46 protein-coding genes and 2 pseudogenes (1 of these 48 only partly in view) are annotated in these 57671 nt (G+C 59.9%); 20 read left to right on the forward strand and 28 right to left on the reverse strand.

Going from position 1 to position 57671, the window contains the following annotated elements; all coding sequences use genetic code 11:
* The 6 genes from AC1RQB_RS11045 to AC1RQB_RS11070 form a co-directional block, all read right to left on the reverse strand.
* A protein-coding gene (locus AC1RQB_RS11045; RefSeq protein ID WP_063340132.1) for an electron transfer flavoprotein subunit alpha/FixB family protein crosses the window boundary here: on the reverse strand, positions 1–123 show its start. 834 nt of this gene lie to the left of the window's left edge; 123 of the gene's 957 nt are visible here — the first part of the coding sequence; the start codon lies at positions 121–123; its stop codon lies beyond the left edge, outside the window.
* Positions 124–873 (reverse strand): electron transfer flavoprotein subunit beta/FixA family protein, encoded by a 750-nt coding sequence (locus AC1RQB_RS11050; protein WP_063340131.1) that lies wholly within the window; start codon positions 871–873, stop codon positions 124–126. It abuts the gene before it with no gap.
* A gap of 37 nt (positions 874–910) precedes the next feature.
* A complete protein-coding gene (locus tag AC1RQB_RS11055; RefSeq protein WP_063340130.1) occupies positions 911–2113 on the reverse strand; it encodes a CaiB/BaiF CoA transferase family protein in 1203 nt (400 codons plus the stop codon).
* 19 nt (positions 2114–2132) lie between these two features.
* Complete coding sequence (locus AC1RQB_RS11060; protein WP_063340129.1) at positions 2133–3296, reverse strand: acyl-CoA dehydrogenase family protein; 1164 nt, start codon at positions 3294–3296, stop codon at positions 2133–2135.
* Between the two features lie 65 nt (positions 3297–3361).
* Complete coding sequence (locus AC1RQB_RS11065) at positions 3362–3958, reverse strand: thiamine pyrophosphate-dependent enzyme (RefSeq protein ID WP_063340128.1); 597 nt, start codon at positions 3956–3958, stop codon at positions 3362–3364.
* Positions 3946–4485, reverse strand: a complete 540-nt coding sequence (locus tag AC1RQB_RS11070; RefSeq protein ID WP_007896342.1) for a thiamine pyrophosphate-binding protein — start codon at positions 4483–4485, stop codon at positions 3946–3948. The genes AC1RQB_RS11065 and AC1RQB_RS11070 overlap by 13 nt, the downstream gene beginning before the upstream one ends.
* Positions 4486–5050: 565 nt before the next feature.
* On the opposite strand from AC1RQB_RS11070, the gene AC1RQB_RS11075 reads away from it, so the two are divergent.
* Positions 5051–6355 carry a dicarboxylate/amino acid:cation symporter gene (locus AC1RQB_RS11075; protein WP_008073707.1) on the forward strand — a complete coding sequence of 435 codons (1305 nt, stop codon included), beginning with the start codon at positions 5051–5053 and terminating at the stop codon, positions 6353–6355.
* Between the two features lie 557 nt (positions 6356–6912).
* Here the strand turns inward: AC1RQB_RS11075 and AC1RQB_RS11080 are convergent.
* Complete coding sequence (locus AC1RQB_RS11080; RefSeq protein ID WP_063340436.1) at positions 6913–8289, reverse strand: MFS family transporter; 1377 nt, start codon at positions 8287–8289, stop codon at positions 6913–6915.
* A gap of 498 nt (positions 8290–8787) precedes the next feature.
* On the opposite strand from AC1RQB_RS11080, the gene AC1RQB_RS11085 reads away from it, so the two are divergent.
* Both AC1RQB_RS11085 and AC1RQB_RS11090 read left to right on the forward strand, forming a co-directional pair.
* Positions 8788–9729 (forward strand): LysR family transcriptional regulator, encoded by a 942-nt coding sequence (locus tag AC1RQB_RS11085; RefSeq protein ID WP_008073710.1) that lies wholly within the window; start codon positions 8788–8790, stop codon positions 9727–9729.
* Between the two features lie 135 nt (positions 9730–9864).
* Entirely contained in the window at positions 9865–10974 is a 1110-nt protein-coding gene (locus AC1RQB_RS11090; protein ID WP_008073711.1) for an MFS transporter, read from the forward strand.
* A gap of 260 nt (positions 10975–11234) precedes the next feature.
* Here the strand turns inward: AC1RQB_RS11090 and fdhA are convergent, their stop codons facing one another.
* Entirely contained in the window at positions 11235–12434 is a 1200-nt protein-coding gene (gene fdhA / locus AC1RQB_RS11095; RefSeq protein ID WP_063340127.1) for a formaldehyde dehydrogenase, glutathione-independent, read from the reverse strand.
* A 385-nt stretch (positions 12435–12819) separates the two neighbouring features.
* On the opposite strand from fdhA, the gene AC1RQB_RS11100 reads away from it, so the two are divergent.
* From AC1RQB_RS11100 to AC1RQB_RS11110, 3 genes are all read left to right on the forward strand, one after another.
* Complete coding sequence (locus tag AC1RQB_RS11100; RefSeq protein ID WP_063340126.1) at positions 12820–14082, forward strand: serine hydrolase domain-containing protein; 1263 nt, start codon at positions 12820–12822, stop codon at positions 14080–14082.
* 117 nt (positions 14083–14199) lie between these two features.
* Positions 14200–15537, forward strand: coding sequence for an alginate export family protein (locus tag AC1RQB_RS11105; RefSeq protein ID WP_063340125.1), 1338 nt, complete (start codon positions 14200–14202; stop codon positions 15535–15537).
* Between the two features lie 39 nt (positions 15538–15576).
* Entirely contained in the window at positions 15577–16680 is a 1104-nt protein-coding gene (locus AC1RQB_RS11110; RefSeq protein ID WP_063340124.1) for a polyamine ABC transporter substrate-binding protein, read from the forward strand.
* Between the two features lie 91 nt (positions 16681–16771).
* Here the strand turns inward: AC1RQB_RS11110 and AC1RQB_RS11115 are convergent, their stop codons facing one another.
* Both AC1RQB_RS11115 and AC1RQB_RS11120 read right to left on the reverse strand, forming a co-directional pair.
* Complete coding sequence (locus AC1RQB_RS11115) at positions 16772–17383, reverse strand: TetR/AcrR family transcriptional regulator (protein ID WP_063340123.1); 612 nt, start codon at positions 17381–17383, stop codon at positions 16772–16774.
* Positions 17384–17600: 217 nt separating this feature from the next.
* Positions 17601–17657 (reverse strand): hypothetical protein, encoded by a 57-nt coding sequence (locus AC1RQB_RS11120; protein WP_492571972.1) that lies wholly within the window; start codon positions 17655–17657, stop codon positions 17601–17603.
* Positions 17658–17666: 9 nt separating this feature from the next.
* Here AC1RQB_RS11120 and AC1RQB_RS11125 point away from each other — a divergent pair.
* Positions 17667–17888: pseudogene (locus AC1RQB_RS11125) on the forward strand (DUF1329 domain-containing protein); the annotation flags it as partial.
* 152 nt (positions 17889–18040) lie between these two features.
* Positions 18041–19198: an MMPL family transporter gene (locus tag AC1RQB_RS11130; protein WP_109790621.1), complete on the forward strand. Its 1158-nt coding sequence runs from the start codon at positions 18041–18043 to the stop codon at positions 19196–19198.
* 130 nt (positions 19199–19328) lie between these two features.
* Here the strand turns inward: AC1RQB_RS11130 and mhpT are convergent, their stop codons facing one another.
* Positions 19329–20546 carry a 3-(3-hydroxy-phenyl)propionate transporter MhpT gene (gene mhpT / locus AC1RQB_RS11135; RefSeq protein WP_493094567.1) on the reverse strand — a complete coding sequence of 406 codons (1218 nt, stop codon included), beginning with the start codon at positions 20544–20546 and terminating at the stop codon, positions 19329–19331.
* A 334-nt stretch (positions 20547–20880) separates the two neighbouring features.
* Here mhpT and AC1RQB_RS11140 point away from each other — a divergent pair, with 334 nt between their 5' ends.
* A complete protein-coding gene (locus AC1RQB_RS11140; protein WP_063340121.1) occupies positions 20881–22191 on the forward strand; it encodes an OprD family porin in 1311 nt (436 codons plus the stop codon).
* A gap of 57 nt (positions 22192–22248) precedes the next feature.
* Here AC1RQB_RS11140 and AC1RQB_RS11145 read toward each other — a convergent pair whose 3' ends face one another.
* Positions 22249–22737: a MarR family winged helix-turn-helix transcriptional regulator gene (locus AC1RQB_RS11145; protein WP_063340120.1), complete on the reverse strand. Its 489-nt coding sequence runs from the start codon at positions 22735–22737 to the stop codon at positions 22249–22251.
* Between the two features lie 212 nt (positions 22738–22949).
* On the opposite strand from AC1RQB_RS11145, the gene AC1RQB_RS11150 reads away from it, so the two are divergent.
* The 5 genes from AC1RQB_RS11150 to AC1RQB_RS11170 all read left to right on the forward strand — a co-directional run bounded on the left by AC1RQB_RS11150 (position 22950) and on the right by AC1RQB_RS11170 (position 29418).
* Positions 22950–23780 carry a p-hydroxycinnamoyl CoA hydratase/lyase gene (locus tag AC1RQB_RS11150; RefSeq protein ID WP_007895816.1) on the forward strand — a complete coding sequence of 277 codons (831 nt, stop codon included), beginning with the start codon at positions 22950–22952 and terminating at the stop codon, positions 23778–23780.
* Between the two features lie 127 nt (positions 23781–23907).
* Positions 23908–25356, forward strand: a complete 1449-nt coding sequence (locus tag AC1RQB_RS11155; RefSeq protein WP_063340119.1) for an aldehyde dehydrogenase — start codon at positions 23908–23910, stop codon at positions 25354–25356.
* A 143-nt stretch (positions 25357–25499) separates the two neighbouring features.
* Positions 25500–27383 carry a feruloyl-CoA synthase gene (locus tag AC1RQB_RS11160; RefSeq protein WP_063340435.1) on the forward strand — a complete coding sequence of 628 codons (1884 nt, stop codon included), beginning with the start codon at positions 25500–25502 and terminating at the stop codon, positions 27381–27383.
* On the forward strand, positions 27380–28621 hold the full coding sequence (locus AC1RQB_RS11165) for a thiolase family protein (RefSeq protein ID WP_063340118.1): 1242 nt from the start codon (positions 27380–27382) through the stop codon (positions 28619–28621). Before AC1RQB_RS11160 ends, AC1RQB_RS11165 begins: the two co-directional genes overlap by 4 nt.
* 83 nt (positions 28622–28704) lie before the next feature.
* The gene (locus tag AC1RQB_RS11170) at positions 28705–29418 is read left to right on the forward strand and encodes a GntR family transcriptional regulator (RefSeq protein ID WP_008073742.1); all 714 of its coding nucleotides are present in this window, start codon (positions 28705–28707) and stop codon (positions 29416–29418) included.
* 10 nt (positions 29419–29428) lie between these two features.
* On the opposite strand, the gene AC1RQB_RS11175 is transcribed toward AC1RQB_RS11170, so the two are convergent.
* Positions 29429–30379, reverse strand: a complete 951-nt coding sequence (locus AC1RQB_RS11175) for a PDR/VanB family oxidoreductase (RefSeq protein WP_063340117.1) — start codon at positions 30377–30379, stop codon at positions 29429–29431.
* Positions 30376–31422 carry a Rieske 2Fe-2S domain-containing protein gene (locus AC1RQB_RS11180; protein WP_063340116.1) on the reverse strand — a complete coding sequence of 349 codons (1047 nt, stop codon included), beginning with the start codon at positions 31420–31422 and terminating at the stop codon, positions 30376–30378. The genes AC1RQB_RS11175 and AC1RQB_RS11180 overlap by 4 nt, the downstream gene beginning before the upstream one ends.
* Positions 31423–31669: 247 nt before the next feature.
* Between AC1RQB_RS11180 and pcaQ the strand changes: the two genes are divergently transcribed.
* The 3 genes from pcaQ to pcaG all read left to right on the forward strand — a co-directional run bounded on the left by pcaQ (position 31670) and on the right by pcaG (position 34039).
* A complete protein-coding gene (pcaQ, locus tag AC1RQB_RS11185) occupies positions 31670–32599 on the forward strand; it encodes a pca operon transcription factor PcaQ (RefSeq protein WP_063340115.1) in 930 nt (309 codons plus the stop codon).
* A 103-nt stretch (positions 32600–32702) separates the two neighbouring features.
* Positions 32703–33422, forward strand: coding sequence for a protocatechuate 3,4-dioxygenase subunit beta (gene pcaH / locus AC1RQB_RS11190; protein ID WP_063340114.1), 720 nt, complete (start codon positions 32703–32705; stop codon positions 33420–33422).
* 11 nt (positions 33423–33433) lie between these two features.
* The gene (gene pcaG / locus AC1RQB_RS11195) at positions 33434–34039 is read left to right on the forward strand and encodes a protocatechuate 3,4-dioxygenase subunit alpha (protein WP_063340113.1); all 606 of its coding nucleotides are present in this window, start codon (positions 33434–33436) and stop codon (positions 34037–34039) included.
* Between the two features lie 104 nt (positions 34040–34143).
* On the opposite strand, the gene AC1RQB_RS11200 is transcribed toward pcaG, so the two are convergent.
* The 12 genes from AC1RQB_RS11200 to AC1RQB_RS11255 all read right to left on the reverse strand — a co-directional run bounded on the left by AC1RQB_RS11200 (position 34144) and on the right by AC1RQB_RS11255 (position 53999).
* Positions 34144–36567 (reverse strand): glucose/quinate/shikimate family membrane-bound PQQ-dependent dehydrogenase, encoded by a 2424-nt coding sequence (locus AC1RQB_RS11200; protein ID WP_063340112.1) that lies wholly within the window; start codon positions 36565–36567, stop codon positions 34144–34146.
* A gap of 245 nt (positions 36568–36812) precedes the next feature.
* Positions 36813–37964 (reverse strand): alginate O-acetyltransferase AlgX-related protein, encoded by a 1152-nt coding sequence (locus AC1RQB_RS11205; protein WP_063340111.1) that lies wholly within the window; start codon positions 37962–37964, stop codon positions 36813–36815.
* Complete coding sequence (locus tag AC1RQB_RS11210) at positions 37964–39373, reverse strand: MBOAT family O-acyltransferase (protein ID WP_207267301.1); 1410 nt, start codon at positions 39371–39373, stop codon at positions 37964–37966. Before AC1RQB_RS11210 ends, AC1RQB_RS11205 begins: the two co-directional genes overlap by 1 nt.
* A gap of 18 nt (positions 39374–39391) precedes the next feature.
* Positions 39392–40066, reverse strand: a complete 675-nt coding sequence (locus AC1RQB_RS11215; protein WP_207267302.1) for an alginate O-acetyltransferase AlgF — start codon at positions 40064–40066, stop codon at positions 39392–39394.
* A complete protein-coding gene (locus AC1RQB_RS11220; protein WP_095631972.1) occupies positions 40063–40731 on the reverse strand; it encodes an SGNH/GDSL hydrolase family protein in 669 nt (222 codons plus the stop codon). Before AC1RQB_RS11220 ends, AC1RQB_RS11215 begins: the two co-directional genes overlap by 4 nt.
* 17 nt (positions 40732–40748) lie before the next feature.
* Complete coding sequence (locus tag AC1RQB_RS11225; RefSeq protein WP_063343861.1) at positions 40749–44609, reverse strand: cellulose biosynthesis protein BcsC; 3861 nt, start codon at positions 44607–44609, stop codon at positions 40749–40751.
* A complete protein-coding gene (gene bcsZ, locus AC1RQB_RS11230; protein WP_081235348.1) occupies positions 44585–45826 on the reverse strand; it encodes a cellulose synthase complex periplasmic endoglucanase BcsZ in 1242 nt (413 codons plus the stop codon). The genes AC1RQB_RS11225 and bcsZ overlap by 25 nt, the downstream gene beginning before the upstream one ends.
* 7 nt (positions 45827–45833) lie before the next feature.
* A complete protein-coding gene (bcsB, locus tag AC1RQB_RS11235; protein ID WP_081235347.1) occupies positions 45834–48137 on the reverse strand; it encodes a cellulose biosynthesis cyclic di-GMP-binding regulatory protein BcsB in 2304 nt (767 codons plus the stop codon).
* Positions 48134–50365: a UDP-forming cellulose synthase catalytic subunit gene (gene bcsA / locus AC1RQB_RS11240; protein ID WP_063343860.1), complete on the reverse strand. Its 2232-nt coding sequence runs from the start codon at positions 50363–50365 to the stop codon at positions 48134–48136. The genes bcsB and bcsA overlap by 4 nt, the downstream gene beginning before the upstream one ends.
* A complete protein-coding gene (bcsQ, locus tag AC1RQB_RS11245) occupies positions 50362–51486 on the reverse strand; it encodes a cellulose biosynthesis protein BcsQ (protein WP_063343859.1) in 1125 nt (374 codons plus the stop codon). The genes bcsA and bcsQ overlap by 4 nt, the downstream gene beginning before the upstream one ends.
* A 585-nt stretch (positions 51487–52071) precedes the next feature.
* Entirely contained in the window at positions 52072–52290 is a 219-nt protein-coding gene (locus AC1RQB_RS11250; RefSeq protein WP_063343858.1) for a hypothetical protein, read from the reverse strand.
* A 332-nt stretch (positions 52291–52622) separates the two neighbouring features.
* On the reverse strand, positions 52623–53999 hold the full coding sequence (locus AC1RQB_RS11255; protein WP_063343857.1) for an NfeD family protein: 1377 nt from the start codon (positions 53997–53999) through the stop codon (positions 52623–52625).
* A 335-nt stretch (positions 54000–54334) separates the two neighbouring features.
* Between AC1RQB_RS11255 and AC1RQB_RS11260 the strand changes: the two are divergent.
* A pseudogene (locus AC1RQB_RS11260) lies at positions 54335–54406 on the forward strand (serine dehydratase beta chain); the annotation flags it as partial.
* Between the two features lie 118 nt (positions 54407–54524).
* Here AC1RQB_RS11260 and AC1RQB_RS11265 read toward each other — a convergent pair.
* Together AC1RQB_RS11265 and AC1RQB_RS11270 are read right to left on the reverse strand one after the other, a co-directional pair.
* Complete coding sequence (locus AC1RQB_RS11265) at positions 54525–55529, reverse strand: MBL fold metallo-hydrolase (protein ID WP_081235346.1); 1005 nt, start codon at positions 55527–55529, stop codon at positions 54525–54527.
* A 71-nt stretch (positions 55530–55600) separates the two neighbouring features.
* On the reverse strand, positions 55601–56254 hold the full coding sequence (locus AC1RQB_RS11270; RefSeq protein ID WP_008075462.1) for a hydrolase: 654 nt from the start codon (positions 56252–56254) through the stop codon (positions 55601–55603).
* 308 nt (positions 56255–56562) lie between these two features.
* Here AC1RQB_RS11270 and AC1RQB_RS11275 point away from each other — a divergent pair, with 308 nt between their 5' ends.
* Positions 56563–56931 carry a hypothetical protein gene (locus tag AC1RQB_RS11275; RefSeq protein WP_063343856.1) on the forward strand — a complete coding sequence of 123 codons (369 nt, stop codon included), beginning with the start codon at positions 56563–56565 and terminating at the stop codon, positions 56929–56931.
* Between the two features lie 232 nt (positions 56932–57163).
* Positions 57164–57649, forward strand: a complete 486-nt coding sequence (locus tag AC1RQB_RS11280; RefSeq protein WP_063343855.1) for a hypothetical protein — start codon at positions 57164–57166, stop codon at positions 57647–57649.
* Positions 57650–57671 lie beyond the last annotated feature (22 nt).

A 57671-nucleotide genomic window follows, 5' to 3' on the forward strand; every position in this document is an offset into this window, starting at 1 on the left:
CACCAGCACATGGATATCACCACCGATCTTGGCGGCAGCCGCCACAGTGTTCAGCGTGGCCGGGGCCAGCACTTTGTTGTCCTGCGCGTCTTTGGAATAGTCAGCAATCACCAGGATCGTCATTCAGATCACCTTCGCTTCGTTCTTCAGTTTCTCGACCAGTTCAGCCACCGACTTGACCTTGATACCCGCGCTGCGTGCAGCCGGCGCTTCGACTTTCACGGTCGAATGGGTGGAGGCGGTGGAAACGCCCAAAGCGTGCGCAGGCACTACTTCGAGAGGCTTCTTCTTGGCTTTCATGATGTTTGGCAGAGACGCGTAGCGCGGCTCGTTCAAACGCAGGTCGGTGGTGACGATGGCCGGCAGTTTCAGGGAAACCGTCTGCGCGCCGCCGTCGATTTCGCGGGTCACGGCAACGCTGTCGCCGGACACTTCGACTTTCGAAGCGAAGGTGCCCTGACCGTAGCCGCTTAGTGCAGCGAGCATCTGGCCAGTCTGGTTGTTGTCGCTATCGATGGCTTGTTTGCCGAGGATCACCAGATGCGGCTGTTCCTTGTCGACAACAGCTTTCAACAACTTGGCGACCGCCAGGGACGTCAGATCTTCAGCGGATTCGATGAGGATGGCGCGATCGGCACCCAGAGCCAGCGCGGTGCGCAGTTGCTCTTGAGCGGTGGATGGGCCGATGGAGACGACGACGATTTCAGTCGCAATACCGTTCTCTTTCAGACGTACAGCTTCTTCCACGGCGATTTCGCAGAACGGGTTCATCGACATCTTGACGTTGGCGAGGTCGACGCCGGAATTGTCCGCCTTGACGCGAACTTTCACGTTGTAATCGACCACGCGTTTCACAGCTACCAGGATCTTCATTGGGCAGTGTTCACTCGAAAATAGTTGATCGTTGCTGTCAGATAGCCCCGGCTGCGCGCATTTGTTCGATGCGGTCCGTTCCCAGCCCCAGTTCCCTGAGCACCTGTTCGGTGTGTTGGCCAAGGGCGGGCACAGCATCCATGCGCGGTTCAAAAGCGCTGTTGCTGCCGGGCGGTAGCAGACTCGGGACGCTGCCGGCAGAGGTCTCGACTTCCCGCCAGCGATCACGTGCCTGGAGTTGTGGATGGTCCCAAACCCCCTGCATGTCATTGACCCGGGCATTGGCGATCTGCGCATGCTCCAGCCGATCGAACACGGCATCGAAATTGAGCGTGGAGAACGCTTCAACGATGAGTTGCCGTAGCGCGTGACGGTTTTCGACCCGCTTGAAGTTGGCCGAGAAACGCTCGTCTTTGGCCAGTTCGGGCGCAAGGAGCACCTTTTCGCAAAACAGCTGCCATTCACGCTCGTTCTGCAACCCCAGCATCACGGTGGTGCCGTCGCCGATGGGGAAGGGACCGTAGGGGTAAATAGTGGCGTGCGCGGCGCCGGCGCGAGGTGGCGGAGGGGCGCCGTCGTAGGCGTAGTACATCGGGTAGTTCATCCACTCGACCAGGCTTTCCAGCATCGACACATCCAGGTGGCTGCCTTCGCCGGTACGTTCACGCAACAACAGCGCCGACAGAATTGCGGTGTAGGCGTACATGCCGGCCGCGATGTCGGCGATCGAGCAACCGGCCTTGGCCATTTCTTCCTCGCCCGGGCCGCCGGTCACCGACAGAAAACCACCTTCGCTCTGAATCAACAGGTCGTAGGCTTTCTTCTTTTCATAGGGACCACCGACGCCATAGCCGGAAATGTCGCAGACAATCAGCCGCGGAAAGCGCTGATGCAAAGCCTCGAATGACAGCCCCATTCGCGCGGCCGCACCGGGTGCCAGGTTCTGCACGAGCACATCGGCGGTGGCCAGCAAACTGTCCAGTACCTCGGTGGCCGAGTCTTGCTTCAAGTCCAGGGTCACACTTTCCTTCGAACGATTGGTCCAGACGAAGTGCGAGGCCAGGCCGTTGACGCGTTGGTCGTAACCCCGGGCGAAATCGCCTGTGCCCGGACGTTCGACCTTGATCACACGGGCGCCAAGGTCGGCCAGTTGTCGGGTGCAGAAGGGCGCGGCAATGGCATGCTCAAGACTGATGACGGTGATGCCATCGAGCGGGCGGAGGCCTTTGGGCTGGCTCATGGTGTTATCTCTCTTGTTATTAGAACGAGCGCGGCAGCTCGAGCAGGTGTTCGGCCACGTACGACAGGATCAGGTTGGTGGAGATGGGCGCGACCTGGTACAGCCGGGTTTCACGGAATTTGCGCTCGACGTCGTACTCGCAGGCGAAGCCAAAACCGCCGTGGGTCTGCAAGCAGGCGTTGGCGGCTTCCCAGGAGGCCTTGGCCGCCAGGTACTTGGCCATGTTGGCACTGGCCCCGGCGTTGATGCCGCTGTCGTATTCCTCGCAGGCACGCCAGCGCATCAGGTCGGCCGCTTCGATTTCGATGTGCGCTTCGGCAATCGGAAACTGCACACCCTGGTTCTGCCCGATCGGCCGCCCAAACACCACACGGTCGCGGGCATAAGCGCTGGCCTTTTCGATGAACCAGCGACCGTCACCGATGCATTCGGCAGCGATCAGGGTGCGTTCGGCATTCAGGCCGTCGAGGATGTACCTGAAGCCTTTGCCTTCCTCGCCGATCAGGCTGTCGGCGGGGATTTCCAGGTTGTCGAAGAACAACTCGTTGGTCTCATGATTGACCATGTTGGCGATCGGCTGCACGGTCATGCCATTGCCGATGGCCTCGCGCAGGTCGACGAGGAAGATCGACATGCCTTCGGATTTTTTCTGTACGTTGGCCAACGGTGTGGTGCGCGCCAGCAGGATCATCAGGTCGGAATGCTGGATGCGCGAGATCCATACTTTCTGCCCGTTGATTACGTACTTGTCGCCTTTGCGTACGGCGGTGGTCTTGATTTTGGTGGTGTCGGTTCCGGTGGTGGGCTCGGTCACGCCCATCGATTGCAGGCGCAATTCACCGCTGGCGAGTTTCGGCAGGTAGTAGCTTTTCTGCGCTTCGCTGCCGTGTCGCAGCAGGGTGAACATGTTGTACATCTGCCCGTGCACGGTGCCGGAGTTACCGCCACAGCGGTTCACTTCTTCAAGGATCACCGAAGCTTCGGCCAACCCCAGGCCGGAGCCGCCATATTCGACAGGGATCATCGCAGCCAGCCAACCGGCGTCGGTCAGGGCCTTGACGAATGCTTCCGGAAAGCCTTTTTCTTCGTCGACTTTGCGCCAGTAGGCGGCATCGAATTCAGCGCAAAGAGCGCGTACGCCTTCGCGGATGGCATTGAGTTCTTCAGCGTTGCGGTCGGTCATTATTATTCTCCTTAGTGCGTCACGCACGGCATTTGCCCTGCGTGACCGGGTCCGGCATAGAGCAATCAGATCGGGTTGAAACCCAAGGCAGCACGAAAGCGATTCTTGATGTAGTGACCATCGCGCGGAGGCAGCACCCGCGGCGGGTTTTCCGCTTTGATCTTGATCGTTGCGAGCTTGACGCCATCGCGGGTTGCAAAGCGCTCGCGCAAGTTGTGTACGCCTTCCATGTCGCGGATTTCATCGGTCCAGCTGAAGCCGCAAGTCTTCGCCACCTGGTCCAGGGAGATGCCAAATCCGGCGTGGCTGACCTGCATGCCGGTTTCGCCAAAGTGACCGTTGTCCAACACAGCAATGGTCAAGTTGGCGGGCTTTTGCAGCGCGACGGTCGCCAGTGCGCCGAAGCCCATGAGCAACTCACCGTCACCCGTGACGACCACCACCGATTTGTCCGGCTGGGCATTGGCCAGGCCCAGGCCGACTGTGATTGCGCTGCCCATGGCGGCCCAGAGGTAGTAATTCAGATCATTGTCACCGGCCGCCATGACGTCATAGGACGCCGATCCCAGGCCGGTCACGACCAGCACGTCGTTGCGATCGGCCAACAAGGCTTTGACCACTTCGCGGCGGCACAGGGTGTGGTTTGCGCTTACTTGACCCATTTCTTTTCTCCAATCAGGCGCTGGCCGAGCAGCAGGGCAGTGGCGGAATCACCGTTGAAGGCCATGGTCGCGGCACCGTGCAGCAACGGGGCGACGTCTTCGGGAACGTCGGCACGCCAGGTCATGACTTTCATCAGGTTCAGGGAGGCTTCGGTGGCCTGACCCATGGGGTTCTGCCACGCATTGAATTCGGCCCAGTCACCGCGCATGGTGACCACCATCAACAGCGGAAAACCGGCACAGACTTGAAGTGCCAGAGTGTTGATGCAGTTACCGACACCGCTCGATTGCATCAGCAGGGCGCCACGTTCACCACCCAACCAGGCGCCGGCGAGGTAGCCGATGCCTTCTTCTTCAGTGGTGAGGACAACGGCCTTGATGTCCGGGTCTGCGTACGACATGCGGATCGCCGCCGAATGGCCTGCATCCGGTACGAAGACCACGTGTTTGACGTCGTGGGCCTTGAGCACGCGGAACACGTCCTCCTGCCAATCCTGCCCCACGGTTTGTTCAGCTTCTGTTGACATGCCTATCTCCCAAGCAGTGCTGCTTTTGTGTTTTCACTCATTCTGGGAGCGCTGGAGGAGAACGACGACTACCGTTTTTGTCTTTGAGATATGCCCGTTTTGTATAGCTGGACGGCGGATGCGTGCGCAGCAGTGAGCGGCGATAACCACGAATTATGGGAAGAGGAAAACTGAGTGTTTGCCATTCACGAAAACGCTGAGCTTGAGCACGGCGCCATAGCTTTTGGGCATATCTGGTAGAGCGCGATCGGCTCTTATTGGGGGAGCGGGACTAGCGTAGTTTTCCGGCTACGTCGGTACAGCGCGTAACCGACGCAACCACAACTATAAGATCCGAGGATTGCACCTATGTATGACAGCTTCCTGCAGTTGGCTTGCCCCGTCCTGTCCTCTGTCCATGACCTGTTCCACCCGCATCCATCCTCGACCTGCCGTTACAGGCACTTTGCACTTGCCTTTTTCATTCCGTAGCACGGCGGCTGACCTTGCGTTTTGCAGCGCCATCGCGTGATCACGCGGGCGCTTGTCCAGGCTACTTTCCAGAAAATACGACAACAGGTGCGTTATGAAAAACAGGCTACCGGCTGCGGCAGGCATCTTGATCGCCATGCTGCTGGGGATCGTTATCGGCTACATGATTTTCCTCAACTTCCCGGACAAAGCGGCGGCGACCCGAGTCGCCGGTTACATCTCGATCATCTCCGATATTTTTCTACGTCTGATCAAAATGCTCATCGGCCCCTTGGTGTTTTCGACGCTGGTGGTGGGCATCGCTCACATGGGCGACGCAAGCGCTGTGGGCCGGGTCTTTTGCAAGGCGCTGGGCTGGTTCGTCACCGCGTCGTTGATTTCGCTGTCGGTGGGGTTGGTCATGGCCAACCTGCTGCAACCCGGGCACAACCTGGGCTTGCCATTACCAGAGGTGACGAGTGCGACCAACCTGCAAACGTCAGTGTTCACCCTGAAGGATTTCGCGACGCATTTGGTGCCCAGGTCTTTCGCGGAGGCCATGGCCACTAATGAAATTCTGCAGATCGTGGTGTTCTCGCTGTTTTTTGGCGTGGCGTTGGCCTCTCTAGGCAAGAAGGCCCAAGGACTGATCAATGTCATAGAGGATTTGTCTCACGCGATGTTGAAAGTCACCGGTTACGTGATGAAACTCGCGCCGCTGGCGGTGATGGCGGCCATGGCCGCGACCGTGGCGGTCAACGGACTCTACATTCTGGTGAAGTTCGCGGTCTTCATGCGTGACTTCTATTTCGGGCTGATCGTGCTCTGGGCAATGCTGATGTTTGCCGGTTGGATGTTCCTGGGGCGGCGCGTGTTCAAACTGGTGGTGCTGATCAGGGAAGCTTTCCTGCTGTCTTTCGCCACGGCCAGTTCCGAGTCGGCTTACCCGAAGATTCTTCATGCGCTGGATCGTTTCGGGGTCAAGCGCAGGATCTCGAGTTTCGTCATGCCCATGGGTTACTCCTTCAACCTCGACGGCTCGATGATGTACTGCACGTTTGCTGTGCTGTTCATCGCTCAGGCCTATGGCATCGAGATGTCCATCGGTACGCAGATCACCATGTTGTTGACGTTGATGCTGACCTCCAAAGGCATGGCCGGCGTGCCGCGCGCTTCGCTGGTAGTGATTGCCGCGACCCTGACCCAGTTCGATATTCCCGAAGCCGGTTTGCTGCTGATTCTGGGAATCGACACCTTCCTCGACATGGGCCGCTCGGCCACCAACGCGGTGGGCAACTCCATCGCCACGGCGGTGGTGGCCAAATGGGAGGGCGAGTTGGTGAGTGAGGACGAGGCTGAGCGTCATGCCGCTGCGCTGGATGTTCAGGGTGACACAGGAGAAAAACCGCTGACGGTCTGACCTGTTATCGGTGCGTCTTCAAGATCAAAGGGTGAGCATTCACACACGTGGCTGCTCACCCTTTGTCGTTTATTCGAACGTAAGGGGCGGCCACTTGTTTCGCAAAGGCGCTGGATGCAACAGCACATAAAAAACCGGGCTGGGTACCAATGCCGGTAAGTTAAGACGCAGAACCTGTGGGAGCGTGGCTTGCCCGCGAAGAACGATGACGCGCAGTACCTGAAAGACCGCGGTGCATTCTTCGCGGGCAAGCCACGCTCCCACAGGATTTCGTCGCCTCTTAACTTACCGGCATTAGGCTGGGGGTCCGGTTGGATGGCGCTGTGGAGTCTGTGCGGAAAGTGATTTGCGAAGGTGTCAGTTCGCCAGGCTGGCCTTTTCCAGCACCTTGTCCAGCCATGACTGGTCGATGGCGCCAGCGATCATCACTCGGGCTCAGTTGAGAAAAAGTGCTCCATTAATGACTAAGAGCATCGAGTTAGCGCGACTGACAAACAGCAAAACCCGGCCATGGCCGGGTACCCAATGGGCGCTTTTCAATCGTGCCGTTGTAATGCTCAGACCCTGGCAGCACTCGGTTTTGAACAACCCTTGAGTCCTGTGCGCTCTTCGATCTCACCGCTACCGCTGATGTACCCGTAGCGCGAAAGATTCGGCATCAACATCGCAGCGATGAAGGTGATGGTCACTACCGCCGCGACATAGAAGAAAAAATACGCCTCGACACCCTGTGATCGGAGCGACAGGGCCACGTACTCGGCAGTGCCACCGAATGCCGCGTTGCCGACGGCATACGGAAAGCCTACGCCCAGCGCACGCACCGCAGGCGGGAACAGTTCAGCTTTGACGATCCCGGCAATCGGGGTGTAGAGCGACGCAATGGCCAGGCCGCCAAACACCAGCAGGAACGCCGTAAACGGGCTGCTGACTGACTGCAGCGAATAGAGCAGGGGGATCACCAGCAGCATGGCCAATCCGGAAAACATCAGCATGTGCGCTTTGATCCCGATACGGTCAGCGAGCAAGCCAAACAGTGGCTGGCAGAACATGAAACCGACCAGGGCTGCCGTCATGATGAAGCTGACCGTTTCAGGGCTGAAACCAGCGGAGATCACCAGGAACTTCTGCATGTAGGTGGTGAAGGTGTAGAAATATAGCGAACCGCCGATGGTGAACGCCACGACCAGGGCGACCGCCCGTTTGTGTTTGAACATGCCGCGCAGAGACCCGGCATCTTTGCGGTTCATGTCTTTTTTGGTCGCGGTTTCATGCATGGCGCGCCGCAGATACACCACCACGATCGAGCTCAGGGCGCCGATGAAGAACGGAATCCTCCAGCCCCATTCGCGCAACTCTTCGCCGGTCAGGGTTTGCTGGAGAATGACCACGGTCATCAAGGCCAGCAGCTGCCCGGCAATGATGGTGAAGTATTGAAACGATCCATAGAAACAGCGGCGGCCCGGTGTCGCGATTTCGCTGATGTAGGTGGCGCCGGTGCCGTACTCCGCACCGACGGACAGGCCCTGGATCAGCCTGGCCACCACGAGCAGAATCGGTGCCGCGACCCCTATAGTCGCGTAGGTCGGCATGACGGCGATCAGCAGCGAGCCTGCACACATCATGAACACCGAGATGATCATGGAAACCTTGCGGCCGCGAGTGTCAGCGATCCAGCCGAAAATCCAGCCACCGAGCGGGCGCATGAAAAAGCCGACGGCGAAAACCCCGGCGGTTGCCAGTAGTTGGCTGGTGGTGTCCCCCTTGGGGAAAAACGAAGCGGCAAAGTAAATGGCGGTGTAGGCGTAAATGAAAAAATCGTACCACTCCACCAGATTGCCCGAGCAGGCACCCATGATGGCTTTTACGCGGTTTGGCGCTTTCATCGGAGCGGTTTCGGCGGCGTGGTCTTTGGCGTCTGTGATTGATGCGGACATGTTGTTCACCCTTTCTTCAAGGCGAGGCGATACGAGGAGCACGCTGATGCGTGTCCGAACGTGACTGGCTCGATGGGTTGTTGGGCTTAACGAAGAGGCGCGAACCCGCCCACGGCCGGATTTTCTGAAGAGAAGGAGGAGGGAGGATGCACGAGCGTGGTGAGCTGTACGTGGCCCGGGGAAATCGGACAAGTCAGGTAAGACGAAGTGTTGAACATCATGGCGCGAGCCCTCGAATCTTATTCTTGTAGTGAGCCGAGCGCTCTTTGGCGCCGACGTTGATTGCACGCTACCGCAGAGTGAGGAGGGTAATAAGCCGTCAGGCGGGCCTAACTGATATACCTAAATTCTATAGCTTGGCGTACAGCCCCGGCGGGCCGGGGCATACAGGCGGCTCGAAAGCCTTGAGGCCTCACGACACGCGGTTCGCGGGGCATTCCAAGGTGCGCAAATGCGATTACACTCACAGCACTTTCGACGCATATCGCGCCGAGCCCGATGCTGACTGGCCTGGTAATGGATGTCGTTCAACTCAAAACCCTGATTCATGTGGCCGAGCTGGGCAGTCTCAGCAAGGCTTCCGACCGGCTTCACATCGCGCAACCGGCCCTTAGCCGACAAATCAGAATGTTGGAGAAAGAGCTCGGCGCCTACCTGTTCGAACGGCACGGGCGCGGGATGGAAATTACCGACGTCGGTCGGGAAGTGCTGGCCCATGCCACCCGAATCATGGAAGAAATGGAATCGATCAGAAGCTCGGTTGTCGGTGGCCGATCGTCTTTTCGTGGAACGGTGGTCATCGGTACGACGCCGACGGTTGCCGAGATTGTCACCGTACCGTTGGTGCGCAAGATCCGCGAGGCGCATCCCAATCTGGCCGTCCGATTTTCCTCGGCCTACAGCGGCTATCTGCTGGATTGGGTGCAGCGCGGCGAATTGGAACTGGCCATTTCCTACGATCCGCAACCCCTGCATACGCTCAGGATTGTGCCGGTGATGATGGAAAACCTGATGCTGGTCGGCCCCGCCAGTGCCAACCTGCGCATCGACACGCCGGTAACCTTTGCCTCCCTGGCCGAGCAGCAACTGGTATTGCCAAGCGCCCGACATGGCCTTCGGGTCATTCTGGATAACTGTGCCAGAGAAGTCGGGATCAAGCTCAAGACCAGTGTTGAGGCCGACTCGTTCGGCGCGATGATCGATCTGGTCCGCAATGGCTTCGGTATGACGGCGTTACCACTGGCGTCGATTTACGCCCAAGTCGAAGCCGGCGTGCTGTGTGCGGCGCCGCTGATCGATCCGGTGCCCATGCGCAAACTGGTTCAGGTTTTTCCGGCGGACAGGCGCGTCAGCCCGGCTGCCAAATTCGTCGGAGACGCCTTCATCGAAATTGCTGCCGACCTGGTCAATCGCAAGATCTGGGCTGGACACCTGCTTTGAACCATTGGCCAATCGGTTAACCCCTACCCGTAGTTGCGCAACTGCTCACGACTTCTGCTTTTTCTCACCACTGATGACACTGTCTTGAACCATCAAACGCGACTGCCAAGCGTATTCGGCATTTTTGTATTGGGGATGCTGCAAGTGCTGGTCTGGGGAGGTTCGTTCTTCCTGATGGCCGTCATGGCCGATCCGATCATGAGAGAGACCGGTTGGGCCAGCCAATGGGTGTATGGCGCGCTGTCGCTGAGCATTCTGGTGTCCGCAATGCTGGCGCCATTGACCAGCCGGCTTATTGCTCGCTATGGCGGCCGCCCCATCCTGGCCAGTAGCGGCCTGGGCGTCGCCATCGGGCTGTTTCTGATGGCCAGCTCGACCTCGTTGCCGATGTTTCTTTTGTCTTGGGCAGTGATTGGCGTCGGTATGGCGCTGGGGCTGTATGAAGCGCTATTCGCCGCTTTAGGTTCTTTATACGGGGAGCGGGCGGGCAGTGCGATTACCGGGATCACGCTTATTTCAGGGTTTGCGACAACGCTGTCATGGCCTGCGGTCGCGCTGGTCATCGAGCACATTGGCTGGCGCGCGACGTGCGTGGCTTATGGGGGGCTATTGGTCATTGCTGTGGCACCGCTTTATCTCTGGGTGCTGGCGCCTGGCGCGGGGCAACTCGCAAAAAGCCATGCCATGAGTGATGAAAACCTCTCTGTCGACCGGCGGATCTACCTGTTGCTCACGCTGATTTTTGCGTTGGGTGCAGTGATCATGACGGCGATATCTGTCCAGCTGATTTCATTGTTGCAGGGGCAGGGTTACTCGCTTGCAGCCGCCATCGGACTGAGCGCCTTGCTGGGGCCGAGCCAGGTCGGCTCACGCGTTCTACAAGTGTTTTCGCGAAAGCGACACCCTATCTGGACGACATTGATCAGCGTGGTATTCGTGGCAATCGGTCTGTTGCTGGTGACCATCGCGCCGGCAATGACCGCTCTGGGGCTGGTGATCTACGGCGCGGGTAATGGTTTGCGGGCGATCGTGCGAGGCCTGCTGCCACTGGCCCTGATGTCGTCCACCCATTATGTTTTGCTGATGGGACGCATGGCTCGGCCTTCGCTCATTGGACAAGCCTTGACTCCCCTCGCGGGCGGTTATCTGTTGCAGACCTGGGGCGCTAGCGGTGTGCTAGCGGGCCTGAGTTCGCTGGCCGTATTGAATGTGCTTTTGGTGTTTTTGCTCATTCGGCTGGTGTGAAAAGAACAGCGCTGCCCCTGCGACAGTATCAGCCATGCACGCTGCTCAGATACTCAAACAGCTTGGCCGCTTCCGGCGCCAGTTGCGCCTGACTTGCGACCCCCACGAACAAGGTGCGATGAGCCCAGTCATCGCTCAAGTCGACAGCGTGATCCCATTGGGGTGCATGACATAGGTCTCCCGTCCTGAAACAGGTTCAGGACGGGACACTCGGCCATAAACAAGGGCAGCTCAAGGCTGCCCTTTTCCCAACCTGTTCCCTAGGCCGCGGTAAACAGCTTGTGCGGATCCATGACGAATTTCTTCGGCGCCCCGGCATCGAACTCGTGGTAACCACGTGGCGCGTCGTCCAGGCTGATCACCTGCACGCCGACGACCTCGGCAATCTTGATCCGGTCCCACATGATCGCCTGCATCAGCTGACGGTTGTACTTCATCGTCGGGGTCTGGCCGGTGTGGAAGCTGTGGGATTTGGCCCAGCCGAGGCCGAAACGGATGTTCAGGCTGCCATGCTTGGCGGCTTTGTTGACCGCACCCGGGTCTTCGGTGACATACAGACCGGGGATACCGATATTGCCGGCGACCCGCACCACGCCCATCAGCGCGTTGAGCACATCGGCCGGGGCCTCGTGCTGCGCGCCGTCATGGCCGTGGCCGCGGGCTTCGAAGCCGACCGCATCGACCGCACAATCGACTTCCGGCTCACCGAGCATGTTGGCGATTTGCTCGTGCAGCGGAGTGTCCAGGGTCAGGTCGGCGATCTCGAAGCCTTGGGCCTTGGCATGCGCCAGACGCAGCGGATTGACGTCGCCGACTATCACCACCGCCGCACCCAGCAGACGGGCGGAGGCGGCAGCAGCCAGTCCGACCGGGCCGGCACCGGCGATATACACCGTGCTGCCAGGGCCGACGCCGGCGGTCACCGCGCCATGGTAGCCGGTCGGCAGGATATCGGAGAGGCAGGTCAGGTCGCGGATTTTCTCCATTGCCTTGTCGCGGTCGGGCAGCTTCAGCAGGTTGAAGTCGGCATACGGCACCAGTACGTATTCGGCCTGGCCGCCAACCCAGTCACCCATGTCCACATAGCCATAGGCCCCGCCGGGGCGCGCCGGATTGACCGTCAGGCAGACGCCGGTGTGCTGTTCCTTGCAACTGCGACAACGGCCGCAGGCGACGTTGAACGGCACCGATACCAGGTCACCGATCTGCACGTTTTCCACGTCACGGCCCTTCTCTATGACCTCGCCGGTGATCTCATGGCCAAGCACCAGCCCGACCTGGGCCGTGGTCCGGCCACGTACCATATGCTGGTCGGAGCCGCAGATATTGGTCGAAACCACGCGCAGGATCACGCCATGGTCAATGCGCTTGCCGCGCGGGTCTTCCATTTTTGGATAGGGGATGGTCTGCACCTCGACCTTGCCTGCGCCGAGATACACGACACCACGATTACCAGACATGATTTCACCTCGCTTTTGTTGTTGTGAGAACACGGCCCTTGTACTGCGAAGGGTCGCGCGGCCTTACAGTGCGGCGGTAAATGTCTTGCGTTTGCGCGTGAATGCAGATTGGTTGGAAGTCACCTTCCAACGACGCGTGATTAGCAGTCATCGTATCGATCCTACGCCTGGTATCAGTACTCCGCGAGGGCATCTAGCGCCCAATCACCATCCCGGTTGGCAGGGCTGGCGCAGGAGCAACGGGCGCTGAGTGCCGTGTTTGCCCCATCAAAACACAGCGGTAATAATTTTAATCTGCAAAAAGTTTTATTGACTAAAAAATAATACCGGGTAATTATTTCCCTGCATCTGCTTTCACGCAGAGTCATTTTGCAGGGGAAACCCGATGAGTCAGAACACCGTGCCGTTGCTGGCCAGTCTTTATATCGAGACGAATGAATCGTCACTCGACAGGCGCTTGGCGCCTTTGTTTATGCAGGGCTTTCCGGCCGAGCCAAAACGCCGCGTCACCTGGAACAACTGGATGCGTCCACCGTTCAATCAGTGGGGGTTCCGTAATCTGGCGCGCCTGCGTCCCTCCATTGATGTGGAGGCGGGTAGCGGACCCGTCAGTGTCCTGAAGGAAGCTCCGCAAGCGCTGGATGAACTGCACTTCGACAGTGAATGTGGTCTGAGCGTCAGTGTCATCGATCACCTTGTGGCCAGTCAGACCGACGCCTTCTTGGTGATGCAGGGCGACACGGTGCTGTTCGAGCGTTACTTCAACGGCCAGCGTCCCCGCGACCGGCATATCATGTTTTCGGTGACCAAGTCGCTGATCGGCACCCTGGGGGAGCAACTGGTCTGCGATGGCATCCTCAATCCGCAATTGCCGGCGGCGCATTACGTGCCCGAACTGTCGGGCAGCGCGTTTGGCGATGCCACGGTGCGCCAGCTGTTCGACATGGCCGTGGGCATCGACTACAGCGAAGTCTATGACGATCCCAACTCTGAAAGTTCGCAGTACGGCTACGCCTGCGGTTTCCAGCCGGCACCTGCGCAGTACGCTCAGTTCGAGTCGCTGTATCAGTACCTGCCGTCGCTGAAAAAACGCGGCAGCCACGGCGGCTTTTTCCATTACGTGACCGCCACCACCGAAGCCCTGGCCTGGGTCATGGAGCGCGCTTCGGGCAAGGCTTGCAATCAATTGCTGCAAGACCTCTGGAGCCAGTTGGGGTGTGAGCGCGACGGCTACTTCATGGCCGACCCTTGGGGGCGTAGCGTTGCCGGTGCCGGTTTCAACGCCACCTTGCGAGACATGGCGCGGTTCGGTCGGCTGCTCGCCAACGACGGTCGTCATGATGGGCTGCAGTTGCTGTCGACCGAGACGGTTGCACGCATCGCCGCCGGCTCCGATCCGGCGATCTACGCCAAAAACTCCGAATTCTCCGACTGGACCCCCGGCGCTTCCTACCGCAGCCAGTGGTACGTCTTCAACGACCACAGCCAGGCGATCATGGCCGGTGGCATTCATGGCCAATACCTGTTCGTCGATAAGCCGTCCGGTGTGGTGATCGTCAAGCAGTCATCGCTGACCGAGGCCGTCAGCCCGTTCGATGCTGACAGCGTGCGCATGCTGCGTGCTATCGCCGCGCATCTTAGCCACTGAAACACCCCATAAAGACAAGAATTTTGCGTCCTTTTCACCTGGCTCGGCCAGGTGTTGGCGGCGCTCTGCGCCGCCATTCACTGCCCTGTAACAACAATAATCACACAGGAGCTTCATATGGTTTTCATGACGCGTTTCTCTCGAACGCTCTTAGCGGTCGGCTTACCCCTGACCGCCCAAGTCGCGCTGGCGGGCTACACCTTCGAGGATGGCAACCTCAAGGGTGAGGTCAACTTCACCGCCGGCGGTGCGACTCTTTCCACCCGTAACGTCAACTTCGGCAGCGGCCGCGTCGATGCGCGCAGTGGCAAGAAGGACGGTACGAAAATCGACTGGCAGGAGTTCTACGTCAAGCCCGGCGTCAAGCTGGAATATGCCCTGCAGCCAGACTTCAGCCTGTTGGCCGGTGGCTCGCTGGTGGCGGCGACCACCTTTGGCGATGGCGATGCCGGCGGCTTCACTCGAAGCTCTGATGGCGACGTGGCCACCGAAGAACTCTACGGCGGTTTCCGGGCCGGCGAGTGGACGCTGACTGCCGGTCGTCAGAACTACATGATCGGGACGGGCTTCATCGTCATGGACGGTAACCTCGACCAACTCAAGGACGGCGCCTACTGGCTTGGCCCCAGAACCGCCTTCAAGGATTCGGCCATTCTGGCCTGGGATCATGGCGCGTTGAAGACCCAGGCCTTCACCTTGCGCACCGACGACGATCTGGGTGATTTCCGCATGACCGGCGTCAACCTGGATTACAACCTCGACGATCAGGTGACGCTGGGGGCCATGGCGATGAAGGTCAATGCGCTGGGGCCCAAGGGCAGTACACTGCCACGACGCCGGGACGGGATGCAGGTGTACAACGTGCGTGCGTTGAAGGCCAAAGTACCGGGCGTGCCGGACCTGACGCTGAATGCCGAATACGCCGTGGAGCGGGGCAGTGGTGAAGGCGTGGATTACGATGCCAACGCCTGGTACGGCCAGGCGGAATACGCCTTCAACACGTTACCGCTGACCCCGGTGCTCGGCTATCGCTACGCTAGTTTCTCCGGCGACGACAACCTCACCGACAACCGGCAGAAAGCCTGGGACTCGCTGAGCAAGGGCTTCGTCGACTGGAGCACCTGGCTGGTGGGGGATGTCGTCGGCAACTACCTGCTGTTCAACAGCAACGAAAACGTTCAACAGTTCTCGCTCAAGACCCACCTCAATGAAACGCTGACTCTCGGCGCGATCCACTATCAGTTCTGGCTGGACGAGAAAAACTACATGGGGGCACCCGTCAGCGATCGACGCTTTGCCGATGAGAGTGTGGTTTTCCTCGACTGGACCCCGACGCCGTCGTTCTATACGTCGCTCTCCTATAACTGGGTCAAGCCACTGGCCGCTGCCAAGCAGGTGTTCGGCGATGACCAGAATTTCAGTGCGCTGGAACTGTATTTCACCTACCGCTATTAAGTGCCGCGAGCCTTCGCGGCCGCGCAGGAGTGCTTAACCATGAACACGTTTTTGCGTAACACCTTATTGGGCGCTGTAGTGTCGTTGCTGGCCAGCGGTGTGTGCCTGGCTGAAGAACGCACGGTGCGGATCTACAACTGGATCGAGTACCTGCCACCTGAAGTGCTCAAGAGCTTTCAGGAGGAAACAGGCATCCGTCCGATCTACGACGTTTTTGACAGTGTCGAAACCCTGGAGTCCAAACTGCTGACCGGCAATTCCGGGTATGACGTGGTGTACCCGGGCAGCGCCAACCTGAGTCACCTGATCGCCGCTGGTGCGGTCCAGCCGCTGGACCGCAGCCAGCTGCCGAACTGGCAGCACCTGGACCCGGAATTCATGAAAACCCTGGAAGCTGCGGGTGACACGGGCAACCGCTACGCGGCACCGTACTTGTGGGGCACCACGCTGATTGGCTACAACGTCGACAAGGTTCAGCAAGTCTTGGGCGCCAATGTGCAGATGAACACGTGGGACATGATCTTCAAGGAAGAGAACCTCGCCAAGCTGGCCAGTTGCGGTGTCGGTTTCCTCGACGCGGCCAACGAAATCGTGCCCATCGCCTTGCATTACAAGGGCCTCGACCCTAACAGTCAGAAGCGCGAGGACTACCCGCAGGCTCAGGCGGCGATGATGAAGATTCGCCCGCACATCACCTACTTCAACTCCTCACGCTACGGCATGGACCTGGCCAACGGTGACATCTGCGTAGCCGTGGGCTGGTCTGGGGGCATCGCGTTGGCCAAGCAACTGGCCGATGCCGCTGGCAAGGGCGTCAAGGTGGAGATGGCGTTACCCAAGGAAGGCGCGCCGATGTGGTCGGACGTGATGATGGTGCCGGCCAACGCCCCCCATACCAAAGAGGCCTATGAGTTCATCAACTACATCCTGCGCCCTGACGTCATTGCCCGGATCAGCAACAAGATCGGTTACCCCAATCCGAACAAGGACGCCACCGCGCTGGTGAACGCCGACATCCGGAATAACCCCAACATGTATGTGCCGGACGAAGCGCGCAAAACACTGTTCGCTCTGCAGCCCATGCCGGCAGCCGTGGAGCGGATCCGCACCCGCACCTGGACCACCATCAAGACCAATCGCTGATCGTCGTGGCCCGGCGTCGTGACGCCGGGCTCGCCAGCAACGACCCGTCTCGGCTAGAGCATGAAGCCAGTCTGGGAGGAGGCTGGCGTTCTCAGGCCTGCATTCCGTAAAAGAGCAGCTCGGTGATACGCCTTACCTGAGCGGAGTGTGACTCGATGTCAGGCTGTTCCTGGTTGACCAGCCTGAACAACTGCAGGTGTGAGTAGTCGTTCAACAGGAAGGCGGCCAGGTCGACGTTGAGGTCGGCGCGCAGCCTGCCGGCCTGCTGCAGTTCTCTGAGCAACCCGCTGATTTCAGCCCTGAGCGCATCGTTCATGGCCCGATAACCTTCGGGCAGTCCGTTATCACCACCAAACAGAATCAACGGCAGCAGTTCACGCCAAAGACTGGGATGCATGACTTCCAGGGCGTAACCGGTCAGTAGGCGTTCCAGGTAGCACAGGGCGTCGACCGGATCCTCAATTTCAGGGATCTGGTTGCGGGTGTCCTTGAGGGCGCGCTGGTCGGCGTCGTGCAGGATTTCCAGGATGATTTCCTGCTTGTTGCCGAAGTACTTGAACACGGTGGGCGCCGACACCCCAGCCTGGTTGGCGATCTGTTCGATGGTGGTGTTCTGGAAACCTTGACGCTCGAACAGTTCGATCGCCGCCTTGCTGATGGCTTGGCGTCGTTCGACTTTCTGGCGTTCACGCAGTCCGCTCACGGTAGATCCCTTGTCGCTATGAATAAAGGGGGCGCATGTCGCCCAATCATCCATGCAAAATACTTAATCGGGTAAAATTTTTAAAGCGCTAATTTCTGTAGTGCGCGTTTATCCCGGAAGCGAGAAGTCTCGTTGACGGGTGGCGAGAGTCCTCAGGCTTTATAGTTAATTTTATTAATCTTTTGCGCGCTGTTCAGCGTGCATTGGTCCGCCTGAATCAAGCCGATGCCTGTCGGTATTTTTTCAGTCGATAAGCAAACTGCGCACGACTCAACCCCAGCAGTCGCGCGGCAAACTGGGTCGGCAGATGTATTCGCTGACGCTGTTGGCACCGGACCTGCCGGCGCTCACTGCGCAAGTCATGTGGGGCAGCTACAACCTCGATACCGGCGCCTACTTCCTTAACTCTTCGAGCAACGATCTGGCGGTCCAGTACCAGACGATCGCAAAACCTTCGGCTTCCTTTTACACACCGGATGCCATGGCCAACGAAAACATGCGTTGAACCATGGAGCGCCGTGACGAGCGAAAAACTCGTCGCGGTCGCTGGCGATTTTCCAGGCGGGATAAATACATGAGCGTTGAAAAAATCTTTGCGAGTACGGTCTGCGATGGAGTGCCTGCGCGCTGGCGTTGTGTCTGTTGGTGAGCACGTCCATGGTTGCGCAGGCCGCAACGTTTGCTGTGCTACAGCAGCCGGCACTGCCGGCCGCCAAGGCCGCGCGCGCGGTATTGCTTGGGCTGGCCCGGGCTGGCGAGCGCCTGGTGGCGGTCGGCGAACGCGGCATCGTATTGCTCTCGGATGACTTTGGAATGACTTGGCGCCAGGCCCGTGTGCCGGTCAGCGTCAGCCTGACCGCGGTACAATTCGTCGATGCCGAGCAGGGCTGGGCGGTCGGTCATCTGGGGGTGGTGTTGCACACCGAGGACGGTGGCGAAACCTGGCACAAGCAACTCGACGGTGAGCGTGCCGCCGCGCTGGCAGCGCTGAGCAAAATCGCCACGGCCGGTTACAACGAAGGCAACTTCAAATGGTATGAGCTGATCCCTAATGACGGCGCGCTGGGCGCCGTGCAGACCCGTGCACCGCGAGAGCTGTTCAATCAGGGCTGTTCGATGCTGTCGCTGTACGTTTACCTGTCTGATCACAAGGCCGATACCTTGAATCGGGTGGTGCAGGCCAGTGAGAAATTCATCAGCGAGCATCAGGTGCCAGAGGTCAAATTCATGCTGGCCGCCGGCAGCGCCGGTATCGAAGCCGCGACCAATATCGTGGTGAAAAAATCCATGCACGAGATGCTGTTCTGGGTCTACGGCGCGGTCAGCCTGCTATGCCTGCTGACTTTCCGTAGTTGGCGTGCAACCCTTTGCGCAATGCTGCCGCTGATGCTCACCTCGATTCTGTGCGAGGCGCTGATGGTGGGTCTGGGAATGGGGGTGAAAGTCGCGACACTGCCGGTCATCGCGCTCGGCGTGGGCATCGGCATCGACTACGCGCTCTATGTCTTGAGTGTGATTCTGGCTCGAATGCGTGCCGGTGACACCCTGGCCCAGGCCTATTACCAAGCGCTGTTGTTCACCGGCAAAGTGGTATTGCTGACCGGCATGACACTGGCGGTCGCGGTATCGACCTGGGCCTTCTCGCCGATCAAATTCCAGGCCGACATGGGCATCCTGCTGGCCTTCATGTTCCTGGTGAACATGCTCGGTGCCTTGATCCTGTTGCCGGCACTGGCCTGGCTGCTGCTGCCGCAGAAGGTCTTCGCAAAAAAGCCTGAGGCGAGTTTGCTTGTGGAGTGGGTCAAGGAGGGCTGAAGGGCTGTAGGGCTCGGCACGCCGGACCCTGTGGGAGCGGGCTTGCTCGCGAAGACGGAGTGTCAGACGACATCAATGTTGCCTGTACCGCCGCCTTCGCGAGCAAGCCCGCTCCCACAGGTCTCGCACATCAGGCCTTGGCCTTTTCCATCGATACAGTCAGTGGGACCGAACGGGCAATCACGCTGATGATGGTCAGTGCTGCAATCACCAACCCGGGGGAGGTCGCCAGCAATACCCCGGTGGTGCCAGCTCCGGCCGCCAGAATCTGCCCCGCGGCCAACGGCCCGGCCACCGATCCGAGGCGACCGATGGCCACCGCCGCGCCGACGCCGGTGGCGCGCACCGAGGTCGGGTACGACGGCGGTGCCAGGGCATAAAGCACCAGTTGCGCAGCCATCACAAACAACCCGGCAGCAAACCCGGCGATGCCCATTGGGACAATGCCCACCGACAGGCCGACTCCGGCCAGCGCCACCAGCAACCCGGCATAGACAAACAGCACCACCTTGATGCCGTTGCAGCGATCCAGCAGCAGCCCGCCGAGCAGGGAGCCGAGGGCGCCGCCGATATTGAACAGCATCTGCACCAGGCCCGCCTGGGGTTTGCTGAATCCCTGTTCCAGCAGCAGTGATGGCAGCCAGTTGAGCAACATGTACATCACGGTCAGGGTGAAGAAGTAACTCAGCCATAACGCCAGGGTAATGCGAGCCCGGCCTTCGCCGAACAGTGCCTGGCCGGTTGAAGCGCGCGCCACATTGACAGTCCCTTGCTGCTGGCGAAAGGCGCTGGACTCGGGCAGCAGCAGGATCATCAGCGGCACCACCAGCAGCGGTGCGAGACCGCCGATGATGAAGGTCGCCTGCCAATGATCGGTGAACAGCATGGCGACCACCGCCGCCAGTGCTCCACCCAACGGCACGCCGGCATACATGATGCTGATGGCGGTACCCCGGCGCTGCTCACCCACGGCTTCGGCACACAGGGCGATCAGGTTGGGCAGGGCGGCGCCCAGGCCAAGGCCAGTCATGAAACGCGCCAGCAGCAGGCTGGAGAACGTGCTGACGTAGGCAGTGCTGAGCGAGAACACGCCGAACAGCAACACGGCGCCGATGAGGATTTTCTTGCGACCGATGCGATCGGCAATCCAGCCGCCGAAGAAGGCGCCCGGCAGCAAGCCGATGATGCCGGCACTGAACACCCAGCCCATCATTTTCGGGTCCAGGGCAAAGGTTTGACGCAGGCCCGCGGCGGCAGTGCCGGCAGCTTGCAGGTCGAAGCCTTCAATCAGTGCAACGATAAAACACAGGGCGATGGTCAGCGTCGTACGACGTGATGGGGTGTCCATGGCGAACCTCATTTATTGTTTTTGTGGGTGTGCTGACGGTGAACGCGAGCCTGCTCGCCTCAAGCGGTGACAGGTTGGAATTAAGATTAACAAAGATAACTAAAAAATGAACGGTCAAGGATATTCGCTAGAAAAAGTCATTAATTCCATTTAAATCAATGTGATGACGTATGGCTTAAGATGGATCTAAAAAATAGATAATAATATTAATGTTCGTTTATCGGTCATTGTGGATTGACGCCACCCTCAGCTCTTTCCATTCTCTGGCCTGAGATCCCAGGGGCAACCTTGGCGATCCCGTTCAAAAAACAACAACAATAAGTGGACATCGAACATGCCAAAGCTCCCTTGGAACGCCCTTGCGGCGACTTCAGCCTTACCTGTTCGCGCACCCCGCCTGGTCCTGTTGGGCTTGAGTGTGATTGCCACCCCGGCGCTGGCTGAAGGCTTTATCGACGACAGCCACGGCACCTTGACCTTGCGCAATTACTACCTGGATCGCGACTACAAGGATGACGGGGCGAAAACCGCGGCCAGGGAATGGGCTCAGGGTTTCATCATGAATGTGGAGTCGGGCTTTACCCCGGGGACTGTCGGCTTCGGCCTGGATGCCCGCGGGCTGATGGGGGTGAAGCTGGACTCGTCGCCGGACCGCAGCGGTACTGAGTTGCTGCCGGTGTCCGCCAGTGACAAGCGCGCGGCGGACGAATATTCGCGCCTGGCCATGACCGCCAAGATGCGTTTTGCCCAGACCACAGTGAAGACCGGTGATGTATCGATTTTCCTGCCGTTCGCTTTCGCCAGCCCGTCACGGCTGCTGCCGCAGACTTTTCGCGGCACCACCCTCAGTTCCAAGGACATCGACGGACTGACCTTCAACACGGGCTACATCGATCGCATCAACAAGCGTGATTCCACTAACTACCAGCCGATGAGCATCGCCTCCCCGAACCGGCGTTTCAACGGCGCGGCCACTTCATCGCACATGGCCTATGTCGGCGGCGATTATCAGGTGAACAAGGACCTCAGTCTGCGTGCCTATCACGCCGAAGTGGCGGACCTGTACCAGCAGAACACCCTGGCCTTGCTGCACAATCTGCAGGTGGGCGAGGGCACGCTGACCACCGATCTGCGCAGTTTTTTCAGTGACGAAGATGGCAGCGCCAAGGCCGGCAAGGTGGATAACCAAAACCTGTCGGCGCTGTTCGGCTATCGCTTTGGCGGTCATCGCCTGAGCCTGGGCTATATGCACGCCAGTGGCGACACAGCAACGCCTTATGTGTCGGGCACCGAGTTGATGGGCATGAGTGAGCTGACCATGAGTTCGGACTTCCTCAATGCCAAGGAGCGGACCTGGCAAGCGATGTACGACTATGACTTTGCCGCCGTCGGGGTGCCCGGGCTGAAGAGCCGGCTACGTTATGTGCGCGGTGACCATATCGAGCTGACGGCGCTGAATGCCGACGACCGCAAGGAGCGAGAATTCCAGATGGAGCTGGGGTATGTCATCCAGAGCGGTCCGCTGAAGAACGTCGGGCTGATGGCGCGCAAGTCGATCTATCGCAATGACTTCCCCGCTGGCGCAGCGTTTCGCGATGAAAACCAGACCCGCTTTCTGGTGCTCTACACCGTACCGATCTGGTAAGTCGTTTTACCTGTCACGAGGCCGGCCGTTCCCCTGGAGCGCGCCGGCGTTGGCGCTTCAGGCCTGGTAGACCTTTTTCAACAACCTGAGCAGTTCTTCGCGTTCCTGGCTGTCGAGGTTGGACGTTGCATCCATGTCGCTCTCGGCCGCGATCAGTTTCAGCTCCTTGAGCAGGGCTTCGCCGGTCTTGCTGAGGAAAATCCCGTAGGAGCGCTTGTCCGGTTTGCAGCGCACCCGCACAGCCAGTGCCCGGCTTTCCAGTTTGTTCAGCAGTGGCACCACTTGCGGTGGCTCGATGGTCAAGGCCTTGGCCAGGTCGGCCTGCATCAGCCCGGGATTCTGGTCGATGATCGCCAGGGCCGAGAACTGCGCCGGTCGCAAGTCATGGGCCGAGAGCCGGCCAATGAGGTTCTGGAACAGTTTCAGCTGCGCTCGGCGCATGGCGTAACCGATCAGATCGTCCAGGGCGGAATCCAGCGGCGCCTGGGTTTCGGCGCTGTCGGCAGGGGCCTCGGGGGCGGCGGCAATCTTGGAAGACTTGGCCATTGCAGGGGGAATCCTCAGGCTGGCGGTTAAGAAGACTATCTAGTTTGCCGAGATTGGCCGGGGATAGCCATGACCTCTTTCAGATCTCCGGGCGTTGCGCCTGTTTTAGGGACAAAAAATATTCGGTTAATTTAATTAATAGTTAATTGACATAACTAATATTGGAGTTTAGTTTTTACCCATCGTCAAGCCAAGAACAAGAGAGCAACGCCATGAGCAATTACGAAGGTCGCTGGACAACGGTCAAAGTGGAAATCGAGGAAGGCATTGCCTGGGTCATCCTCAATCGCCCGGAAAAACGCAACGCCATGAGCCCGACCCTGAACCGCGAGATGATCGACGTTCTGGAAACCCTGGAGCAGGATCCAGACGCCGGTGTACTGGTGCTGACGGGGGCGGGTGAAGCCTGGACCGCGGGTATGGATCTCAAGGAATACTTCCGCGAAGTGGACGCCGGCCCGGAAATTCTTCAGGAAAAAATCCGCCGCGAAGCCTCTCAATGGCAATGGAAACTGCTGCGCATGTACGCCAAGCCGACCATCGCCATGGTCAACGGCTGGTGCTTCGGTGGCGGTTTCAGCCCGCTGGTGGCCTGCGATTTGGCGATCTGCGCCGATGAAGCGACTTTCGGCCTGTCGGAAATCAACTGGGGCATCCCGCCAGGCAACCTGGTGAGCAAGGCCATGGCCGACACCGTGGGCCATCGCCAGTCGCTGTACTACATCATGACCGGCAAAACCTTTGGCGGGCAGAAAGCCGCCGAGATGGGCCTGGTCAACGAAAGCGTACCCCTGGCGCAACTGCGTGAAGTGACGATCGAGCTGGCGCGTAACCTGCTGGAGAAAAACCCGGTGGTGCTGCGGGCGGCCAAGCACGGCTTCAAGCGTTGCCGTGAACTGACCTGGGAGCAGAACGAAGATTACCTCTACGCCAAGCTCGATCAGTCGCGCCTGCTGGACACCGAAGGTGGCCGCGAGCAGGGCATGAAGCAGTTCCTCGACGACAAGAGCATCAAGCCCGGTCTGCAGGCTTACAAACGCTGAACCCCGCGTTGAGATCAAGGCGAGCTGGCTGGGCGATCGAGCGTCCGCCAGCTGTTCGCCCCGGCGCCCAGGCGCTACTGTGAACCCTCGACTGTATTCCCGATAAAGACAATAAAGAGGAATCACCATGCTGGATGTGCCCCTGCTGATTGGCGGCCAGTCGCGCCCCGCCCGAGACGGTCGAACCTTCGAACGGCGTAATCCGGTGACCGGCGAAATCGTGTCGCGGGTTGCCGCTGCCACCCTGGAAGATGCCGACGCCGCGGTGGCTGCGGCCAAAGCGGCATTCCCCACCTGGGCGGCCCTGGCCCCCAATGAACGACGCACCCGGTTGCTGCGTGCGGCCGAGCAGTTGCAGGCCCGCAGCGCGGAATTCATCGCCGCCGCCGGCGAGACCGGTGCCATGGCCAACTGGTACGGTTTCAATGTGCATCTGGCGTCGAACATGCTGCGTGAAGCGGCATCCATGACCACCCAGATCACCGGCGAAGTCATTCCCTCCGATGTACGCGGCAGCTTCGCCATGGCCCTGCGTCAACCGTGCGGCGTGGTGCTGGGCATCGCGCCCTGGAACGCCCCGGTCATCCTCGCTACACGCGCTATCGCCATGCCGTTGGCCTGCGGCAACACCGTGGTGCTCAAGGCGTCGGAACTGAGCCCGGCGGTGCACCGGCTGATCGGCCAGGTGTTGCAGGACGCCGGCCTCGGTGATGGCGTGGTCAACGTCATCAGCAACGCGCCCCAGGATGCCGCGGCGATTGTCGAGCGGTTGATCGCCAACCCGGCGGTGCGTCGGGTCAACTTCACCGGCTCGACCCATGTCGGGCGCATCGTTGGTGAATTGTCGGCGCGTCATCTCAAACCGGCGTTGCTGGAACTGGGCGGCAAGGCGCCGTTCCTGGTGCTGGAGGATGCCGACCTGGATGCAGCGGTGGAGGCCGCAGCCTTCGGCGCTTTCTTTAATCAGGGGCAGATTTGCATGTCTACCGAGCGCCTGATCGTTGATGCCAAAGTGGCCGATGCCTTTGTCGCCAAACTGGCGGCGAAGATCGCCACCTTGCCCGCCGGTAACCCCAACGCCGAAGGTTCGGTGCTTGGTTCCCTGGTGGACAGCAACGCTGGCGAACGGATCAAACTGCTGATCGACGATGCCCTCGACAACGGCGCAACCCTGGTCACGGGTGGCCAGCTTGCGGGCAGTATTTTGCAGCCGACCTTGCTCGACGGTGTCACGGATGCCATGCGTCTGTACCGCGAAGAGTCCTTTGGCCCGGTGGCGGTGGTGCTGCGCGGTGAGGGCGACGAAGATCTGCTGCGCCTGGCCAACGATTCCGAATTCGGCCTGTCGGCGGCGATCTTCAGCCGCGACACCGGCCGCGCTCTGGCCTTGGCTCAGCGAGTCGAGTCGGGCATCTGCCATATCAATGGTCCGACCGTGCACGACGAGGCGCAGATGCCTTTCGGCGGGGTCAAGTCCAGCGGTTATGGCAGTTTTGGCGGCAAGGCGTCCATCGAGCACTTCACCCAATTGCGCTGGGTGACCTTGCAGAACGGCCCGCGGCATTACCCGATCTGAGCAGTTGTCGCCGCGTCGGGCGACGCACGCTTGAGAGCGATCGTCGCCCGCGCGCAGGCCAGACATAACAATAACAAGGCTGCCATGCCCCAGTTAACCGCTTTGCAGCGGACCGGTGGCGTGCCTTGATGGAGAACAAGCACGTGAGTTCCGAATTCAGATCGCCACCTCAGACCAAAGCCAGTGCGCCGCGCTATCGGCAGGTATCCATCGGCCGTCCTGCGATCGAGGTCAGCGAAGAGCAGGGCATAGTGCATATGCGCTCCCTGGAACCCTTGGCCAAGTTGCCCGTCCGTTTGCTCGATCGCCTGGTGCATTGGGCCCGGGTGCGCCCGCAACAGACCTTTATCGCGGCTCGCCAGGAGGGCGGTGACTGGCGCCGGGTGAGTTACGCCGAGATGCTGACCAGCGTCCGTGCCATTGCCCAGAGCCTGCTGAGTTATGGCCTGTCGGCCGAGCGACCGCTGGCGATCCTCTCGGGCAACGACATCGAGCATTTGCAGATTGCCCTGGGCGCGATGTACGCCGGCATTCCCTATAGCCCGATTTCCCCGGCCTATTCGTTGTTGTCCCAGGATTTCGCCAAGCTGCGGCATGTCTGCAATCTGCTGCAGCCGGGCCTGGTGTTCGTCAGCGACGCCGCAGCCTATCAGCGGGCGATCGATGCGATGCTGCCGGCCGAAACGCCGCTGATCACCGTGCGCGGTCAAATTCCTGGGCGCAATCAGGTGAGCTTTGCCAGCCTGCTGGAACAGCCCGGCGGTGCCGAGGCCGATTGTGCCTTCACGGCTACCGGGCCGGACAGCATCGCCAAATTTCTGTTTACCTCAGGTTCGACCAAATTGCCCAAGGCGGTGGTCACCACCCAGCGCATGCTCTGCGCCAACCAGCAGATGTTGTTGCAAACCTTCCCGGTGTTCGGCGAAGAACCCCCGGTGCTGGTGGACTGGCTGCCGTGGAATCACACCTTCGGCGGCAGCCACAACGTCGGCATCGTGCTGTACAACGGCGGCACTTTTTACCTGGATGACGGCAAGCCGACCGTACAGGGTTTTGCTGAAACACTGCGCAACCTCAAGGAAATATCGCCCACCGCCTACCTGACCGTGCCCAAGGGCTGGGAAGAACTGGTCAACGCCCTGGAGCAGGACGGCGAGTTGCGCGAGCGTTTCTTCTCGCGCATGAAGCTGTTCTTTTTCGCTGCCGCCGGTTTGTCGCAACGGGTCTGGGATCGCCTGGACCGGGTCGCCGAACAGCATTGTGGCGAACGCATTCGCATGATGGCCGGACTCGGCATGACCGAGGCGGCCCCGTCCTGCACGTTCACCACCGGGCCACTGTCCATGGCCGGTTACATTGGCCTGCCGGCTCCCGGTTGCGAAGTGCGGCTGGTACCGGTGGACGGCAAGCTGGAAGGACGTTTTCGCGGGCCGCATATCATGCCGGGCTACTGGCGTGCGCCGCAGCAGACCGCCGAGGTGTTCGACGAACAGGGTTTCTACTGTTCCGGCGATGCGCTGAAACTGGCTGACGCCCGTGATCCGCAACTGGGACTGATGTTCGACGGGCGCATTGCCGAGGACTTCAAACTCAGTTCCGGCGTGTTTGTCAGCGTCGGCCCGCTGCGCAATCGCGCGGTGCTCGAAGGTTCTCCTTATGTTCAGGACCTGGTGGTGGCTGCGCCGGACCGCGAGTGCCTGGGGGCGCTGGTCTTTCCCCGGTTGTTTGAATGCCGACGTCTGGCCGGTTTGAGTGTCCACGCCAGCGATGCCGAGGTTCTGGCCAGCGCGCCGGTGCGTCAGTGGTTCAGCGATTGGCTGCAACGGCTCAACCGTGACGCCACCGGTAATGCCAGCCGCCTGGAATGGATCGCGCTGCTCGACGAACCTGCTTCCATCGACCGTGGTGAAATCACCGACAAGGGCTCGATCAACCAGCGTGCGGTGTTGCAGTGGCGCGCCGACAAGGTCGAGGCGCTGTATCGCGGCGAGGAACCTTCCATCCTGCGTGCCGGGCCTCTGCCGTGAGCGGCACGGGGCAGTATTCGAGCTTTGGCGATGTCGCCATTTACGAAGCCCTGCGCACGCCTTGGGTCGACCTCGGCGGGGCCTTGGCTCAAGTCTCGCCGATCGATCTGGGGATCAAGGTCGGGCGCGAGGTATTGGCCCGCGCCGCTGTCGATCCGTCCTCGGTGGACAGCGTGCTCGCCGGCTCCGTGGCTCAGGCCAGTTTCGATGCTTACCTGCTGCCTCGACATATCGGCCTTTATAGTGGCGTGCCGCAAGAGACTCCGGCGCTGGGGGTGCAGCGCATCTGCGCCACCGGTTTCGAACTCTTGCGGCAGGCCGCCAGGCAGCTGGATGACGGCGTGCAGCTGGCCCTGTGTGTGGCGGCCGAATCGATGTCGCGCAACCCGATTGCCGCCTACACCCACCGCAGCGGTTTCCGGCTCGGTGCCGAGGTGGCGTTCAAGGACTTTCTCTGGGAAGCCCTCTACGACCCGGCCCCAGGCGTAGACATGATCACCACCGCCGACAACCTGGCCCGGCGGCATGGCCTGAGCCGTGAAGAGGTGGATCGCTACGCGCTCGGCAGTCATCAACTGGCGTTGCAGGCGCAAGCCGACGGCTGGTTCGAACCGGAATTGGTGGCGGTCGACAATGAGTGTTTTGATCTGGCCGGCTATCAGCCACGAAGTATTCTGTTGCCACGGGGCGTGGACCGCGTGACGCGCGACAGCCATCCACGGCCTACAGATCTGGACGCCTTGCGCCGATTGCGGGCGGTGCATGCCGGCGGTGTGCAAACGGCCGGCAACAGTTGCGCGGTGGTCGATGGCGCGGCGGCCGCGCTGGTGGGGCGAGCTTCTGCGGCGCGGCGTCCGGTGTTGGCTCATTTGCTGGCCAGTTCCGTGGTGGGCGTGGCTCCGGAGTTCATGGGCATTGGACCTGCACCCGCTATCCAGTTGCTGCTGCAACGCAGCGGGCTGGCTCTTGGCGACATCGGCTTGCTGGAAATCAACGAAGCCCAGGCGGCTCAGGTGCTGGCCGTAGCGCAGGTGCTGGAACTGGACGGCGACCGGCTCAACCGGCGGGGCGGCTCAATCGCCCTGGGGCATCCCTTGGCCGCCAGTGGATTGCGTCTGGTGCTGACCTTGGCCAGGCAACTGCGCGAGGGCAATCTGCGTTATGGCATAGCCGCCGCCTGTGTCGGCGGCGGACAGGGCATGGCGCTGCTGATCGAGAACCCGGCCTATCAAGGCTGAGGCAGAACGCCGCGACCTCTGCCCAAACCTGGCGTCACTATCTTGCGTTACTATGCAGGCCCACCTTTCTGGAAGTTGCCTGGATGAGTAAGCCCGGTCAAACGGTGCTGGTCGCATTGCGCAAGATGATCGCCTCGGGCGAGCTGGCGGCGGGCGAGCGGTTGATGGAAATCCCCACGGCGCAGCTGTTTGGCGTCTCGCGGATGCCGGTGCGCATGGCGTTCCGCACGCTGGAGCAGGAAGGCTTGCTGGTGCGCTTTGGCGGGCGTGGGTTTCAGGTGCGTTCGGTCAGCCCCGATGACATTGCCGGTGCGGTCGAAGTGCGGGGTGTACTCGAAGGCCTGGCGGCGCGCCAGACCGCCGAGCGCGGGCTCTCGGACGAAGCCCGGGCGACCCTCGAACAATGCCTGGTGCAGGGTGATCAGCTGTTCGACAAAGGGTACGTGACCATAGAAGACCTGGAGGTCTATCACGACCTCAACATGCGTTTTCACGAGGTGATCGTCGAAGGCAGCCATAACCCGGCGATCGCCGACGCACTGGCACGCAACGATCATTTACCCTTCGCTTCGGTGACCGCCCTGGCTGTGGACCGCAACGACATGGTCCGGGAATACCGACGCTTCAACTATGCCCACATGCAACACCATTCGGTGTTCGATGCCTTGGTCAATCGCCAGGGCGCGCGTGCCGAATCGATCATGCGCGAACACGCCAATGCCACGTTGCGCTATGCCGAGGTCTTCGGCTCAGCGAAGGCTGACGAGCGGATGAAGGTCATTCTCCGCTCGGAATAAGCGCGGTTTATCAGATATCCAGCACCAGCAGCGGCGTTTTCGAGCGCGAGCAGCAAGGGGTGAACTGGTCGTTGCAAGTCTGTTCATCCTCGGTGAGGAACAGGTCGCGATGTTCCGGCACGCCCTCCAGAACCCGAGTCAGGCAAGTGCCACAAATGCCCTGTTCGCAGGAAATGGCGATCTCGATGCCCTGGTCTTGTAGCACTTGCACCACGCTCTTGTCGGCCGGCACCTCGAAGACCTGACCGCTGCTGGCGACCTTGATCGAGAAACTGCCATCGGCGCCAGTGTCGACGGGCACAGCGGCGAAGTACTCGCGGTGCAGGCATTGCTCGTGCCAGCCCTGCTTCTTGGCCGTGTCCAACACGTGCTGCATGAAGCCGCCGGGGCCACACACATATAAATGAACGTCGCTCTGAGGCGTGGCCAGAACCTTGGCCGTGTCCAGCGCGGTGTCGGGTTCCTGATCGAAATGCAGGAATACTCTGTGGGCAAAAGGCGAGTGTTGCAGGTGTTCGACAAAGGCTGCACGGTCCCGTGATCGGGCGCAGTAATGCAGCTCGAAATCCGCGCCGCTGTGGGCCAGTCGCTCGGCCATGCACAGGATCGGCGTGATTCCGATACCGCCCGCAAACAGCAGACTGCGCCTGGCCTCATGGACCAGCGGGAACAGGTTGCGCGGTTCACTGATCGGCAGGCGCGTGCCGGGGTGGATCTGCTCGTGCATGGCCAGTGAACCGCCCCGGGAGGTTGGGTCCTTGAGCACGCCGATCAGGTAGCGATGGCGTTCTTCGGGGTGATTGCACAGGGAATATTGCCGGATCAAGCCGCCGGGCAGGTGCACATCGATATGCGCACCGGCGCTGAAGGCTGGCAGCGGTCGGTCATCGACACTGGCCAGCTCGTAGCTGCAGATGTCTTGGGCTTCGTTGTTGCGCGATACCACCAGCACTTCGATCATGCCATTGACTCCTGCGTGGCCCGTTCCTTGGCGATCAGGCGCTCCAGAATGCGACGCGACTGCACGCCGCCAGCGTCGATATTGAGCTTGAGCAAGTTGCGCGCGGGATGGCTGAGCAGGTTCTGTTGCTGGCGTTCGAGCATCTCCAGGTCCTCGCTGAAAATCTTGCCCTGTCCCTCGCGAATGCTCGCGGTCAAGGCTTCATCCTGCGGATTGAAATTGCGCGCCATGCCCCAGAAGTACCAGATCGAGGTCTCGGTTTGCGGCGTGATGAAGTCGACGACGATGCTCGACGCCTTGAACTGCCGGGGAGCGTGATAACCGCCATGGCCGGCATGGGCCACGCCGACTTCGATCAGCACATGGCTGGGTGGGGTGAAGCGGCAGATCTGCCAGCGGTCCACCGGCACATCGTCGGCCAGGTTGTTGCCGCGCAGGGCCATGCGCCAGAAGGGCGGGGGCATGATGTTTTCCATGTGGCGGGCAGTGACCACCTCGTCGCCGTCGACCGTGGTCACCGGCGGCGCTTCGTCGATTTCCTTTTGGCCGATGCTGGACGCATGAACGTAGGTTTCATGAGTCAGGTCCATCAGGTTGTCGATCATCAGGCGGTAGTCGCACTGGATGTGGAACAGGCCGCCGCCATAGGCCCACTCGTCACTGACCGCCCATTCCAGATGATGGATCAGCGCCGGGTCGGCCAACGCCTGATCGCCGGGCCAGACCCAGATAAAGCCATAGCGCTCGACCACGGCGAATGTCTTGTTGCACGGGAAACCGCGAACCCGCTGCCCGGGCATTTCCACGGTCTTGCCGTCGCACCCCATCACCAGTCCGTGATAGCCGCACACCAGATTGCCGTTTTCCACGTAGCCCAAGGACAGCGGCGCGCCGCGATGGGGGCAGAAGTCCTCGACAGCCGCCACCTTGCCCTCGAGCCCGCGGTAAAAAACCATCTTTTCACCACAGATCTGGCGGCCCAGCGGCTTTTCGGCGATTTCATCGGGCGTGCAGGCGACGTACCAGGTGTTCTTGGGGTACATGGAGATTCTCCAAGGTTGTTTGTTGTTATTTAGTGGATCCATTAGTGGTGATTTTTGGCGGTATTGTCAAATTAATTCTGCTTGTTAATGATTTAGTGGATCCATTGTAGGTTTGTGAGCGCTCCCGGATCAGTTCCGGCGGGAATCTCTGAAATCCAGCACCATCCGGTCGCCAGGAAATTGAGCGCACGCTAAGATCGCCTGCAAACGTTTCGACGCCATCGAGGCAACTTCACGGGGCTCCGTAGTGAACATCGACACCCGCATCAAATTCCGTCACCTCGTGTGCTTTCTTGAAATGGCTCGTCAGGGCAGCCTGGCGCGGGCGGCGGATACCTTGGCAGTGAGTCAGCCAGCGATGTCGAAGACGCTTAAGGAGCTGGAGGAGCTGCTGGCGGCAAGCCTGTTTATACGCAGTAAAAGTGGTGTGAACCTGACCGAAGCCGGGGTTGCCTTTTTGCGTTATGCCGGGCCTTCGGTGCAGGCGCTGCGTGATGGGGTGAATACCTTGCGCGGTGGCGAATACGCGGCGGGCAAGGTTCGACTCGGCGTGTTGTCGACAGTGGAAAGCTTGCTGGTGCCTGAGGTTGTACGGCGCTTGCACGAGCGCCATTCGGCACTGGTGGTGAGTGTGGTGACCGGGCCAAGCGCCTATTTGTTGTCGCAGTTGCGGGTGGGCGACGTGGACCTGGTGGTCGGTCGTATGACCGATAGCCCGGAGATTCAGGGACTGACCTTCGAGCATCTGTACAGTGAATCCATGACGCTGGTGGTGCGCCCCGATCATCCCTTGCTGGCCGAGCCACTGGAGCGTGGCGCCCTGGAAGATTTCCCGCTGGTGCTGCCACTGGCAGGGACGACGATTCGCAAATATGCCGACAGCCTGTTCGTGCAATGCGGCATCAGCCAGTCGCGGCAGCGTCTGGAAACCTTGTCCGTGGCCCTGAGCCGTCGTTATGTGTTGTCCAGCGAGGCGATCTGGATCGCGCCACTGGATGCAGTGCGCCTGGATCTGGCAAGCGGCGAACTGTTTGAGATCAATCTGGGGCAGCGCGAACCGGGTGGTTCGGTGGGGATTTCCAGTAACGCCAGCTTGCCCTTGTCCCTGGCGGCCCAGTGGTGTGTCGAGGTGCTGCGCGAGGTAGGGCAGGCGTATCGCGAAGGGCTTTATCCATAACCGTTTGGTTATGTATTGAAGGTGGCTTTTCAATATTCCCCAGCCTTCTGTTGTTTGAAACTGCGCAGGCAGTGCTCCATAAATCAAACAACAGGAGATCGACATGTCTGATGCAGACAGCAGTCGTTTCGTTATTCGTGACCGTAATTGGCACCCCAAAGCCCTGACCCCTGATTACAAAACCTCTGTCGCCCGTTCTCCACGCCAAGCCTTGGTGAGCATTCCCCAGTCGGCCAGCGAAACCAGTGGCCCTGATTTCTCTCACCTGAAGATGGGGCGGTTCGATAACGACTTGCTGCTAAATTTCAACAACGGCGGTTTGCCGGTGGGCGAGCGCATCATCGTTTCCGGCCGGGTCTGTGATCAATATGGCAAGCCAATCCCACATACCCTGGTGGAGATGTGGCAGGCCAACGCCGGTGGTCGCTACCGGCACAAGAATGATCGTTACCTGGCACCACTGGACCCGAATTTCGGCGGTGTCGGCCGGGCTCTGACCGACCGCGATGGCTACTACAGCTTCCGCACCATCAAGCCGGGTCCTTACCCATGGCGTAACGGCCCGAATGAGTGGCGTCCGGCGCACATCCACTTCTCTATCAGTGGGCCATCGATTGCCTCGCGCCTGATCACCCAGCTGTATTTCGAAGGCGATCCGCTGATCCCGATGTGCCCGATCGTCAAGTCGATCGCCAATCCAGAGGCGGTACAGAGCCTGATCGCCCGGCTCGACATGGGTAATGCCAATCCGATGGATTGCCTGGCCTATCGCTTCGACATCGTGCTGCGTGGCCAGCGCAAGACCCACTTCGAAAACTGCTGAGGAGTCCGTCCATGCCTATCGAACTGCTACCCGAAACCCCTTCGCAAACAGCCGGCCCTTACGTACATATCGGTCTGGCCCTGGCGGCTGCCGGCAACCCGACACGGCCGGAGGAAATCTGGAATCAGATGGCCAAGCCGGGTGCCGAGGGCGAACAGATTTTGCTGATCGGTCATGTCTATGACGGCAACGGTCACTTGGTGCGAGACTCATTTCTGGAGTTTTGGCAGGCCAATCATGAAGGGGTTTACGACCCGGTCTTCGACTCGGAAAAAACCTTCAACAGCTTTGGCCGAACCGCCACCACCTTCGATGCAGGGGAGTGGACACTCAATACCATCAAGCCTGGCGTGGTGAAGAATGCCGCCGGGGTGCCGATGGCGCCGCACATCAATGTGTCGCTGTTTGCCCGCGGGATCAATATTCACCTGCAAACCCGGTTGTACTTTGCCGATGAGCCACAAGCCAACGCGAAGTGCCCGGTGCTTGATCTGATCGAGCAACCGCAGCGTCGAGAAACGCTGATAGCGCAACGTTGCGAGGTGGATGGCAAGGCGGCTTATCGTTTTGACATACGTATTCAGGGGGAGGGTGAAACGGTGTTCTTCGATTTTTAAATCCGCTTAGTGCCGAGTCAGTGAGTTCAACGAGCCAAGCGTGCAGACAACAAAAAGCCGCTGCCACCTTCACAGGGCGGCAGCGGCTTTCAGGTGTTACGGGGTTACTGGCTATCAGGCAGCGCGTAAGCGATCACATAATCGCCGCGATCGGGCGACTGACGCGCACCACCTGCGGTGATGACAACGTACTGCTTGCCTGTTTTCGGCGACACATACGTCATCGGGCCACCCTGGCTACCCACGGGTAGCCGGGCTTTCCAGGCCTCTTTTCCGTTGGCGGAGTTGAAGGCGCGCAGGTAGTAGTCCTGTGTACCGGCGATGAACACCAGGCCGCCCTGGGTGGAGAGCGTACCACCCAGCGTCGGCATGCCGATCGGCAACGGCAGATGCATCTTGATACCCAATGGGCCAGTATCCTGGACGGTGCCAACCGGCACTTGCCACGCGACTTTCTGGGTTTTCATGTCGATCGCGGTCAGTGTGCCAAAGGGCGGTGCCTGGCAAGGGATACCGGCGACCGACAGGAAGCGGTTCTTGTTCACTGCATACGGGGTGCCTTTGAGCGGTACCGCGCCCATGCCGGTGTTCAGTGCTTCACCACCGGAAGAAGCCTTGGCATCTTTCTTCGCCGCAATCATCTGGATCCACAGACCCAGACGCATGTCGTTGACGAAGATAAAACCGTGTACCGGGTCAGTCGAGATACCGCCCCAGTTCATCCCTCCCAGCGAACCCGGGAAGCTCAGCGAGATATCGGTGCCTGGTGCGGTGTACAGCCCGTCGTAACGCATTTTCTTGAACGAGATACGGCAGAGCAGTTGATCGAACGGCGTCGCCCCCCACATGTCCGACTCGGTCAGCGTCTGTGCGCCGATCTCTGGCATGCCCACCGATTTCGGCTGAGTCAGCGAGTAAGGTTCGTTCGGGATGTTCGACGTTTTGACCGGAACCTCTTCCACCTTGGTCAGCGGTTTGCCGGTGGCGCGGTCAAGCACGAAGATCTGCCCGGCTTTGGTGCCGATCACGACGGCGGGCACCTTGCTGCCGTCAGCTTTGGTGAAGTCGATCAGGCTTGGCTGCATGGGCAGGTCGAAGTCCCACAGGTCGTTGTGGACGGTTTGGTAGACCCACTTTTCTTCGCCAGTGGTTGCGTTCAGTGCAAGAACGGAAGCGCCGTACTTGTGGTTCAGTGCCGTACGTTCCACACCGTAGATGTCGGTGGACGAACTACCCATCGGCAAGAACACGGTGTTCATCGCCGGGTCGTAAGACATCGGTGCCCAACTGTTGGGGGTGCTGCGCACGTACGTGCTGCCGGCAGCCGGAGCTTGCTTGTCTTCGGGGTTGCCCGGGTCGAATGCCCAGCGCATCTCGCCGGTGACGACGTCGAAACCACGGATCACGCCACCTGGCATGTCGGTCTGGACGTTGTCGGCGACACGGCCGCCTACGACCACGGTGGTCCCGGCCATCAGCGGTGCCGACGACAGCTGGTAATAGGAGTCAGGGACGTCGCCGAGACCGGCTTTCAGATCAACCTGGCCATTGTTACCGAAGCCCTGGCAGAACTCCCCTGTGTCGGCGTCCACTGCGATCAGGCGCGCATCGATGGTGTTGGTCAGCAGACGGCGCTGGCAGTTGGCGCCGGCCGGTATCGACACTGGCTTTACAGGTGTGCTGCCGTCAGCAGGCTGGGCGAGCGCGGCGGTAGCGTCGAAGTAGGCGACACCGCGGCAACGTTGCCAAACACGGGTCTTGGCGTTGATCTCATTTTTCCACAGCTGTTTACCGGTATCGGCATCCAGTGCGATGAGGTTGTTGTGCGGGGTGCAGATGAACACCTTGTCGCCAACCTGCAGCGGAGTCATCTGATCTTCGGCGCCATTGCCGTCGCTGATCGCGATGTCCCCGGTATTGTAGGTCCATGCCGGCACCAGCTTCGAGACGTTGCTACGGTTGATCTGGTCCAGAGCGGCGAAGCGGCTGCCACCTTCGTCGTTACCGTAGTGTTCCCAGTTTTTCTGGGCCTTGGCAGGGTCGACCGTTGTCAGGCCTGGGCCGTCACCGGTCGGCGAGACAGGGGCATGGGGGACGAACATACCGGCTCCACCTGCAACCACGGCGATTGCCAGCACACCGCTCAGAGCGTAGCCACTGCGACCGCTGGCCAGGCTATTGGCCTTGCGCAGGTGGGGGTAGATCAGTGCCACAAACAGGCTCAGCACGCCCAAGGCGAACAAGCGAGAGATCAGTGGCCAGAAATTCAGTCCGACATCGGCCAGCGCCCAAATCACGGTCAGCACCATCACCGCCGCGAACAGCCAGGCACCTTGCAGACGCTGCTTGAAGAGCAGTACGGCAGAGACGATCAAACCGAAACCGGCGAGCAGGAAGTACCAGCTGCCACCCAGCGTGGCGAGGTAGCCACCACCCGTTGCGAAGAATAATCCAAATACCAGCACACCGAAGGCGACGACCCAGATGGGCCAGCGGCTGACGGATGCCGAAGGTCGAGACTTAGTCATGTTGCATGATCCTACTGGCGCATGAACGTTTGTGGGGAGGGTTAAGAGTAGTGAAGGCAAGTCTGAAAATAGCTGTTAACTAATTAGTTAATTGCGCAAAGATATCAAAAAAAGCAGACCCTGCGACAAATTGTCATTTACCGAAAAGGAGAAACACTGTTGCGGCGTTGGTAACAATCGAGAGGAATGACCCTAAATACGCGGGGCGAGCTTGCGAAGATTGCCTTCGGCCAGATGCGATTGGCCTACCGCAACGAGCAATAGGCAATGGGGTCGATGTAAGCCGTCTGCAGGTCCCGCTCCGGGATCTCCCAAATGATTTGCTTGGGCGGCGTTTCTTTGAAGGCCGGGTTGTTGAGGTAGCTGTTTGCCGCGCCAGAGAACGCTCCGCCGTCTTTGGCGAAGTTACCCACGGGGGCGCCCAGTGCCTGCTGCAGAAACCCTGCGAAGTTGGAGTTGCGTGAGAATGAGGTGCCGATGAGCGCGGTGTTGGGGAGATCGGCATCGCCAAAGAGGTCTGCCTCAGTATCAAGGCTGTCGGCTGACGCAACGGGAAGTTCGTGGGTGCTGGTTTGGGCGACCATTTCGGGTGCGGGTTGCCAGTTGAGCGGCAGCCAGTCGATGCCCGCCAGATGGACCAGATCGCCAGGTCGCACCGCGAGCGGGGCATGACTTTCGTTGAACGACCTGCGTGGCGTTGCGCTGATGCCCAGGGTCTTCAGGCGCTGGGTGATGGCGTCGGCCGCCGCCTTCGCGCCGGATTCGCTCCAGTGCGTATCGGTGCGCAACCAGGCACTGGCCCCCAGTGGCGTCAGCGCACTGGTGAGGTCCAGAGTCGACACGCCAGCCACATCTAATTTCGAGACCCAGGTCTGAATGCGTCCTTCGAGAACGGCTGGACGGTGCAGTGCGCAACGCTGCCCGGAAGCGATGCGGCTCTTGTCTGGAACGATGACCACCAGCAGGCCGATACCACGTTGGGAGAGCTGCTGCTTCAGATCAATCACTGCCTGGACTTTGGCATCGGCATTGCGCTGCGCTTGATCATTGACCTTGAGCTCATCGGCCAAAAACAACCACTCAGGACAACCCGAGCGAACCCTCGGCCCGGTGTCACCGAGGAGCAGCCAACTGGCACCGCGCTCCAGCTCGGCGAAGGTCGTGGGGAGTTGAGCGTTCGACAGTTCCTTGGCGATCCGATGCGTGATATCGCCGTCAAGAATCTGCGGGGGCAGCACTTTATCGGGTAGCGAGATTTGCCCTGAGACAATCAGACGGCCAGAGGACAGCAGTCCGACGAACAGGAACATCAGCAGCGCCACGCCTGCCAACCGACTGCTGCGTGTCGCCAGATCATCTGGCGGAGTGGGGGGCGGGGTGTGCTTTAGGTTCGTCATCAGAATTGGAAGTACAGGAAGGGTACGGTTTCGCGACTGGCGATCAGTGCGAACGACAGCATTAAACCGGCGATGGGCCAAAGGGCGGCGGTGTAAAACGCAATGCCGCCCAGCTGTTTCTCACAGTAAGGGCGCAGCAGCGGTGCGACGATTCCGAACACACCCAGCAAGCCCGCAAGGCCGTGTACCGGGCGCAGGGTCGCGGACAGTTCATCACCGAGGGCGATGCCCTGCAGGCCGAACTGTCCGGCATACAGACGTAGCGCGCTGTGAAAATCGGGGGCGCGGAACAGTGTCCAGGCCAGGCAAACGAACAGCAGTGTCAGCCCATGGGAAAGCACCGGCGGTACCGGGGACAGGGTAGAGCTGTTCCAGGCACGATTCACACACAACGCAATGCCATGGGCGCTGCCCCACAGCAGATAATTCCAGCTATCGCCACCGTGCCAGAGGCCGGCGATGGCCATGATCAGGAACAGGTTGCGATAGGTTTTCCAGATGCCGTTGCGATTGCCACCCAGCGAAATATACAAATAGTCACGTAACCAACTGGACAGCGACAGGTGCCAACGACGCCAGAAGTCCTGGATGCTGTTGGCCAGATACGGACGGTCGAAGTTCTCGGGAAAGTGAAAACCCAGCATCAGTCCCAGCCCAATCGCCATGGCACTGTAGCCGGCGAAGTCGAAGAACAGTTGCAGGGAATAGGCAAGGCAGCCAACCCAGGCGTCGGAGAAGCTGGGGTTTGGCAAACTGAACGCCACATCGACCACCGGCGACAGGGTATCGGCCACCAGCACCTTCATGCTCATCCCGACCATGAACCGGCGTGCGCCCAGCGAGAAATTCTGCAGGTTGAAGTGACGCTGATTCAGCTCACGCCGAACCCAGTCATAGCGAATGATGGGGCCGGCGACCGAGTGGCCGAACATCGAGATATAGGTGGCGTAATTGATGAAGCTGCGTTCGACCGGCACGGTGCGGCGGTGTACATCCACCAGATAGGAAATCGCCTGCAATACGATAAACGATAGCCCCGCCGGCATGATGACCCGCTGCCAGTCCAGCGGCATGGCGCCATACCAGGTGACGGCATCGATCAACGTGCCGGCGACGATGTTGGCGTACTTGTACCAGCACAGCACCGCCGTGTTGACCACGATCAGCATCACCAGTAGTCGCACGCGGCCCTTGCCTTTTTCCCGCAAGGCGTCAATCAGCAAGCCGCCGGCCCACGCCGTGATCGTCAGCATCACATGCACTGCGAGGAACCGGGGGCTCAACCAGCCATAGAACAGCCAGCTGCCGATCAGTAGCGTGACGTTGCGCCAGGCGGCTGGGCACACTGCATAAGTGCACAAGAACAGCGGCAGGAACAACGTCAGAAACTCGAGAGAGGCAAAAACCATGGTGGTGGCGCGATCCGATCAGTGGGCCAGGACGTCAGTCGCGAGCAACAGCTGCGGACCCTTTGCGCCAGGTAGCAGCACAACGCTGTAGCGCTCGCCGGCCTTGAGCTGGCCCAGGTCAAGCGGGGCACCGACGTTGGTTTGGGCGCAGACCAATTGAACCGACAGGCTGACCGGGTTGATCGCGCGACGTTGCACGCTGCCGTCGGCCACTTCCTTGAACAGGTCGGCGTTCTTCCCCGCAACGCGCAAACCAGCCTGGGTGCACGCCGGGTCGGCGCTGATAAACGCCAGCGAGGCTCTCAGGCTATTGAAGTCGTCGGGTTGCTCACGGATGACGACCTGGCGGATACCTTGAGCGTTGTCTGGCAAAGCGATCACGCTGGCGAATTCGCCTGCTGCCACCTGGATGTCCAGCGGCTGGCTTTTGCCGTTGCGTTCCAGGGTGCCCTTGATCGGCTGGTTGGCGGGGACGGGCAGGTAGTCGGACACGGCATTCGAACCCTCGAGTCTTAGGCTGGCCTGTGAACCTTCGGCCAGCAGCTGCAACGGTTGGTCAGCAGCATTGATAAAGCGCAGGAAGGCCGAGTCCTGATCCGGGCCCGTCGGGTACAGGGCAATGTCGGCGGCCTGGGCGTGCAGGCTCAGCATCAAGGGTGCGAACAGCGCCCAGCCACATGCGAATCGGGTCATTTGCCGGCTCCTGTGCTGCTGACGGTGTTGGCGGGCAGTTTGGCCAACGCACCGCCAATCGCAGTGCCCCATGCTTGATAACCGGCGACGGTGAAGTGCTGCCCATCGGTGGTGATCCACTGCCCGGGTTTGGAAAGCGTCAGCGAATCGATGTAGGTGCAAGGCGCCACGTTCGCGGCCAAAAACTGCGACATCAACTGGGTGCGGGCATCATTCTTCTGGTACATGCCACCGGCCTTGCCCCAGGCCGGGCCCACCCAGGCGCAACGGGTCCCGGTGGCCGCGATGGCCTTGGCCAGTCCGGTGACGCTTTGCCATGCCCAGGCCTTCGGAAACACTGGCTTGTCATAGGACGCCATGGTGTCGCCGATGACCAGTACCACCAGGTCGGGTTTGTCGGCGGCGATCAGGTCCTGGATCGGTGTGGTGGTTGCCTCGCGCCCTTTGATCACGATCTTGTCGTTGCCTTTGCGCTCGGCGCCGCAGTCGACCTTTTTGCTGATCAGCCAGTCGCTGGCGCTGGCACCGCAGGCACCGATGGAATGAACCAGGGCGCCTTGACGAGTCAGGTTGTCGTGCAGCGGCTCCAGCAAATGGTCCGCGAGGCTCATATGGCTCTCCCCAAGAACAAGGAGGGACAGGCCGGCAAGGGCAGAAGTGGGCATCGAAAGCTCCAGAATGATCAGTTGGAATAAGGCGAGGTGTACGGGCTGACCGGCAGGCTCATGGGGCCGCTGATGTCTTCGAACTGGTAGCGCAAAGACAGGGCACCGCTGACCTGTTGGTAGTCATGAGCGTTGTCCAGGCCCAGATTGGCGCCCAGCAGGAAGTTCGAAGCGACCTTGTATTCAGCCGCCGCGGCGACGCTGTAGCCGATCCCGGTTTTGTTTTGCCCTTCGTAGCGCAGGCCCGAGGCCGCTTGCAGGGCTTTGTCGTTGGGGAAATAGTCAGCGCTGTCCTGCTCGAAATGCTGCACGCCGACCGAGCCCTTGACTTGATACGTCAAGCGTCCGGTGCGTTGTGCCCAGGTCACCGGAATGCCCAGGGCGAAGAACGTCTGCGGGCTGAAATAGCCGCCGTGGCCATAAGTGAAATAGTCCTGGTTGTTGGCGTAGCTGATGCCGGTCATGCTCAGGCCGACGGTCAGTTTGCTGTCCGTTGCATTTTGCAGGTACCAGTAGACGCCGCTGCCCAGCTCACTGCGGTTGTTGGACTCGACATGGTTGCCCAACAGCTGGTGCCAGGAGGCGTAGCCATAGACGCCGACTTCATTGTCGTCAAAGCTCAACTGGCCACGCCCGCCGTTGGCGGTCACGCCGCCCCAGGACTGCCCGCTGCGTTTGTCCGTGGTGCCGGCAAACGAGGTGACGCTGTCAGTCACTGGACGCCGGGAAACGCTCACGCCGTAACGGACGTTAGAGGAGTCGCTCACGGGGCGATCAATGCTGATGCCGCCAGTGGCGGTGGTGTATTTGAAGCCGAGCGGGGTGGTGCCCAGATCAGCTTTGAACCCATCCGCGGGCCGTTGAATAGCGACGGAAAGGCCGACACCCTCGGCTTTTTGCGAGCCGACGCCGTCGCTCTGCGCACCGCTACCAAAGCGCGGCAGTGCATCGCCGCTGACACTGCCGGCGTTCAGCGAGACGGGCGTCACGCGCAGGGCGACGCGGCTTTCATCCAGCGGGATATTGATTTCCAGCGGTGTTTCAACATCGGTCAGTTTGCTCAACCCCGACTCACTGTTGTTGCTGCGAATGCTCACGCCCTGGGTGACGTAGGCACTGCGCTCCTGAAGGATTTTATTCAGCGCCAGTTGCGCGGGGCTGATGTCCTCGCTCACCAGTGCTGCCCGCGGCAGCTGCGACTCGAATCGATTGCTTGCCTGCTGTGGCCTTGGCGGGGCGTCGATGCCAAAAGGGGTGTGAGACCTCACGCTGCCCGGCATCTCCTGGACCGGTGGCGGGATCGCTGCCAGCAAGGTGTCGCGACTGACCTCGCTACGTGGACCCGAAATCCCGGCAAAAGGGTTGGGCGCCACCGACGAACCGGCCAGTTGGCCTCCCTGGCTCCTGCGTTTCTCGCTCTGTTCAATGGCCACCGCTTTGCGCAGCAGATCGGTCGCCGTGCCGGTCTGGCCCATGTTCTGGTAGCGGCGGGCGGCCTCTGTCAGCGTTTGAGGGTTGCCGGATTCAGTCTTGAGCAGCTGTTGCAGTGCCTGTTCGGCAAAGGCCGTGTCCTGTGCCAACACCGCCGCGTCGGCGGCACCCAACAGCAGTTGTGGGTCGTTTGGCTGACGTTGTAACAGTGGTTTGTAGAGTTCGAGGGCTTTTGCCGTGTCGCCGTTGGCCGAGTACATCCGCGCCAATGCCGCGACGGCCGCGCTGTCACCGGGACGTTGTGCCAGTGCGGGCGCTAGCGTGTCATAAGCGCTGGCCAGATTGCCTCGTTCACGCAACTGGTCAGCCTGGCGGATGCGATAGCGATAGAGCAGGTCGTCGAAACGCTTGCGAGCCGGCGCGTTCAAGGGCCTGTTCTGAAGGTCGCGCAGAATCTCGTTGACCTGTGCGTCTTCTCCGGTTTTAAGCAGGACCGCGGCGTATTGCAGGATGAAGTCCGCCGAGGGCGCCGTGGTGTTTTGCAACTGGCCGCGCATGAGGGCCAGCGCACGGGTTGGCTCGCCAATGTCGACATACGCCGAGGCCAGGCTCGCCGTGCGATCTGGACTGTTGTTGGCCGTCGGCTGAATACGATCGAGCAAGGTCAGGGCTTCCTGGCGCTGTCCGCGTTTGCCCAACTCGATCGCCTGGTGCAGTTGCAGGTTGAGGCTGACATCAGCGGCCAGCGCGTCCATGTCCGGGGTGCGCTGGTCGGGGCGCAAGCGTCCCAACGTTGTCTGGGCAGCTTTCCACTCACCCATCTGCACCGACAGCAAGGCGCTGACGTATAGCGCATCGGCATTGTCGGGTCGGGCCTGGAGCATGGCGTTGATCAGGTCTCGAGCCTTTTGCGGTTCGCCCATCGCCAGGTTCAGGCGGGCCAGGGCGAAACGTGTCCAGATGTTGTCCGGCTCAACGCGCAGCGCGTCTTGCAAGGCGTTGCGCGCAGCGGGCAGGTCGTTGCGTTGTTCGGCGAGGGCGGCCAGTTGCGTCGCGCGCAAGGCTTGCAGGCGTACGGACTGGCCGATCTTTGCCTGTCCGGTGGCGGGCAGGCTGTTGATCAGTTGCAGGGCTTCATCGTTCTTGCCGCTCTTGAGCAGCACATTGACCAGCCCTTCCTGTGCTTGAGGGTCGTCGCGGCGCTGGTTCAAAATCTGCCGATAGTTGCGCAGAGCGTCATCGAACTGGCCCGCGCTGGCCTGAATATCCGCCAGGGCGAGGCGAGCATCTACCCCGTTTGGATTGAGCCGCAGCGCCTGGTTGACCAAGACCTGCGCCTGAGCTGCCTGGCCTTTGGCTTGGGCGTCGCGGGCCTGCTGCAATGCTGACCAGTAGCGCACTTCGTTCAGCGCGACTTGCCAGTGGCTGCCGTCGTTTTGTCGTGTGGCCTGACTCAAGAGCTTTTCCGCTTCGGCCAGTCGGTGTTGCTGCTGGCGAATAACCCCAAGGCCACCCAGTGCGTCAGCATCGTCGGGCCGGGTTTTCAAGCGTGCTTGAAAAGCCTGTTCGGCGGTGGCCTGATCGCCTTCTTTGAGCGCCTTCAGGCCGCGTGCGACTTCGGCAGGCGGTTGCCATTCCTTGCTGGCCGTCGTTGCCACCTGTTGCTTGCCCTTGTTCATCTGCGCCCGGATTTCCACGTCATCCGGATGCGTCTTGAGGTACGCCTCGAACAACGGCACTTGTGCCGGATTGGGCGGACCGATCCAGGTCAGCGCCAGGCGCCAGCTTTCGTCGGCATCACCGGCAATGTCGGCACGCTGGGTCAGCGCGGCCAGGGCGCGGATGCCCTCGGCACGGCTGTCTTCACGGCGCACCAGATGCTTGGCGTAAAACAGCGCGACGATCGAGTCGTTGGGCATCTCACGTTGCAGGCGCTGAAATCCGCCGCGTGCTTCAGCCCAGTCAGCCTGATTGAAGGCAAGGTTGTTGTAATACTCGCGGCCGATCGTACCTTGAGGTGGACGGCCATCGAACAGCGAGCGAAACACTGCAGTTGCCTTGTCACGCTCACCGGCATCGACGAGGCGCCGAGCCTCTTCCAGACGCTGCTGGTTCTGCGGTTGGGCCACGCTGATGTCCTGCGCCAATTGCAGTGCCTGCCGAGGCGGTGGCTGGATGGCCTGCAAGCGGGCGAGGTATTGCTGCGCCTGTTGTGGCTTGCCCTGTTGCACGCCAATCAAGCCCAGGCCATACAGTGCGTCAACCTGGGCCGGGTCCAGCAGCAGGACTTTGAGCCAGACTTCCGCAGCGCGTTGAGGGTTGTTGTGCAACTGCCAGTACTGCCCTTGCTCGACGAGTAATGCCTGTGGTGTCGGACTTTGAGCGTGTGCAGCGGCCGTCCATGCGCTCATGACGGCGATGGCTAGCGTGCGGTGGTGCGCGTGCATGCGGTCTCCCAGGAGAGTTTCAGCGTTCCGTCTTCCCGGAATCGGTAATGTTTATCTGCCCATCCGAGGGCGAACAGGCTGAGCATGAAGTTGTAGTAACGCGGCGGACCGGCTTCGCCATCAGGCCTGGCCAGTGCCTCGTGCAAGGCGAGCTCCACGCGGCGTCGCTGCTGATCGGCCAACCCGGGTTGGCCCTTGGCCTCAAGGTAGGGAATCAGTGCAGCCCAGAATCCGAACGGGCTCTGACCCTGAACAGTGCCGTGGAGAACCTGGACTGTTTCTGGGGGAGAACCCGTTGCGACAGTGCTGCGGGCCATGCCGTCCAGCCGTTTGAGCAGGAGCGCTGCCGGCGGTCCAGAGGTATCACTCATGCCCAGCCAGAGGTACACGCGAATGGCATCGTAGCTGCCCGTGTCGCCGTGGATCGGGTCGCTTGTGAAGGCACCCGATTGCGCTGAAGTGCCTTGATAACCGACCCAGTCAGCGACGAAACCGTGGCGGCTGGATTGGGCAATCATCGTCGCGGTGTTGTTGGCAATCGCTTGCCAGGGTCCCGATGGGGCTTCCTTGGCCAACCGCCGTAACAGTGGCAGTGGCAGGTAGCTGGGGTTCAGGCGCCAGAGAGCGTCCGGCTGGACGAAGCCCTGTGGTCCAGGCATCACCATCGGGCCCAGCCCGGGCAGCTTGACGACCAATTGCGCTTCAATTGTCGCCATCAGGTGCAGGGCGTCCTGGTGATAGTCCGGCCGATGCCACAGGCGTGCGGCTTCGAGCAAGGCGTAGGCGATCCACAGGTCGGCGTCGGCGGCCGAATTGGCGTCTTGCAGGCGCCACTGACCGTCCGTGCCTTGCCCCCATAACCAGCCCGGCAGGCGTGTGGCGGTGGCGGAGCCTGCGAGGTTGGCTGAGGTCCAGCGCCAGAGTTTGTCAAAGCGTGGCTGATCGTTGCCGATCAGTGCGAAGAGCATGCCGTAGGACTGCCCTTCAGAGGTGCTGTGATTGTTTTCCTGGCTCGATTCCAGAACCCGGCCGTCGGCCTGGACGAAGCGCGTTGCATAGGTTTGCCACAGTGGCCAGGCTGGCGACTCACAGGATTTCCCGGCCGCTATCGCAGGCGCCAGCAGGGCAAGCGCAAGCACGGCGCTCAACCTGCGCGTGTTACCGCGCAGGCACTGGCGAAGTGAAACACCCCGGCGGCTCATGGACGACACAGGCATGCGCGGCTCATTGACCAAGACGACGTTTGGCCCGTAAGCGCAGGGCCAGGTAGGCCATCGAAGCCAGCAGCAGGATCCCGAGGAGGGTGAACAGCATGAGCGCCATTACGTTTTGCGAGAGGTACCACTGCAGATAGCGCAATGGGCCCAGGCTCCCGACGTAGTAATCCTGCTCGGCGACCAGCGACTCGACATGCTTGCCCCTGACCACCACCAGACTGCCTTGCAACTCGCGGGCGTTTTCTTCGCTGCTGAGCAGGGCGTTGGTTACGTCGGCCAAGCCGTTGGGCCTTGCGCTGGCGATAAACACCACACTGCGGCCACTCTTGAGCGGCGATTCGAATCCGGTCAGATAAGCACTGCCGTCGTCAGCGGTAAACCTGAAGCTGCTGCGCGCTTCACGCAGATTGGTTTTCGTATCCGGGCTGATCCAGTTGCGCAGACGCAAGGGCAGGTCAGACAGTTCAAAGTACTGCGCAGCGTCTTCGCCCTTGGCCGGCAGCAGGCTTTGCCATTGCGCAAGCAGCGGCTGATTGTTGCCCGAGGCGAGCACCAGCAAATCCCGGTCGCTTTGCTCGGCCACCTGGTCGGCGTGGACCACCTTCACGCCGGTGGCCGGATAACCGGTGGAGTCGCCGAAGCGGCCCAGCAGGGTCAGATAGGCGCTCAGATCGGCCGGGCCTGGCTCGTTGGGCAGGATTACCGAGGTTTCAGAAAGGTCGGCCATGCGAGTGAACGGGAAGCCGCTGTCCTTGAACACTCCGAGGTTGGGCATGGCCATGAAATGTTCGTATTGGCTGAGGTCCAGGGTCGAGTCCGGGTCGATCACACCGCGCATGTTGTCGATGATGATGTCGCGGCATTCGCCCTGTTTGATGTAGTCATACATGAAGCGAAATTGCAGGCGTGATTGCAGCGCTACGGAATTGAGCGGCAACAGCATGCGCGAGGTGCGGGCCAGGCTGTCGTCGGTTTTGAGCATCGCCAGCAGGCTGTCGCTGTTGCCGAGTTTCTCGATAGAAGGCAGATCGATCGACTTGATGAAGGTGTCGTTGAAGTTGACCAGCAACGAGGAATTGGTGGAGACCGGTTGCGGCGTATAGCGGTATTTCAGGTCAAGTTGCGCACCGGGCTCACGCCAGTTGAACAGGTCGGGTGGCAAGCGCAGCGCAACCGTCATTTGCCCCGGGTTATAACCCGACACATTGAGTTCTGCGGGCTTCGCCAGTTCACCCAGGCGAACCGGGCGATCGGAGGGCAGCCAGTTAGGCGCGTCATACGGTCGGCGTGGCTTGAGCGAGTCGATCCGGTCGATCACTACGCTCTGCCCGGAAAAGGCCGAGCCACCGAGGGCAAGCGCAGTCGCGGCGACCTTGAGATCGGCGCCATCGCGCCCGGAGACAATCAGCAGTTTGCCCTGAGCATCATTCGGGTTGCTCACGAGTGTCAATGTCGGCCCCGTGGCCTCTTTGATCGTTAAGCCACTCACGGCCGTTGATTCGCTGCCGCTGACAAACACCACGGCGTTGCCTTTGGCCGGCAGGCTGGTGAGGCTGGCGGGGAAAGTTGCGCCGCGGTAGCTGGCCAGGGCGCCGAACCAGGACGACAGGATACCGGCGGCCTCAAGCTCAGGGCCGCCGGGGCGCGTGGCGAACACGAAGGGCAGCTTCAGGGGCGAGGCGTCTCGACGATCGAACAAGGGCAGCGGCAGGGCGGACAGGTCGTTGGGCTGTTTAATCGAGGACACCTGGAGGCTCAGCTGGCTCTCGTTGCCGATCCGGGCCCATAGGCTGGAGTGCAAAGGGTCTTCACATTGCATCGTGTAGTGACCGATGAACTGCAGGCTGAGCCGGTTGAATTCGGTGATGGTCTGCGGCGGAATCTGCACGGTACGGGTCTGCAATTTACCGGCATCTTCCTTGGGCAGGGGCAGGCTGGCGGCCACTTGATCGTTGACCAGTACATTGATCTGCGAAAGGTCAGCCAGCAGCGCCGGTGAGTAGCTGTACTGCAGCGTGACCTGCGCAGCCGTGACGACTTCATCGGCGCGCACATCGAAGTTCACACTGTCGGTAGCCTCCACGCCTTTAAGGGTCATCGAATAGCTTTTGCCTAGCTCCTTGAGGGTGCGGGTATAGCTGTTGCTCGGGGCATCGGTCCCGGGCAACGCTGTGACCGGCATCATCGCCGGCTCTGTGGCGCTGATTTGGGCGGCAGCACTCAATGCCCAGCCGCTCCAGCCCACTAGCGAGCAGGTGATCAGGATGAGTGAGCGACGAGGAAGAAAGGTCCGGCGAGTGGAAGGCTTCAAGATCGTTGCGTGTCCGCGGTGGAGTCGATAGGTGATGGAGTGTCCGGGCGTTTGCGCAGCAGCGCCTGGCTGTCCTTTAGGGTTGCAACGAACAAGCGCAGGATGGCGCGAAAGCCAATGCTGCTGACCTCGCGCAACGCCGACATTGGCGCGTCGAGGCGGCCGTTACCCCACGTGTTGGCCCAGGTATCGGCCCGTGAAAAGGTCAGTCGCACCAGCTCGCTTTGCTGGCGCAGGGTCAAAGCCTCGAATTGCACGCCCGCCACGTTGTCGTTGCTGAAGACTGTTTTTGCGGGAAAGAGGCTTGAGGGTGGTGTGCGCAGAATGCACAGTCGCAGCTTCTCATTGACGCTGAGCAGAACCTGCGGTGGCAGTGCCAGACCCACGCCGTTTTGTGAGAAGTCCCGGGTTACGCAATCGAACCAGGTGCCGTCTTCGCGATAGATGCGCACGGGCAGATCCGCGGGCACCCTGGGTTCGTTGCGCACCTGAGAGGACTCAGTGGCCACCGCCACGGCGGTGCTGACGATGACGATGTTGTACACGGTCCAGGCCAGGTTGATCAGCAGGGTAGTGGCCTCGGCCGAATCACTCCCGATCAGTTTCACCACGCCGATCGCCAGACCGATCATGTTCAAGGTCAGCAGGACGATATAAGGCCGCGCGAGCTTCCAGTTGAAATAGTCCTTTTCGAGGGTGCCGCCCTTGTCGGTTACGTTGAATTTGCCCAGCGAAGGGCTGATCAGGGCCAACAGCACCGGTCGCATGATGTACCAGGCCAATACCGACTCATACACTTCGTTCCAGAAGGAATGGCGGAAGCGCCCCTGGATGCTGGAGTTGGTCAGGCTGGAATGGAAAATATGCGGCAGTACATAGACCGTGACCATCAATGCCGAGGCATGGAAAATCTGCGCGTCGAAAAGCAGGTAGGCCAAGGGGGCGGTCAAGAACACCAGGCGGGGCAGGCTGTAGAAAAAGTGCATCATGGCGTTGAGGTAGCAGATGCGCTGCCCCAGGTTCAGTCCCTTGCCAAACAACGGATTGTCGGTCCGAAAAATCTGCGCCATGCCCCGCGCCCAGCGTATGCGCTGGCTGATGTGTCGGGAAAGGCTTTCGGTGGCCAGTCCCGCCGCTTGTGGAACGGCAAGGTAAGCGGTATTGAAACCACGGCGATTGAGCTTGAGTGCCGTGTGCGCATCCTCAGTCACGGTTTCGGTGGCGATGCCGCCGACTTCCAGCAAATGAGTCCGCCGGATGACCGCGCAGGAGCCACAGAAGAAGGCCGCGTTCCACAGGTCGTTGCCGTCCTGCACCAGGCCGTAGAACAACTCGCCTTCATTGGGCACCGAGCGAAAGGTATCGAGGTTTTTTTCGAACGGATCGGGTGAGTAGAAAAAGTGCGGCGTTTGCAGCAACGCCAGGTTCGGGTCCTTTAAAAACCAGCCCATGGTGATCTGCAGAAAGGAGCGGGTGGGCACGTGGTCGGCGTCGAATATGGCAATGAACTCGCCATCGGTGACTTTGAGTGCCTCATTGAGGTTGCCGGCCTTGGCATGTTGATTGTTGTCGCGGGTGATGTAGTTGACACCAATCTGCTCACAGAAAACCTTGAATTCCTCCCGGCGTCCGTCATCGAGCATGTGCACCCGCAGTTTGCCCTCGGGCCAGTCAATGGCTTGAGCGGCGAGCACCACCAGTTTGACGATGCCCAATGCTTCGTTATAGGTGGGAATGAAGACATCTACCGTCGGCCATTCCGCGGGCGGTTGTTGCAGAAACTGCGGTTTGCGGTGCAGCGGCCAGGCGGTCTGTACATAGCCGAAGACCAGGACGAGCAAGGCATACAGTTCGGCCAGCACCAGCCCGTAGCCAAATACGGCATCCTGCCAGTTGTCGAAGTTCAGGGTGTCGGTCAGGCGCCAGTACATGTAACGCAACGAAGCGATCAGCGAGAGGGTGATCAGGGTCAGGATCGCCAGGCGCCCGACTTGCTTGCGGATGATCAGGCTGGCGGTAAAACAGACGGCGGCAAACGCGGCCTGGGAATATAGATTCAGCGGCGCTGTGAGGATGCCCAGCACCAACAATGCCGTGATCAGCCCGGCTGAGATCTTCAGGCTTTGGCGCCAACGCACGGGCCATCGACTGACGCGATCCTGGAAAGTATCCAGTAGCCCCTGCAACCACCACGTCTTCGCGGGTAGCTGATTCAGCTGGGCGGTCATGGCGTGTCCTGCTGGCTGGTAGCATCCGCGAAAAGCAGGGCACGGACCGCGCCGGACAGCGACAGAATGTCCTGACAGCCAATGCTCTCAGGTGCGTACTGGAAGAGGTCCCGACCATAAGCCAGCGACTCGTTGAACTGGTGATCGAGACGAATCGTCCCGATCAGGTCAGCGCCGAGCCGCCGCACAAACAGCACGCCCATGTCCCTGCTGAACGAGCGCGAGTCATCCCGTTGGTTGAGCACATACCGGTGCCGCTGCGCGCGTCGTCGGGTGGTTTCCAGCCACTGGGTCATGGTGTCCAGTGCCAGGTAGGAAGCCGCGTCGGCGACCGTCATCACCAGCACCAGATCGGCGGCGTCGAGTGCCTGTTGCGAATAGACGGTCGCACCCGAAGGCGTGTCCAGGATCACGGTATCGTTTTCGCTGAGATTCATTGACGCAAGGTGCTGATTCAACCAGTCAGAATCTTCAAGCATCAACTGCCTGAGCAAGCGGCGATCGTTCATCTCGCCAGTGCCGAAGGGCAGGCACTCACTGTCGCGAAAGCCCGGCAGGCGATGAGCGTCCCAGTCTGCGCCTTGCTCTTTGAGCTGGATCAGCCCGGGAACCTGCCTGGTGATACCCAAGTGGCTGGACAGCGCGTTCTGAGGGTCCAGATCAATCGCGATGGTGCGCCCGCCAGGGCGCCGAAGTGTTTTTGCCAGGCCAGCGGCGACGGTGCTTTTACCCACCCCACCGTTCGCTGAAACGATAGCAATGACCTTCGCCTTGGTCCGCTTACGACTCGTTTCTGGCAGACCGTCTCGACGAACCTGATTGAGTTCACGCAACAGGTCGCTCAATCGCTGACGGTCACCCGTAGCAGAACTCGCAGGTGGCTCGGTCAGGGGAGGGGATTTGGGCGCGCCAAGCAATAAAGAAGGCTGTGCCTCGTCCAGTAAAAACACAGGGAGTGTTGATGGTGGGGGAGACAAGGCCGCCGACGATTCTGGCTCAGCCAGTACAGGTGTAACCGGGTCGTCTTTGAAATCTTTATAGTTCGGTTGTATTTCCTGGTAACTCTGCGCATTGGCGCCAAAACGTGTAAAGAGTTTTGTAATGTCGTCAACATATTTCATGCGTTGTACCAGGAATGAAATAACTCAGAAACTCAGCATTCCATTAACTTAACAAAGTTGATGTGTCGTCTTGGCGTTGGCAGAGTGCCATTAATCTAGGGTGCCGGCGTCTGGGTGTCAATGATTGTTATAAAAAGTCAGCGAGGCCTGTTAATGTTAATTTGAGTATTATTAAGATGTTATGTTATTCGTGGAAAGTGTGGAGTATTGGAATGCGTCTAATAATGACGGTTTGGTGGGGTTTAATGTGATGATGGGGAATGTGTGTGTTTGTTCGGGGAGCGGCGCGATGGAGTGTTGATCGCCGTCAATGATTTGATGCTGGGTTATGCATTAAATAAGTTGGCTGATGTATTTGAAAGGGGTAGTGGCGATTTCAAAAATCTTTATACACCTTGAAAATAAATCTATTCCTGCTTCAGGAATAAAAGAAACACCTTGGGTTTCAATATGTCGGACGCTAGATGGGAGTTTCGTTTCTCGCTCCAAGCATTAAAAAATGGATCTCTGAAAAGAGGTCCATTTTTTCGTCTAAAGAAAAGTCTTTCTTTGGCTGTTCCCGCCTTTCCATTGGGGCTGCCTTGATCAATGTGGGCCTTGGGCCCTCAGCTTGGCCAAGCCCTGTTTGATGTGTCCGGCGTTTTCACCGATCGTTTGAAGCGCGCTGCGGACGTTGTTGCCAGCCGCGGCATGACCTTGTTTCTCAACCAGTGAGGTCAGCTCCATCAGCGCAGCCTCCAGGGCAAGTTGGTTGAGATGCAGGCGTTCAAGATCATCGGCGAGAGAGTATTCAGGGTAGGGCATCGCTTCGACTCCATTCGAGGGAGTGGAAAGCTTAGCAGTGGGAATGGCTGACAACAAAAAGCCCGCGCATGGCGGGCTCTCTGTATGGGGTCAAATCCTTTTGTCCGTTCAATCTGCGCTCCGTAATGTGAGCACTTCGTGAAAAGCATGTCGCTGGAACGAAAAAAAACGGCACTTGGCCGAGCGCTCTGTCGATGGGGCCAAATCCTTTTGGCTGACCGCATTGTGCAGGGTGGGTGTGACGAAGGCATGACAGGGCGGATACGAAAACGCGGGTAAAAGCCCGCAGAAGGCGGGCCTTCGGACGGCAGGACTGGCAGCACGAACACGCATCAATCTCCTCGCGATGGCGTTTCATCCAGCGCAATGACGTCCAGCATCACGCCCTTGCGCGCCACCACCCGAACCTGTTGGCCCAGGTGCAGGGGCGAGGGGCTCTGAACTTGCCATTTTTCGCCCTGCAGTTGCACCCAGCCGCTCATCGGCAGACCCGGCAGCAGTCCCGTCACCGTAGCCTGGCTGCCGACCAAGCCCGCATCGCCGCTGACCAAGGCACGGCGTCTGGCCTTGAGCGCCATGCCGACCAGCGTCATCAGCAACAGGGCGCTGATCAGTGCCGTGCCGATGATCAGCGTCAACGGAATGCCAAAGCCCGGTACATCGGTGTCCATCAAAATCACTGCGCCCACTACAAAAGCAACCACCCCACCGAAGCCGATTACACCGAAACTCGGTAGAAACGCCTCGGCGATCATGAAGGCGATCCCTAGCAGAATCAGTCCGACCCCGGCGTAATTCACGGGCAACAGTTGCAGGGCATACAGCCCCAACAACAGGCAGATGCCACCGAGCACCCCACCAACGCCCGACCCTGGGTTCATGAATTCGAAGATCAAGCCATAGACCCCGAACATGATCAGCAGCAACGCCACGCTGGGGTTGGTGATCACCGCCAGCAGTTGTGTGCGCCAATCAGGCGCATGGTCGATGAGCGCAGCCCCGGCGGTGCTCAGCTTCAAGGTTTGACCAGAGACATTCAGGCTCTTGCCGTCCAGTTGCTTGAGCAGGTCTGGCACGTCATTGGCCACATAATCGACCACCTTGAGTTTGAGCGCTTCGTGGGCCGACAGGCTGAGCGATTCACGTACCGCTTGTTCGGCCCAGTCGGCATTGCGTCCGCGGAGTTGCGCAAGGCCACGGATGTAAGCCGCTGCATCGTTGATTTGTTTTCGAGTCAAGGTATCTTGCGGCTCACGCGCAGAATCCTTGTCGGTGGTGGGTGGGCCCGGCGGTTCGGGCGCAGTCCCGGGCAGGCCGCCGATCTGCACCGGTGTAGCAGCGCCCAGGTTGGTGCCGGGGGTCATCGCGGCAATGTGGCTGGCATACAAAATATAGGTGCCGGCGCTGGCCGCCCGTGCGCCGCTGGGGGCGACGAAACTTGCCACTGGCAAGGGGCTGGCCAGAATCGCCTTAATAATCAAGCGCATCGAGGTGTCCAGCCCGCCGGGGGTGTCGAGGCTGATGACCACCAACTGCGCGCCCTCGGTCACCGCACGCTTCAAGCCTCGCTCCACGTAGTCGGCACTGGCCGGACCGATAGCATCGTTGACGGTCAGTACTACGACACTGCCTGCCGCCATCGTCGAACCCGTCGGTAACCCGATCAGTATGATTAGCAAGAGCAGGCGGCACCACCAGTGACTGTTCACGGGACCTCCAGTTGCGGGTATGACAGCCTCTGCAACCCTCACTCAAAGCGTAGTTGAGTCAGTGATGGGCGACGGAGTCACGCTGCTGGTGCGACGCAGCGGGGTAAGACGGCCATATCGTCAAAGCCCAATACTTGCACGGAACGCTGTGACGTACATCCGACAACCATAAGCAGGAAGGTCGCGCGTCGAATTGGCGGGCGCTACGTGACCTTCAACCCGCAATTGGTAGTGACGAACACTTTAGAGTCGAATTCTGACACCTTTGGGTGATCCCGGACGCCGACAATCCGGTTGGTTCCCGACAACCTGAAAGCGGCGCGTGGAGATCAACGATGGCTATCAGTGTTTTTGACTTGTGCAAGATTGGAATCGGCCCCTCCAGTTCCCACACCGTTGGCCCGATGCCAGGGTCCGGTCGCGTTGAGATTTTTGGATGCATACATCAGCACTGCACACGAACCTTTATATGCAGGCGGGAGTGGGAACTCCCGCAGTGAAGTCGGGTTATGTCCGGGGGTGTGATCACTGGATCAGCGGAACATTTTTCGGTCGCTGGTAAGGGCCGTATTCGACGGGCACCCAGGCGAAGGCTTTTTCGCGACTGCTGATATGCCCGATACCAGGGAATGGCAAGTGAGCACCAGCAACCCAGGTACGGTCATGAGCGACCTGTTTGAACAGTTTTTCACGCGTCACGACGGCCTGTTTACCCTGCACATCGAAGCCGATGCTCACTTCTGGATGCTGGAACTGCACGGCGAAGCTGTGGACCAGGTCACCCATGAACAAAATGCTCTGGCCGTTGGAGCTGAACGTGTAACCACTGCTGCCGGGTGTATGGCCGGGCAGGCTGACCGCGGTCACGCCGGGCACCAGCGACTGCTCGGGGGTGAAGGTTTTGAACCGGTGGACGGCGACATAGGGGGCCACGGATTTACGGGCGACCTCGAAGTAGCCACGGGCGTCTTTTGGGGCCTTGTCCAGGTTTTCCTGGCTGAGCCAGTAATCGGCCTCTGGTTTCGCTGCATACACGGTGGCGTTCGCGAACACCGGCTCGTCCTTGGCATTGATCAGGCCGCAGACATGATCGACATGCATGTGGGTGAGCAACACGGTATCCACTTGCTCAGGTTGGTAACCGGCAGCGCGGATGTTATCGGGCAGCCAGCCCGCGGTTTCGCCGAAACAGGCACCCGCACCGGCATCCACCAGCACCAGGTTTTTACCGGTGTTGATCAGGAATGCGTTGAACGCGGTCGGCATGCCTGGGGTAAAAATGAACTTGCGTTCGAGCATGGCGCGAATGTCTTTCTGCGAAAGGCCTTTGAGCAGCGTCGGCCCGAGGTCGCTGTAGCCATCGAACAACGCGGTGATTTCGTATTCACCCACCGCCAGGCGTTGATAGCCGGGGGCCTGGGTTTGCACTGGCGGCGGCGCCGCGGCTTGGGCTTGATTGCCTGTAAGCGTGAGACTCAGGGCCATCAGTGAGCCCTTGAAGTAGGAGGGGAGGTGCTTGAGAAGGCTCATGGCTTGCGTCCTGGTTGCAATAAGAAAGGCGTGAAAAAGCGGCTACGCCTGTGCGCAGCCGCTGTCATTGCTTAATGGCCTTCAGAGGCCTGGAACATGGTTTTGGCGTAGATCAGCCCCAGGCCGTAGGCGCCGCCATTGGCGATCGAAGTCTTGACGGTTTCCTCGTAGGTTTCGCTGCGAGCCCAGTCACGTTGCAGTTCCAGCAGATATTGCAGCGCTGTCATTGGGCGGGCGCCGATCTGGATCATGCGTTGCACGGCCATTTCATGGGCTTCAATGGAGACATCGCCACAGGCATCGGCGATGAAGTACACCTCAAAGCCTTGATCGATAGCTGACAGCGCCGGGCCGACGATGCACACGGAGGTCCACAGACCGGCGAGGACGATTTTCTGTTTGCCGAAGGCGTTGACTTCAACGGCGATGCGTTCGTCTTCCCAGGTATTCATGCTGGTGCGGTCGATCACTTTGTGGTCCGGAAACACTGACTTGATTTCGTCGAAGATCGGGCCGGAAAAGCTTTTTTCGGCAACGGTGGTGAGGATGGTCGACACTTCGAAGCCCCGGGCGGCCTTGGCTACCAGCGCGGCGTTGTTACGCAGGGTCACAGCATCAATCGACTTGGTCGCGAAGGACATTTGCGACTGATGGTCGATCATGATCAAGGTATGGTCAGTTGGGGTAAGAAGGGTTTTGCCTGGAGCTGCTTTTGCGAGGGCCATGATGTTTTTCCTTAAGTATTGGGCGAGGGTTATTTGGGTTGCTCGACGACAAGTGCCGTTGAGCTGATGAAAAATTCATCGGGTCTTTCGTGGGGAGATGGTCACGCATTCCACAAGGCCGGGATTGAACAGGTGTGCTGTTGTTTGGGATGTTTGTGCGGTAGCGTGCGGTTTTCTCGAGAAGACAGCGGAACGCTTATCGGGTGACGGCAGCGATAAGCTGGCCAAGAGCAGACTGTGGACAGGTAGCCGCTGATGTCTCTACGCTGGTCGATCTAGTGACAGCACAGCGGTAAAAAGGAGTAGGCATGTTGGAAGTTGCCATTGATCGAGATAGCGTGCATGCAGGAGACGATATGCACAGTCATGAGACGTCAATTAACGTCGAAGCCACCGCAACGCTAAGTGTATTGTTAGATAAGGTGCAAACCATGGGCTACTTGCCAGGCATCAGGGGTGGCGAGGCTACCTGGATAATTTGTACGTCTGAAAACCCAATAGGCGTTTTAGCTCAGCAATGGTTAGAGCCAAAACTGACGGTGCCCGCCGACAGTATGGTAGGTGAATATTTCGCAGGCATCGAACCTCGCCTTTTGTTCAGATATTGGTGCCAGAAAAATCCAGATCAGGTTTTCGACCATATCAAGGTCGGTAATGAGCCACCTCCAGTTTATTAGTGGTCAATGGCAACCCCTAGCTGTAGTCCTAGACTCGAGGTCCGCTTGGGGTCGAAAGCTCCCCCTCAGAGCTGTCCCTTCCTGCCCAAAGCATTGACCATCCGCTCGCAACCAGTTTTAAGTCGGGTTAATAACGACAGATTGGCTCAACCCTGGCCCACACCGCACAATCATCCAAGGGGCATCGGCATATCGGAAATGCCCCGTCCCGTGTAAACGATAGGCACTTTACGTGAATTTTTCCGAATACTTTGCAACTAACGATGGATCGCTCCCTGAGGTCGAGGTGACGTATTCAGACTCGTCGCTTGTACCGCAGGCATTTCAATATCTGTTCGATCATGGCGCGAAAAATGTCACTGTTGACGGCGGCTATCTTTGGATTAAAGCATCCCAAAGTGGAAAGCCATTCTCAGGCCCTCAGGATGCTTTGCTTGTAAGCTCAGGTGCAGCAGAGGGGTTCCATGTCGTTCTCAGTGGGCTTTACGGCACCCGGGGTCAAATACCTGATCTCGGTGTTTTCGTTTTCACTAATAGCCTCACACTGGACTATCGGATGGGGGCTCAGTGGGGACAAGATCAGATCTACTCATTGTTGGTGCTACTGCGGCAGCTAAGAGACCTTGGCGGCGCTGTATCTACCCCATGGTGGGGAGCTGAGGGTGAACACGACTTCCTTGCGGCCTTGGAGAGTCCCGAACAATTTATTCATACTTAAATTCACCGCGGGTCGCGACAGG

This window comes from Pseudomonas sp. GW822-FHT02E03 (assembly GCF_058802325.1).

What these genes read in the sequence shown, in the direction of transcription:
- AC1RQB_RS11150 (WP_007895816.1), top strand. Translation starts at nt 22,950, where the DNA reads ATGAGCAATTACGAAGGTCGCTGGACAACGGTCAAAGTGGAAATCGAG.
- AC1RQB_RS11170 (WP_008073742.1), top strand. Translation starts at nt 28,705, where the DNA reads ATGAGTAAGCCCGGTCAAACGGTGCTGGTCGCATTGCGCAAGATGATC.
- AC1RQB_RS11205 (WP_063340111.1), bottom strand. Translation starts at nt 37,964, where the DNA reads ATGACGAACCTAAAGCACACCCCGCCCCCCACTCCGCCAGATGATCTG.
- AC1RQB_RS11110 (WP_063340124.1), top strand. Translation starts at nt 15,577, where the DNA reads ATGAACACGTTTTTGCGTAACACCTTATTGGGCGCTGTAGTGTCGTTG.
- bcsA (WP_063343860.1), bottom strand. Translation starts at nt 50,365, where the DNA reads ATGACCGCCCAGCTGAATCAGCTACCCGCGAAGACGTGGTGGTTGCAG.
- bcsZ (WP_081235348.1), bottom strand. Translation starts at nt 45,826, where the DNA reads ATGCCTGTGTCGTCCATGAGCCGCCGGGGTGTTTCACTTCGCCAGTGC.
- pcaG (WP_063340113.1), top strand. Translation starts at nt 33,434, where the DNA reads ATGCCTATCGAACTGCTACCCGAAACCCCTTCGCAAACAGCCGGCCCT.
- AC1RQB_RS11270 (WP_008075462.1), bottom strand. Translation starts at nt 56,254, where the DNA reads ATGGCCCTCGCAAAAGCAGCTCCAGGCAAAACCCTTCTTACCCCAACT.
- mhpT (WP_493094567.1), bottom strand. Translation starts at nt 20,546, where the DNA reads ATGGACACCCCATCACGTCGTACGACGCTGACCATCGCCCTGTGTTTT.
- AC1RQB_RS11060 (WP_063340129.1), bottom strand. Translation starts at nt 3,296, where the DNA reads ATGACCGACCGCAACGCTGAAGAACTCAATGCCATCCGCGAAGGCGTA.
- AC1RQB_RS11070 (WP_007896342.1), bottom strand. Translation starts at nt 4,485, where the DNA reads ATGTCAACAGAAGCTGAACAAACCGTGGGGCAGGATTGGCAGGAGGAC.
- AC1RQB_RS11275 (WP_063343856.1), top strand. Translation starts at nt 56,563, where the DNA reads ATGTTGGAAGTTGCCATTGATCGAGATAGCGTGCATGCAGGAGACGAT.
- AC1RQB_RS11155 (WP_063340119.1), top strand. Translation starts at nt 23,908, where the DNA reads ATGCTGGATGTGCCCCTGCTGATTGGCGGCCAGTCGCGCCCCGCCCGA.
- AC1RQB_RS11055 (WP_063340130.1), bottom strand. Translation starts at nt 2,113, where the DNA reads ATGAGCCAGCCCAAAGGCCTCCGCCCGCTCGATGGCATCACCGTCATC.
- AC1RQB_RS11180 (WP_063340116.1), bottom strand. Translation starts at nt 31,422, where the DNA reads ATGTACCCCAAGAACACCTGGTACGTCGCCTGCACGCCCGATGAAATC.
- AC1RQB_RS11090 (WP_008073711.1), top strand. Translation starts at nt 9,865, where the DNA reads ATGCTGCAAGTGCTGGTCTGGGGAGGTTCGTTCTTCCTGATGGCCGTC.
- AC1RQB_RS11225 (WP_063343861.1), bottom strand. Translation starts at nt 44,609, where the DNA reads ATGCACGCGCACCACCGCACGCTAGCCATCGCCGTCATGAGCGCATGG.
- AC1RQB_RS11075 (WP_008073707.1), top strand. Translation starts at nt 5,051, where the DNA reads ATGAAAAACAGGCTACCGGCTGCGGCAGGCATCTTGATCGCCATGCTG.
- AC1RQB_RS11140 (WP_063340121.1), top strand. Translation starts at nt 20,881, where the DNA reads ATGCCAAAGCTCCCTTGGAACGCCCTTGCGGCGACTTCAGCCTTACCT.
- AC1RQB_RS11050 (WP_063340131.1), bottom strand. Translation starts at nt 873, where the DNA reads ATGAAGATCCTGGTAGCTGTGAAACGCGTGGTCGATTACAACGTGAAA.
- pcaH (WP_063340114.1), top strand. Translation starts at nt 32,703, where the DNA reads ATGTCTGATGCAGACAGCAGTCGTTTCGTTATTCGTGACCGTAATTGG.
- bcsQ (WP_063343859.1), bottom strand. Translation starts at nt 51,486, where the DNA reads ATGAAATATGTTGACGACATTACAAAACTCTTTACACGTTTTGGCGCC.
- AC1RQB_RS11080 (WP_063340436.1), bottom strand. Translation starts at nt 8,289, where the DNA reads ATGTCCGCATCAATCACAGACGCCAAAGACCACGCCGCCGAAACCGCT.
- AC1RQB_RS11210 (WP_207267301.1), bottom strand. Translation starts at nt 39,373, where the DNA reads ATGGTTTTTGCCTCTCTCGAGTTTCTGACGTTGTTCCTGCCGCTGTTC.
- AC1RQB_RS11145 (WP_063340120.1), bottom strand. Translation starts at nt 22,737, where the DNA reads ATGGCCAAGTCTTCCAAGATTGCCGCCGCCCCCGAGGCCCCTGCCGAC.
- AC1RQB_RS11265 (WP_081235346.1), bottom strand. Translation starts at nt 55,529, where the DNA reads ATGAGCCTTCTCAAGCACCTCCCCTCCTACTTCAAGGGCTCACTGATG.
- AC1RQB_RS11065 (WP_063340128.1), bottom strand. Translation starts at nt 3,958, where the DNA reads ATGGGTCAAGTAAGCGCAAACCACACCCTGTGCCGCCGCGAAGTGGTC.
- AC1RQB_RS11200 (WP_063340112.1), bottom strand. Translation starts at nt 36,567, where the DNA reads ATGACTAAGTCTCGACCTTCGGCATCCGTCAGCCGCTGGCCCATCTGG.
- AC1RQB_RS11085 (WP_008073710.1), top strand. Translation starts at nt 8,788, where the DNA reads ATGCTGACTGGCCTGGTAATGGATGTCGTTCAACTCAAAACCCTGATT.
- fdhA (WP_063340127.1), bottom strand. Translation starts at nt 12,434, where the DNA reads ATGTCTGGTAATCGTGGTGTCGTGTATCTCGGCGCAGGCAAGGTCGAG.
- AC1RQB_RS11215 (WP_207267302.1), bottom strand. Translation starts at nt 40,066, where the DNA reads ATGACCCGATTCGCATGTGGCTGGGCGCTGTTCGCACCCTTGATGCTG.
- AC1RQB_RS11220 (WP_095631972.1), bottom strand. Translation starts at nt 40,731, where the DNA reads ATGCCCACTTCTGCCCTTGCCGGCCTGTCCCTCCTTGTTCTTGGGGAG.
- AC1RQB_RS11250 (WP_063343858.1), bottom strand. Translation starts at nt 52,290, where the DNA reads ATGCCCTACCCTGAATACTCTCTCGCCGATGATCTTGAACGCCTGCAT.
- AC1RQB_RS11100 (WP_063340126.1), top strand. Translation starts at nt 12,820, where the DNA reads ATGAGTCAGAACACCGTGCCGTTGCTGGCCAGTCTTTATATCGAGACG.
- AC1RQB_RS11175 (WP_063340117.1), bottom strand. Translation starts at nt 30,379, where the DNA reads ATGATCGAAGTGCTGGTGGTATCGCGCAACAACGAAGCCCAAGACATC.
- AC1RQB_RS11105 (WP_063340125.1), top strand. Translation starts at nt 14,200, where the DNA reads ATGGTTTTCATGACGCGTTTCTCTCGAACGCTCTTAGCGGTCGGCTTA.
- AC1RQB_RS11130 (WP_109790621.1), top strand. Translation starts at nt 18,041, where the DNA reads ATGGTTGCGCAGGCCGCAACGTTTGCTGTGCTACAGCAGCCGGCACTG.